At 31.3% G+C, this 57671-nt stretch carries 53 protein-coding genes, 1 tRNA gene and 1 other RNA gene (1 of these 55 cut by a window edge); 25 read left to right on the top strand and 30 right to left on the bottom strand.

Features of this window, described 5'->3' with window-relative positions; all coding sequences use genetic code 11:
• The 3 genes from BC748_RS00450 to BC748_RS00440 all read left to right on the top strand — a co-directional run.
• Positions 1 to 160: the 3' portion of a chorismate-binding protein gene (locus BC748_RS00450; RefSeq protein WP_133531490.1), read on the top strand. The gene continues 902 nt to the left of window position 1, outside the view; the window shows 160 of its 1062 coding nt (coding positions 903-1062); its start codon lies off the left edge, out of view; it ends in the stop codon at positions 158 to 160.
• A gap of 26 nt (positions 161 to 186) precedes the next feature.
• Positions 187 to 903 carry a bacillithiol biosynthesis deacetylase BshB1 gene (bshB1, locus tag BC748_RS00445; protein WP_133531489.1) on the top strand — a complete coding sequence of 239 codons (717 nt, stop codon included), beginning with the start codon at positions 187 to 189 and terminating at the stop codon, positions 901 to 903.
• A 63-nt stretch (positions 904 to 966) separates the two neighbouring features.
• Positions 967 to 1040: transfer RNA gene (locus BC748_RS00440), tRNA-His, on the top strand.
• Positions 1041 to 1095: 55 nt separating this feature from the next.
• On the opposite strand, the gene BC748_RS00435 is transcribed toward BC748_RS00440, so the two are convergent.
• Entirely contained in the window at positions 1096 to 1587 is a 492-nt protein-coding gene (locus tag BC748_RS00435) for a hypothetical protein (RefSeq protein ID WP_133531488.1), read from the bottom strand.
• 83 nt (positions 1588 to 1670) lie between these two features.
• The gene (locus BC748_RS00430) at positions 1671 to 2501 is read right to left on the bottom strand and encodes a UDP-2,3-diacylglucosamine diphosphatase (RefSeq protein ID WP_133531487.1); all 831 of its coding nucleotides are present in this window, start codon (positions 2499 to 2501) and stop codon (positions 1671 to 1673) included.
• Positions 2502 to 2633: 132 nt separating this feature from the next.
• Here BC748_RS00430 and aroC point away from each other — a divergent pair, with 132 nt between their 5' ends.
• The 6 genes from aroC (at position 2634) to BC748_RS00400 (ending at position 11158) form a co-directional block, all read left to right on the top strand.
• Positions 2634 to 3704: a chorismate synthase gene (gene aroC, locus BC748_RS00425; RefSeq protein ID WP_133531501.1), complete on the top strand. Its 1071-nt coding sequence runs from the start codon at positions 2634 to 2636 to the stop codon at positions 3702 to 3704.
• Between the two features lie 158 nt (positions 3705 to 3862).
• Positions 3863 to 5128 (top strand): dicarboxylate/amino acid:cation symporter, encoded by a 1266-nt coding sequence (locus BC748_RS00420; RefSeq protein WP_133531486.1) that lies wholly within the window; start codon positions 3863 to 3865, stop codon positions 5126 to 5128.
• A 58-nt stretch (positions 5129 to 5186) separates the two neighbouring features.
• Positions 5187 to 6647: a T9SS type A sorting domain-containing protein gene (locus tag BC748_RS00415; protein WP_133531485.1), complete on the top strand. Its 1461-nt coding sequence runs from the start codon at positions 5187 to 5189 to the stop codon at positions 6645 to 6647.
• 146 nt (positions 6648 to 6793) lie between these two features.
• On the top strand, positions 6794 to 7759 hold the full coding sequence (locus tag BC748_RS00410) for a hypothetical protein (protein ID WP_133531484.1): 966 nt from the start codon (positions 6794 to 6796) through the stop codon (positions 7757 to 7759).
• 6 nt (positions 7760 to 7765) lie between these two features.
• A complete protein-coding gene (locus BC748_RS00405; RefSeq protein ID WP_133531483.1) occupies positions 7766 to 10108 on the top strand; it encodes a T9SS type A sorting domain-containing protein in 2343 nt (780 codons plus the stop codon).
• Between the two features lie 348 nt (positions 10109 to 10456).
• Positions 10457 to 11158 carry a hypothetical protein gene (locus BC748_RS00400; protein ID WP_133531482.1) on the top strand — a complete coding sequence of 234 codons (702 nt, stop codon included), beginning with the start codon at positions 10457 to 10459 and terminating at the stop codon, positions 11156 to 11158.
• A 97-nt stretch (positions 11159 to 11255) separates the two neighbouring features.
• On the opposite strand, the gene lpdA is transcribed toward BC748_RS00400, so the two are convergent.
• The 3 genes from lpdA to truA all read right to left on the bottom strand — a co-directional run bounded on the left by lpdA (position 11256) and on the right by truA (position 15397).
• Positions 11256 to 12644, bottom strand: coding sequence for a dihydrolipoyl dehydrogenase (gene lpdA, locus BC748_RS00395; RefSeq protein WP_133531481.1), 1389 nt, complete (start codon positions 12642 to 12644; stop codon positions 11256 to 11258).
• A gap of 254 nt (positions 12645 to 12898) precedes the next feature.
• A complete protein-coding gene (locus BC748_RS00390) occupies positions 12899 to 14659 on the bottom strand; it encodes an ABC transporter ATP-binding protein (RefSeq protein WP_133531480.1) in 1761 nt (586 codons plus the stop codon).
• Complete coding sequence (gene truA / locus BC748_RS00385) at positions 14660 to 15397, bottom strand: tRNA pseudouridine(38-40) synthase TruA (protein ID WP_133531479.1); 738 nt, start codon at positions 15395 to 15397, stop codon at positions 14660 to 14662. It lies immediately after the preceding gene.
• An 89-nt stretch (positions 15398 to 15486) separates the two neighbouring features.
• On the opposite strand from truA, the gene BC748_RS00380 reads away from it, so the two are divergent.
• A complete protein-coding gene (locus tag BC748_RS00380; protein ID WP_133531478.1) occupies positions 15487 to 15981 on the top strand; it encodes a metallophosphoesterase family protein in 495 nt (164 codons plus the stop codon).
• A gap of 277 nt (positions 15982 to 16258) precedes the next feature.
• On the opposite strand, the gene BC748_RS00375 is transcribed toward BC748_RS00380, so the two are convergent.
• Positions 16259 to 16666, bottom strand: a complete 408-nt coding sequence (locus BC748_RS00375) for a DUF4293 family protein (RefSeq protein WP_133531477.1) — start codon at positions 16664 to 16666, stop codon at positions 16259 to 16261.
• A 183-nt stretch (positions 16667 to 16849) separates the two neighbouring features.
• Here BC748_RS00375 and rho point away from each other — a divergent pair, with 183 nt between their 5' ends.
• The 4 genes from rho (at position 16850) to dnaK (ending at position 21986) form a co-directional block, all read left to right on the top strand.
• On the top strand, positions 16850 to 18610 hold the full coding sequence (gene rho, locus BC748_RS00370) for a transcription termination factor Rho (RefSeq protein WP_133531476.1): 1761 nt from the start codon (positions 16850 to 16852) through the stop codon (positions 18608 to 18610).
• Positions 18611 to 18706: 96 nt separating this feature from the next.
• Positions 18707 to 19603, top strand: coding sequence for an EamA family transporter (locus BC748_RS00365; protein WP_133531475.1), 897 nt, complete (start codon positions 18707 to 18709; stop codon positions 19601 to 19603).
• The gene (locus BC748_RS00360) at positions 19596 to 19979 is read left to right on the top strand and encodes a ribosomal maturation YjgA family protein (protein ID WP_133531474.1); all 384 of its coding nucleotides are present in this window, start codon (positions 19596 to 19598) and stop codon (positions 19977 to 19979) included. Before BC748_RS00365 ends, BC748_RS00360 begins: the two co-directional genes overlap by 8 nt.
• 123 nt (positions 19980 to 20102) lie before the next feature.
• Positions 20103 to 21986 carry a molecular chaperone DnaK gene (gene dnaK / locus BC748_RS00355; protein ID WP_133531473.1) on the top strand — a complete coding sequence of 628 codons (1884 nt, stop codon included), beginning with the start codon at positions 20103 to 20105 and terminating at the stop codon, positions 21984 to 21986.
• A 36-nt stretch (positions 21987 to 22022) separates the two neighbouring features.
• On the opposite strand, the gene BC748_RS00350 is transcribed toward dnaK, so the two are convergent.
• On the bottom strand, positions 22023 to 22913 hold the full coding sequence (locus BC748_RS00350; RefSeq protein ID WP_133531472.1) for a Brp/Blh family beta-carotene 15,15'-dioxygenase: 891 nt from the start codon (positions 22911 to 22913) through the stop codon (positions 22023 to 22025).
• Positions 22914 to 23029: 116 nt separating this feature from the next.
• Between BC748_RS00350 and BC748_RS00345 the strand changes: the two genes are divergently transcribed.
• Both BC748_RS00345 and BC748_RS00340 read left to right on the top strand, forming a co-directional pair.
• On the top strand, positions 23030 to 23755 hold the full coding sequence (locus BC748_RS00345) for a bacteriorhodopsin-like (RefSeq protein ID WP_133531471.1): 726 nt from the start codon (positions 23030 to 23032) through the stop codon (positions 23753 to 23755).
• 115 nt (positions 23756 to 23870) lie between these two features.
• Positions 23871 to 24470 (top strand): hypothetical protein, encoded by a 600-nt coding sequence (locus BC748_RS00340; RefSeq protein WP_133531470.1) that lies wholly within the window; start codon positions 23871 to 23873, stop codon positions 24468 to 24470.
• Positions 24471 to 24578: 108 nt separating this feature from the next.
• Here BC748_RS00340 and BC748_RS00335 read toward each other — a convergent pair whose 3' ends face one another.
• A complete protein-coding gene (locus BC748_RS00335; RefSeq protein WP_133531469.1) occupies positions 24579 to 25631 on the bottom strand; it encodes a glutaminyl-peptide cyclotransferase in 1053 nt (350 codons plus the stop codon).
• 85 nt (positions 25632 to 25716) lie between these two features.
• On the opposite strand from BC748_RS00335, the gene ffs reads away from it, so the two are divergent.
• The 3 genes from ffs to fsa all read left to right on the top strand — a co-directional run bounded on the left by ffs (position 25717) and on the right by fsa (position 27505).
• An RNA gene (gene ffs, locus BC748_RS00330) (signal recognition particle sRNA small type) lies at positions 25717 to 25814 on the top strand.
• Between the two features lie 71 nt (positions 25815 to 25885).
• Positions 25886 to 26692 (top strand): SDR family oxidoreductase, encoded by an 807-nt coding sequence (locus BC748_RS00325; protein ID WP_133531468.1) that lies wholly within the window; start codon positions 25886 to 25888, stop codon positions 26690 to 26692.
• 156 nt (positions 26693 to 26848) lie between these two features.
• On the top strand, positions 26849 to 27505 hold the full coding sequence (gene fsa / locus BC748_RS00320) for a fructose-6-phosphate aldolase (RefSeq protein WP_133531467.1): 657 nt from the start codon (positions 26849 to 26851) through the stop codon (positions 27503 to 27505).
• Positions 27506 to 27574: 69 nt separating this feature from the next.
• On the opposite strand, the gene BC748_RS00315 is transcribed toward fsa, so the two are convergent.
• Positions 27575 to 28984, bottom strand: coding sequence for a TlpA family protein disulfide reductase (locus tag BC748_RS00315; RefSeq protein ID WP_133531466.1), 1410 nt, complete (start codon positions 28982 to 28984; stop codon positions 27575 to 27577).
• Positions 28985 to 29159: 175 nt separating this feature from the next.
• Here BC748_RS00315 and BC748_RS00310 point away from each other — a divergent pair, with 175 nt between their 5' ends.
• The 4 genes from BC748_RS00310 (at position 29160) to BC748_RS00295 (ending at position 35132) form a co-directional block, all read left to right on the top strand.
• The gene (locus tag BC748_RS00310; protein ID WP_133531465.1) at positions 29160 to 30779 is read left to right on the top strand and encodes an ABC-F family ATP-binding cassette domain-containing protein; all 1620 of its coding nucleotides are present in this window, start codon (positions 29160 to 29162) and stop codon (positions 30777 to 30779) included.
• A 165-nt stretch (positions 30780 to 30944) separates the two neighbouring features.
• Positions 30945 to 31127 carry a CAL67264 family membrane protein gene (locus BC748_RS00305; RefSeq protein ID WP_133531464.1) on the top strand — a complete coding sequence of 61 codons (183 nt, stop codon included), beginning with the start codon at positions 30945 to 30947 and terminating at the stop codon, positions 31125 to 31127.
• Positions 31128 to 31153: 26 nt separating this feature from the next.
• Complete coding sequence (ettA, locus tag BC748_RS00300; RefSeq protein WP_133531463.1) at positions 31154 to 32848, top strand: energy-dependent translational throttle protein EttA; 1695 nt, start codon at positions 31154 to 31156, stop codon at positions 32846 to 32848.
• A gap of 76 nt (positions 32849 to 32924) precedes the next feature.
• Positions 32925 to 35132 (top strand): response regulator, encoded by a 2208-nt coding sequence (locus tag BC748_RS00295; protein WP_133531462.1) that lies wholly within the window; start codon positions 32925 to 32927, stop codon positions 35130 to 35132.
• Positions 35133 to 35145: 13 nt separating this feature from the next.
• Here BC748_RS00295 and BC748_RS00290 read toward each other — a convergent pair whose 3' ends face one another.
• From BC748_RS00290 to BC748_RS00215, 16 genes are all read right to left on the bottom strand, one after another.
• Positions 35146 to 37809 carry a TonB-dependent receptor gene (locus tag BC748_RS00290; RefSeq protein WP_133531461.1) on the bottom strand — a complete coding sequence of 888 codons (2664 nt, stop codon included), beginning with the start codon at positions 37807 to 37809 and terminating at the stop codon, positions 35146 to 35148.
• The gene (locus tag BC748_RS00285; protein ID WP_133531460.1) at positions 37810 to 38508 is read right to left on the bottom strand and encodes a GLPGLI family protein; all 699 of its coding nucleotides are present in this window, start codon (positions 38506 to 38508) and stop codon (positions 37810 to 37812) included.
• Between the two features lie 47 nt (positions 38509 to 38555).
• A complete protein-coding gene (locus tag BC748_RS00280) occupies positions 38556 to 38756 on the bottom strand; it encodes a hypothetical protein (RefSeq protein WP_133531459.1) in 201 nt (66 codons plus the stop codon).
• Positions 38757 to 39092: 336 nt separating this feature from the next.
• The gene (locus BC748_RS00275; RefSeq protein WP_133531458.1) at positions 39093 to 39278 is read right to left on the bottom strand and encodes a hypothetical protein; all 186 of its coding nucleotides are present in this window, start codon (positions 39276 to 39278) and stop codon (positions 39093 to 39095) included.
• Between the two features lie 6 nt (positions 39279 to 39284).
• Positions 39285 to 39986: a GLPGLI family protein gene (locus BC748_RS00270; protein ID WP_133531457.1), complete on the bottom strand. Its 702-nt coding sequence runs from the start codon at positions 39984 to 39986 to the stop codon at positions 39285 to 39287.
• Positions 39987 to 40030: 44 nt separating this feature from the next.
• On the bottom strand, positions 40031 to 40243 hold the full coding sequence (locus BC748_RS00265; protein ID WP_133531456.1) for a hypothetical protein: 213 nt from the start codon (positions 40241 to 40243) through the stop codon (positions 40031 to 40033).
• 281 nt (positions 40244 to 40524) lie between these two features.
• Positions 40525 to 40710 (bottom strand): hypothetical protein, encoded by a 186-nt coding sequence (locus BC748_RS00260; protein WP_133531455.1) that lies wholly within the window; start codon positions 40708 to 40710, stop codon positions 40525 to 40527.
• Between the two features lie 71 nt (positions 40711 to 40781).
• Positions 40782 to 41582 carry a GLPGLI family protein gene (locus tag BC748_RS00255; RefSeq protein WP_162846377.1) on the bottom strand — a complete coding sequence of 267 codons (801 nt, stop codon included), beginning with the start codon at positions 41580 to 41582 and terminating at the stop codon, positions 40782 to 40784.
• Complete coding sequence (locus tag BC748_RS00250; protein ID WP_133531453.1) at positions 41572 to 41805, bottom strand: hypothetical protein; 234 nt, start codon at positions 41803 to 41805, stop codon at positions 41572 to 41574. The genes BC748_RS00255 and BC748_RS00250 overlap by 11 nt, the downstream gene beginning before the upstream one ends.
• A gap of 525 nt (positions 41806 to 42330) precedes the next feature.
• Complete coding sequence (locus BC748_RS00245) at positions 42331 to 43047, bottom strand: GLPGLI family protein (RefSeq protein WP_133531452.1); 717 nt, start codon at positions 43045 to 43047, stop codon at positions 42331 to 42333.
• 48 nt (positions 43048 to 43095) lie between these two features.
• Entirely contained in the window at positions 43096 to 43281 is a 186-nt protein-coding gene (locus tag BC748_RS00240; protein ID WP_133531451.1) for a hypothetical protein, read from the bottom strand.
• A gap of 528 nt (positions 43282 to 43809) precedes the next feature.
• A complete protein-coding gene (locus BC748_RS00235; protein WP_133531450.1) occupies positions 43810 to 44550 on the bottom strand; it encodes a GLPGLI family protein in 741 nt (246 codons plus the stop codon).
• A 153-nt stretch (positions 44551 to 44703) separates the two neighbouring features.
• Positions 44704 to 45402: a GLPGLI family protein gene (locus tag BC748_RS00230; protein ID WP_133531449.1), complete on the bottom strand. Its 699-nt coding sequence runs from the start codon at positions 45400 to 45402 to the stop codon at positions 44704 to 44706.
• 64 nt (positions 45403 to 45466) lie between these two features.
• A complete protein-coding gene (locus tag BC748_RS00225; RefSeq protein WP_133531448.1) occupies positions 45467 to 45736 on the bottom strand; it encodes a hypothetical protein in 270 nt (89 codons plus the stop codon).
• Between the two features lie 427 nt (positions 45737 to 46163).
• A complete protein-coding gene (locus BC748_RS00220; protein WP_133531447.1) occupies positions 46164 to 47414 on the bottom strand; it encodes a DEAD/DEAH box helicase in 1251 nt (416 codons plus the stop codon).
• 101 nt (positions 47415 to 47515) lie between these two features.
• On the bottom strand, positions 47516 to 48562 hold the full coding sequence (locus tag BC748_RS00215; protein WP_133531446.1) for a formimidoylglutamase: 1047 nt from the start codon (positions 48560 to 48562) through the stop codon (positions 47516 to 47518).
• Between the two features lie 102 nt (positions 48563 to 48664).
• Between BC748_RS00215 and BC748_RS00210 the strand changes: the two genes are divergently transcribed.
• Positions 48665 to 49549 carry a hypothetical protein gene (locus BC748_RS00210; protein ID WP_133531445.1) on the top strand — a complete coding sequence of 295 codons (885 nt, stop codon included), beginning with the start codon at positions 48665 to 48667 and terminating at the stop codon, positions 49547 to 49549.
• A 46-nt stretch (positions 49550 to 49595) separates the two neighbouring features.
• Here the strand turns inward: BC748_RS00210 and hutI are convergent, their stop codons facing one another.
• Positions 49596 to 50834 (bottom strand): imidazolonepropionase, encoded by a 1239-nt coding sequence (hutI, locus tag BC748_RS00205; RefSeq protein ID WP_133531444.1) that lies wholly within the window; start codon positions 50832 to 50834, stop codon positions 49596 to 49598.
• Positions 50835 to 50902: 68 nt separating this feature from the next.
• Here hutI and corA point away from each other — a divergent pair, with 68 nt between their 5' ends.
• Positions 50903 to 51973, top strand: a complete 1071-nt coding sequence (gene corA, locus BC748_RS00200; protein ID WP_133531443.1) for a magnesium/cobalt transporter CorA — start codon at positions 50903 to 50905, stop codon at positions 51971 to 51973.
• Here corA and nhaA read toward each other — a convergent pair.
• The 4 genes from nhaA to BC748_RS00180 all read right to left on the bottom strand — a co-directional run.
• A complete protein-coding gene (gene nhaA, locus BC748_RS00195; protein WP_133531442.1) occupies positions 51970 to 53127 on the bottom strand; it encodes a Na+/H+ antiporter NhaA in 1158 nt (385 codons plus the stop codon). The genes corA and nhaA overlap by 4 nt on opposite strands.
• 64 nt (positions 53128 to 53191) lie before the next feature.
• Complete coding sequence (locus BC748_RS00190; RefSeq protein ID WP_133531441.1) at positions 53192 to 55141, bottom strand: OmpA family protein; 1950 nt, start codon at positions 55139 to 55141, stop codon at positions 53192 to 53194.
• Positions 55142 to 55153: 12 nt separating this feature from the next.
• Positions 55154 to 56065 (bottom strand): PorP/SprF family type IX secretion system membrane protein, encoded by a 912-nt coding sequence (locus BC748_RS00185; RefSeq protein WP_133531440.1) that lies wholly within the window; start codon positions 56063 to 56065, stop codon positions 55154 to 55156.
• A 52-nt stretch (positions 56066 to 56117) separates the two neighbouring features.
• Positions 56118 to 57671, bottom strand: a 1554-nt coding sequence (locus BC748_RS00180; protein WP_425459542.1) for a T9SS type B sorting domain-containing protein, incomplete at its 5' end; no start/stop codon positions are given.

Below are 57671 nucleotides of genomic sequence, written 5' to 3'. Positions count from 1 at the left end.
AACGCAACAATCTGATTTGTTTGTAAATTTGCGTTGTATGAAAATTGATGATTTAAAAGCACAAATTTTCATTGGTTGTGGTATTACAGAACAGAGTATTCCACACGATGAATTTATCGAAACAGTCAATAAATCAATGACAATGAAAAAGATTTTGTAAAACAGAATACAAATAAAATAAATAATATGAAATTAGATATTCTTGCTTTTGGTGCGCATCCTGATGATGTTGAATTGGGTTGTAGCGGAACGATAGCTAAAGAAATTTCACTTGGAAAAAGTGTTGGAATAATTGATTTAACTCGCGGTGAATTAGGAACTCGTGGTTCAGCAGAGATTAGAGATGCCGAAGCAAAAGCTGCTTCCAAAATACTTGGAATTTCTGTTAGAGAAAATCTAAATATGCGTGATGGTTTTTTTATAAACGACGAAGCTCATCAACTAGAAATCATAAAAAGAATTAGAAAATACCAACCCGAAATTGTGCTTTGCAATGCAATAGAAGACAGGCATATTGATCATGGAAAAGGAAGTAAATTAGTCTCAGACGCATGTTTTTTATCGGGTTTACGAAGAATAGAAACGGTTCATGAAGGTGTTTCTCAAAATGCTTGGCGACCAAAAGTAGTTTATCATTACATCCAATGGAAAAACATTGAACCCGATTTTGTAGTTGATATTACTGATTTTATTGACCAAAAGACCGATTCAATATTAGCCTACAGTTCGCAGTTTTATTCTGAAAATTCAAATGAGCCAATCACACCAATTGCTACTAAAAACTTCTTAGAAAGTATTCATTATCGTTCAAAAGATTTTGGAAGAATAGTTGGAGTAGAATATGCCGAAGGTTTTACTGCAGAAAGGTATTTGGCGGTCAATAGCTTAGAAGATTTGATGTAAAAAAATAAAAATAATCTTTGCAAAAGAAAAGATTTATAATATATTTGCACTCGTAAACAAATGGTGGTTGTAGCTCAGCTGGTTAGAGCATCGGTTTGTGGTGCCGAGGGTCGTGGGTTCGAACCCCATCATCCACCCAAAATAAAAAAGCTCCGAAATTTTTCGGAGCTTTTTTTATACTTCATTTTTAAATTAGAATCTGTATCTAATCCCTAAAGCGATATCTGGACCAAAATTATCTTCTCTGTAATCATCAGAGTTAAAATAAAGCTCAGGTCTTAAATCTAAAGACAATTGAATTGGAGCTTCTTTAAAGTTGTACTCAATTCCAATATCTCCAGCAGCAAGTAGAATAGTTCCACTATCATTTGCACCAGAATAATCATAACTCCAACTTCCAACTCCACCACCAACACCAGCGTACCAATTAAAACCTCCATCAATGTTCCAAACCCATTGGTATAAACCAACTAATTTAAATGCATCAACATTTTTACTACTTCTCCAACCCAAATCTAATTCTAAACGGTTGTTGTCGCCTAATCCTCTTTGGTATGAAACTTCACCACCAAATCCGTCGTTGTCACCTAAACGCAATCCTAGTGCATTTTTTGAAATGTCTTGTGCTTGTGCGCTAAATGCTAATCCTAGTAGCATTAAAGCAGATAAAACGATTTTTTTCATAAGTTTAATTTAACGTTATTATGTTATAACGCAAAGGTGTACTAAAAATTGTGCCAAACTCGTTTTATTTAGTTAAAATCGTCTTAAATTTCTTTATGAACAAATATTGATGCTACCAATTGATGTTTAATTAAGTCATCCATTTCAAATAAATCTTCCTCTTCTTTTTCTGTGTGTTCTTCATATCGATACATTTTCCATCTTTTTTTGTTGTATTCTAATGCAGTTAAATTTTCTACCCAATCACCAGAGTTCAAATACATAGTGCTACCGTTTTTGGTTTCTTTACGTATCATTTTTGGTTCATGAATGTGTCCGCAAATGACATAATCATATTCTTTTTCAATCGCTAGTTCAGTAGCAGTGTTTTCAAAATCAGAAATATGTTTAACTGCTTTTTTCACACTAGCTTTTATTTTTTTGGAAAAAGAATAAGGTTCTTTACCCATTTTTTTCAAACACCAATTCACAAATCGATTGATTAAAATCAAATAATCATAACCAATACCTCCCAATTTTGCTATCCATTTGGAATGCTGAACTGAAGCATCGAAAACATCTCCATGAAAAATCCATGCTTTTTTATAATCAAGGTCAAGAACTAATTTATCAACTACAGAAAAATTCCCGATAGAAGTATCACTAAATTTTCTCAAAAACTCATCGTGATTACCTGTTACATAATACACTTTAGTGCCTTTGGCGGCTAAATCAATTATTTTCTTGATGACTTTTAAATGAGATTTTGGAAAATACGATTTCCTAAATTGCCAAATATCGATTATGTCGCCGTTCAAGACTAATGTTTTGGGCTTTATAGTATTCAGATAATAACAAAGTTCTGTTGCATGAGAACCAAAAGTGCCAAGATGTACATCTGAAATAACAACTAAGTCTAATTTTCTCTTTTTCAAGTTGTTTCGATTTAAAGTTTTACAAATTAGCTGAATTCATGTTAATTGGATTTTATCCTATTATTAAGTTTTGAATCAATATTATTTTAATAACACTTTACAATGTTTATATTTGTTCAAAACAATTCTGATATGGCAGGAAATAGTTACGGAACACTTTTTAGAATCACCACATTTGGCGAATCACACGGTGAAGCACTTGGCGGAATTATTGACGGTTGTCCTGCAGGAATTCAAATCGATTTGGATGCCATTCAAAAAGAAATGCAACGCCGTAAACCAGGTCAATCCACAATAGTTACTCAGCGAAAAGAAGAAGACGAAGTGCAATTTCTTTCTGGAATTTTTGAAGGAAAAACAACCGGAACACCAATAGGTTTTATCATTCCAAATACCAATCAAAAGTCGGATGATTATTCACATATAAAAGATACCTATCGACCAAGTCATGCCGATTATGTCTATGAAAAAAAATATGGAATTCGCGATTATCGCGGTGGCGGAAGAAGTTCGGCTCGCGAAACCGCTTCTCGTGTTGTTGCTGGAGCAATCGCAAAACAAGTAATTTCCGAAATAAAAATCAACGCTTTTGTATCATCAGTTGGCGAAATTTTTATAGACAAACCCTATCAAGATTTAGATTTTTCATTAACCGAAACAAATGCTGTTCGTTGTCCCGATTTGGCTTCTGCCGAAAAAATGGAAGCTTACATTAAAGAAATAAAAAAACAAGGCGATACCGTTGGCGGAACAATAACCTGCGTCATCCAAAATGTTCCCATCGGATTGGGCGAACCCGTTTTCGATAAACTCCATGCCGAACTAGGAAAAGCCATGTTGTCCATCAATGCCGTTCACGGTTTTGAATACGGCAGCGGATTTTGTGGCGCACGAATGAAAGGCAGTGAACACAACGACTTGTACAACGAAGACGGAACAACAAAGAGTAATCTCTCTGGTGGAATTCAAGGCGGAATTTCCAACGGAATGGATATTTATTTTCGCGTAGCCTTCAAACCCGTAGCTACATTAATCCAAAAACAAGAAGTTTTAACCAATCAAAATACCATTATAGAACAACAAGGAAAAGGGCGTCACGATCCGTGTGTTGTGCCAAGAGCAGTGCCAATTGTAGAAGCAATGGCAGCAATTGTCTTAGCCGACTTTTACTTAATAAACAAAATCAATAAATCAAATTATTAGAAGCAATTCCAGCTATTCCTTGCAAGTTTGTTTGCAAAACACTTTTTTTCTAAGGCCAAAAACGTGCTTCCGTTGGTCGCAGTTTTTAACCAAGAAAAAATAGTGTTTTCCTTCACAAAGCTTTCCACTACTATCTGGGCTAACACAAAACAATCGATATGAACACTACCGAAAACAATCACGAACCAAAAAAATCATTCCTCAGCAATTTAACCGTTCAAATACTAATTGCCATGCTTCTTGGAGCAGTTCTCGGAATTTACATTCATAATAACTTTGATGCCGAATTTGCCAAAAACTTTAGCGACAAAATAAAAATGTTGGCAACCATCTTCATTCGATTAGTTCAAATGATTATTGCACCATTAGTAATCACAACATTAGTAGTAGGAATTGCAAAACTCGGCGATATAAAATCCGTTGGACGAATAGGAGGAAAGGCAATGGGATGGTTTTTCACAGCATCATTTGTTTCTTTATTAATCGGATTATTTTGGATAAATATTTTGCAACCTGGAGTTGGATTAAATCTTACCGATGTAGATGTTGCTACTGCATCAGAAGTAACAGACAAAACTAAAGTTTTTTCGGCTCAAAATTTTGTCGAACACATCATCCCAAAAAGTGTTTTTGAAGCATTAGCCACCAACGAAATTCTTCAAATTGTAATTTTTTCAATCTTCTTCGGTTTAGCTGCAGCATCAATTGGAGATCATGCTAAACCAGTAGTAAAAGCGTTAGATGTTATTTCGCATATCATTCTAAAAATGGTAAATTATGTTATGAAATTTGCTCCGCTAGGCGTTTTTGGAGCCATTGCTGGTGTATTTGCAATAAGAGATTTACAAGAATTATTAATTACTTATGCTAAATTTTTCGGTTCATTCTTAGTCGGAATTTCTTCTCTATGGGTAGTTTTATTATTGGTTGGATATTTATTTTTAAAAGGCCACATGACTACTTTATTAAAACGAATAGTTGGCCCGTTAATCATTGCCTTTGGAACAACAAGTAGTGAAGCCGTTTTCCCAAAACTAACTGAAGAATTAGAACGATTAGGAGTAAAAGACAAAATTGTATCCTTTATGTTACCGCTTGGCTATTCATTCAATCTAGACGGAAGTATGATGTACATGACTTTTGCTAGTATTTTCATTGCTCAAGCGTATGGCGTTCATTTAGATTTACCAACACAAATGACGATGTTGTTAGTGTTAATGCTTACCAGTAAAGGAATTGCAGGAGTTCCAAGAGCCAGTTTAGTAGTTGTTGCAGCAACTTGCGGCATGTTTGATATTCCAATAGAAGGAATTGCACTAATTCTTCCAATAGACCATTTTTGTGATATGTTTAGAAGTGCAACCAATGTTCTAGGAAATGCATTAGCAACAACTGTAGTAGGAAAATGGGAAAAAGAAAGTTAAATAATTATTATTTTTAAATTACTTTATTATATTTGTACTTCAATTAAAAAACTACTTTATGAAAAAATTATTACTTTCTTTAACTGTTTTATTCAGTTACTTTAATGTGCATGCACAAGCTGATTGTGCAAACGCAATTGCAATTACAACTAACGGAACAATTTCAGTTCCAACAATAACAGGAACTTTTTTAGGAAATTGTGCAGGTACAACAAACGCTACTCAAAATGCTATGTGGTATGTTTATACACCATCAGCAAATGGTGAAGTAACAGTGTCATCCGATTTAGTTGCAAATGCTGGAGGCGACACAACTGTTTCAATTATTACTACAACAGGTTCATGTACAGGTTATCAGTGTTATAACGGTTCAGATGATGTTTCTGGGACAAATTATTTAACTACATTGACTTTCCCTGTACAAGCAGGACAAGCTTATTATATAGTATGGGATGATGGTTGGTCAGATGCGGCTTTTAGTTTTGATTTTAATTTCACTCCTTCCACATGTGTGAGACCAAATGATTTTGCTGTTTTTAATCCAACGGCTATTACTACAACTTCTGCAAACGTCAATTGGACAGAAGCCATAGGTGTTCCAGCTGGTTATGATGTTCAATATGGTGATGAAGACTTTGTTCTTGGTTCGGGCACAACAGTAAATGTAACTGCCGCTGTTACAACAAATTTAACTGGGTTGACATCAAGTGGAATTATTGATTATTATCTTAGAAGTAACTGCGGTACATTGGAACAAAGTGGTTGGATTGGACCATTTAAAATTTATTTGGCAGATGTTTTACCATATTCTAATGGATTTGAAACTCCTCAATTTGCGGATGGTTTTACTAGTTCAGGAGGTTCTTGGTCACTAGGTAATGCTGCTAATGGTGCTCAAGGAGGTTCAACAAATTATTATTTTAGTTTTTCAAGTACTACAGAAGCTGTAGACGACAGTCTATTTTCAAGAGCAATTTCTTTACAAGCAAATGAACAAGTAACTTTAACTTTCTTTACAAGATTAGGTGCAGCTACAGGTAGTCCACAAACCCTAAAAGTATGGGCTAATACAGATACTAATTTAATTGGAGCAACTCAATTAGGTGCAAATATTACTGTATCTGGTGTTACTTATGTTTCTCAAACTAGAACATTTACAGCAACAACTGCTGGAACATATTATTTTATTTTTAATAATGCTTCACCAATTGTCACTACTGCTACTTCTTTAAGATTAGATACAGTAAGTATGACTTCAGTTTTATCAAATAACGAATTCTTAGCATCTAATTTATCTGTTTACCCTAATCCAACTAAAAATATCATTTATATAAACAACAACTTAAATGCTGTTGTTAATTCAATTGAAATGTCGGATTTAAACGGTAGAGTTGTTAAAACACAAATGATAAATGCTGCTGAAGGACAAGTTTCTATTAGTGATTTATCTGCTGGAGTTTACTTGATGAAAGTTGTTACAGATCAAGGTACAGCAACTAAAAAAGTTATTAAAGAATAATTTTTTAAAGTATAAAAAAAAAGCCGAAACATTTGTTTCGGCTTTTTTTTTGTCTAAAATTTTGTCAAAAATTAAATTATTAACAATACAATTTTCATTTAATAAATTTATTAAATTTAAGAAATTAACAATTAATAACTTATTTTATGAAAACTAAATCTTTTTTAATCCTTTTTTTAATTTTTTTATCAAATGGGAATGCACAAATTAATACCAGTACAGGTGGTGCAACTAATGTTTTATCTAATAGCCCTACAACTAATACTAATGTGGGTATCGGAACTAATACGCCTAAATCAAAATTAGATGTTGAAGGAGGTGTTTCAATAGGAGTTAATTATTCTGGCACTACAGCTTCGCCTACAAATGGTGCCATTATTGAAGGAAATGTCGGCATTGGAACAAATGCTCCTACAGCTAAGTTAGAACTGGCAAGTGGTGTATCAAATACATCTGGTTTAAAATTTAAAAACTTGTTAGGTTCTTTAAATCAATTAGATTTAAGAGATAGTTTTCTATATGTAGATCAATCAGGTAATGTTAAAATGAACAGACCATATGATTTTTATAAAGACTCTAGGAACTTAGCAGGAACTAGAAAAGTTGGATTAAATGGCAATAGTTTACTTTTTTTACAAGGAGATGTTTTTGCTACTCAAATTATTGGAGAACCAAGCCCATTTAATTATATCATGTCTATTTCTGCTGAAGATAATGGTAGAGTTGGAATTGGAGATTTTACTGTCTTTCCAACAACTTCAGGCGGAGTTGATGTATCTAATTATAAGCTTTTTGTAAAAGGAGGAATATTAGCTGAAGAAGTTCGAGTGAGTACAACATGGGCAGATTATGTATTCTTAAAAGACTATAAACTTAAATCATTAAAAGAAGTAGAACAATTTATCAATGACAATGGTCACTTACCTAATGTTCCATCAGCAAAACAAGTAAAAGAAGAAGGAATAGAACTAGGTGAAATGGCTAAAATTCAACAAGAAAAAATTGAAGAATTAACGCTATACATAATTGAGCAAAATAAAGTTAACGAAAAACAAACTCAAGAAATCGAAGAGCTAAAACAACTAGTAAAAGATTTAATTGCTAAAAAATAACAACTGATGAAAAAAATACTTTTTTATACAGCATTGTTATGGGCTAATATAGCCTTAGCACAATACAGAGAATGGCATGTAAAGCCCTATCCAAGTCAAATAGAAAACGAAACTAGCACCGCAGGAGATGGAACATCATTTGAAACAGCTTGGGCATTACAACATGCCTTGAATAATCCTGGCGGAGTTATCCAACCTGGAGATACAGTTTGGTTGCATGGTGGTGTTTATAAAGGTCGTTACCTTAGTAACTCAAATCTTTCTGGAACTGAAACAGATTATATTAGAATAGCATCATATCCTGGTGAATGGGCTATTTTAAATGGTAACGTTAACAATAATCGATTACCACCCAGTCCACCTTACAATCAAGAAAATGATCCAAACTATATTCCACCAACTATTGAAGAAGAATTATCTACTTACAGTGTGAGTGCAGAAAATTCAAGTACATATAATAATACAGTATTATATGTGGAGAGTGGATATATTCACTATGATAATTTTGAAATTACATTTTTAGGTGATTTTGATCGTTTACTTGTAGCACATAGTGCTAATCCACCTTTATGTAGTAATTCTTTCAAACAAGTAGTGGGTATCAATCATTTTGCTGAAACTGTTAACAAATATTCCAATTTAGTTATACGAAATTTACCTGGTTCTGGTATTGGTTCTTGGAAAGCATCCGCAGATACTGAAATTTATGGTTGTTTAATTTATAACAACGGATACATACAAAGATTATATGAAAACTGTAATGGTTCACCCAAAATTGAGGGAAAGGGTCTTGGAATTTATGCTCAAAATATTGATCTTTTTAAGAGAAGAAGATTAGAAAATAATATACTTATTAATAATTACGACTCAGGAATTGGTATTTGGTCTTCGGCAGAAAATCCTGGTGCAACAGTAGATTATTTAAAAAACTTTGATGTTTATGATAATGTCCTTATAAATAATGGTGGTCCACAAAGAGATGACACAGCTAATATGCTTGTTTTTTCTTACGATACTACAAATGTAAACCATCCACATGATGTTGAAATTAAAAGAAACGTTTTTTATATAAATTCATATCATTCGCATGTCTCAGGTATATATGTTGGAAATTCTACAGGAGTTACTATTAAAAACAATAACATTTTTAAGGGTACAGCGGGAATTGCAGCATTACTATCCAATACAAATTTAACATTTAGGGAAAATTTTTATTTTGGCAAAAGACTTCAAACATTCATCAATCCTACAGATTACTTAAATAAAAATTGGGATTTTGATTATAATAAATACTATACTGATTTTCATGCTGAAAACATGTATAATATAATTAGTCCAATCCCAAATGTGACTCCTGGTTTACGATATAAATTACCTCAATTTAAATCTATTTATAATGACGAATTAAATTCAACTAGACTTGGATGTTGGAACATTGAAGTCATACCTGAAATTCTTTATACTCTGGCTGCAACTGAATCAACTCAAAAAAATTTTGTTAAACAAAATAAATACAATCCCAATGTTTTTTATGTTACAATATTTAATCCACGTTCGGATTTAAATAGTACCATTAATGTTGATTTTTCCTCTTATGGCTATAGTATTCCTAATAATAAATACTACAAGATTAAAGATGCTGAAAATTATTTTGGAACTGAAATTACAGGAACAATTCAAAATAATGTAATTTCATTTCCTATGACATTAACAGCAATTGAAGCTCCAACCGGAACTTTAAATATAGACTTTACTCATCCTGTGCACCATTCATTACCTGATTTAAGTGTTTTTGTTGTCGAATTCACCTGTCCAAACCTTGAATACGACAAACAAATTCAAAGTCAAACAGACACTACTTCGAAAAGTTATTTAATAAAAAACAACATAACTTTAGGTACTAACTATATTGCTGATGTAAACGCAGACGTAATCGCTAATGCAAGCAAACAAATAAAAGTAATTTCAAATGCGCATTTCAAAGCAGGTAGTAAAGTTCACTTAAAAATCCAAGATCCATGTCCTGATATTGAATATGTAAATCAAGGAGCACAAAGCAGGATGGCTAATTCAAATCAAGAAACGGAGACTAAAAAAACAGAAGAAGAATTAGTTTTAATATATCCTAATCCAAACTCAGGAGTTTTTATAGTTGAAAGCCAAAGCGAACAAAAAATTAAAAATATCAAAATAAGTGATATAAACACGGCTAAAATAATTTTTGAACAAAACTACGAGCCAAAAAAAGCAATAGATATCAATATCTCCAGTGAAAGAGATGGCTTATACATTGTTCAAGCCACGTTCGAAGACAATTCAACAGTTATAAAAACAATAATTAAAAAGTAAACATCAAATTCCCCGACATAACAAATCGGGGAATTTTATTTTTCATATTTAAGTAATCATTGTTAAACCTCAAACAAACCTTGAACAATCGATTGAATGAATTAAACGCCTAAACAAAAACCTTGAATAGATAAACAAAAACCTTGAACAGGCTAGTGTAAACCTTGAATAGGTAAATGCAATCAATAAACAAGTCAATGAATATAGAGTTTAACTAATCCAAATTATTGGTGAAATACAAACACATAAATTTCTAAAAACACAAATTTCTGTTAAAAATATAAATTGTACTAAAAATGGCATACGACTTGTATTCGATAAAATATCTAATATTTAAAATACAAAATCATGTTTAGCAAATCAGAAAGATCCTTTGGATCAAGAATTGAAAAAGCCAAAAAGTTAAAAACACTAATTAGTGGCTTTACAAATTACCAGCCTGAAACAGGAGAATTTAGCATCGATGATTTACAACAATCAATCGAAGTAGCTGAAAACCTTAATCCTCAAGTGGCTACAGCATTATTCAACTACCGACAAGTAGTAGCACAAAGAAGAGAAATTTATACAAAGTCGCCATTATCAATCAAAAAGATAATAACACCTGTTAATGCATTTTTTAGAGCTAAATTCGGTAAAACTTCCTCAAACTATTTAACAACAAAATCACTTGTTGCAAAAATAAGAGGAGTAAAGCTAAAAAGTCAAGCAAAAGTTGACGAAGAAACACACAGCGTTTCTCAACAATCTTACGGAAGTATTCTTCTCAATTTTCAAAACCTAATTAATGATATAGAAGCATTAGAGTTAGTTTATAATCCAGTCAACGACTCCATTAAACTAGACAAACTAATTGATTTAAAAATTTTAGCACAAAAAAGCAACGATGATGTTACAGAAGCATTTGGTATCTTAACTCCAAAACAAGACCAACGCCTAGCTGCTTTTAAAACTCTATCAGAAAAAGCACAACGTATAAAAGATTATGTACAATCCCAATACGGAATCAACTCTTCTGAATATAAATTAGTTAAAGGATTAAATATCTAAAGTTTTTTAGGTATTTAAAAAAAACAAAAAATCCGTCTTGTTTTTTAACAAGACGGATTTTTTTATCATTTCGTACTTCATATTTCTAACTTCGTACTTATAAATGTATTACTTCATCATAAGCAGCAGCTACAGCTTCCATAACCGCTTCACTCATAGTTGGGTGTGGATGAATTGCTTTTAGAATTTCGTGTCCTGTAGTTTCTAGTTTTCTTGCTACAACTGCTTCAGCAATCATATCAGTCACGCCAGCACCAATCATGTGACAACCCAACCATTCGCCATATTTTGCATCGAAAATTACTTTTACAAATCCATCTGCAGCACCAGAAGCTTTTGCTTTTCCAGAAGCTGAGAATGGGAATTTACCAATTTTCAATTCGTATCCTTTTTCTTTAGCTTGTTTTTCTGTTAAACCAACAGAAGCAATTTCTGGAGTTGCATAAGTACAACCTGGAACATTTCCATAATCAATTGGTTCTACATGTAAACCTGCAATTTTTTCAACACAATTAATTCCTTCTGCTGAAGCAACGTGAGCCAAAGCTTGACCTGGAGTTACATCACCAATAGCGTAATATCCTGGAACATTAGTTTGGTTGTACGCGTTTACTAAAATTTTGTCTCTATCTGTTGCAATTCCAACTTCTTCAAGACCAATATTTTCGATATTTGTTTTAATTCCAACAGCCGAAAGTAAAATATCAGCTTCAAGAACTTCTTCACCTTTTGCTGTTTTCACATAAGCTTTTACTCCATTTCCAGTAGTATCAATGCGTTCTACAGAAGCATTTGTCATGATGTTTACACCTGCTTTTTTCATAGAACGTTCCATTTGTTTCGAAATATCTTCGTCTTCAACGGGAACAATATTTGGCATAAATTCAACAATAGTCACATCAGTTCCCATTGAATTATAGAAATGTGCAAATTCAACTCCAATTGCACCAGAACCAACTACAATCATTTTCTTTGGTTGAGTAGGTAAAGTCATTGCTTGTCTGTATCCAATAACTTTTACACCATCTTGAGGAAGATTTGGTAATTCTCTTGAACGTGCGCCAGTAGCAATTATGATGTGGTCTGCAGAATATTCAGTAACTTTTCCGTCAGCAGCAGTAACATCAACTTTTTTGCCTGATTTTATTTTACCAAAACCATCAATAACATCGATTTTATTTTTCTTCATTAAGAATTGAACGCCTTTGCTCATGCCATCGGCAACATCACGTGAACGTTTTACAACAGCAGAAAAGTCTTTGTCAAATTCTTTAATGGTTAATCCATAATCGGAAGCATGTTTTAGGTAATCAAATACTTGAGCTGATTTTAAAAGTGCTTTTGTTGGAATACAACCCCAATTAAGGCAAATTCCGCCTAGGCTTTCTTTTTCTATTACGGCTACTTTAAAGCCCAATTGTGATGCACGAATAGCTGTAACATATCCGCCTGGACCACTTCCTAAAACTATAATATCGTATTTCATTTTTCGTTTGTTTATTTTAATTTGTAAAAAATGCAGTCGCTTACGCTCGTGTCATTGTATAAAATTTTTTAAATTAGTTGAGATTGCGAATTTAAGGATTTATTCTCTTTTAATAAAGTATCAAAATTGTTTATTTTTTGGAGCGAATCGCTTGGGAAATTTTGCAATCCGTTTTCCCGCTTTTCGTTTTTATCGTTCTAAAAAACGATACCACTTCAATCGGGGCTAAATTGTATACCATTTTAATTTCTGCGCTATTCTAATTTTTCCACAGCAAACTGCGAATCATATAGATTTTTATAATATCCATCTTCTTTAATTACTAATTCTTGGTGTGAACCTTCCTCTACAATCATTCCTTTGTCCATCACTATGATCTTGTCCGCATTAACAATCGTTGCCAATCGATGTGCAATAACAATTGATGTTCTACCTTTTGTGATAGTTTCTGTAGCTTTTTGAATTAATTCTTCGCTGTAAGTGTCAATAGATGATGTTGCTTCGTCCAAAATTAAGATACTTGGATTACTGACATAAGCACGAAGAAATGCAATCAATTGACGTTGTCCTGAAGATAACATTACGCCACGTTCTTTTACATCATAATCATATCCATCGGGCAAACTTTTGATAAATTTATGAACGCCAATTTTTTTTGCAGCAGCAATGACTTCATCTCTTGAAATTGCAGGATTATTAAGTGTAATATTATTGTGAATAGTGTCAGCAAAAAGAAAAACATCTTGCAAAACAATTGCTATTTGAGTTCGTAAATTCTCTAATTTAAAGTCGTTAATATTTTGATTGTCAATATAAATTGCACCAGAATTAATTTCGTAAAATCGGTTCAAAAGATTAATAATAGTTGATTTTCCCGCGCCAGTTGAACCAACAATAGCTATGGTTTCTCCAGCATTTACACTAAGATTAATTCCTTTAAGCACTTCTTGATTGTCAACATAACTAAATCGAACGTTTTCAAAACGAATATTTCCTTCAAAATGGCTAATTGTTTTTTCACCATCAGTTTGAACGTCTGCCGTACTATCAAGAATGTCAAAAACACGATTGGCAGCAATCATTCCCATTTGCATTTCGTTGAATTTATCCGCAATTTGACGTAACGGATTGAACAACATTCCAATAAACATAGTATAGGAAATCATTTGACCAACTGTTGTAAATGGATTTCCATCAATAATTTGAAAACCACCATATAAAACAACAATTCCCAAGGTTATGGATGAAATAATATCAGCAATTGGAAAGAAAATGGAGTTGTAAAGAATGGTTTTTATCCAAGCTTTATTATGTTTTTGATTTATTTCTTTAAAGTTTTCATATTCAATTTGTTCTCTATTGAACAATTGTACAATCTTCATTCCTGTTACTCTTTCTTGAACAAAAGTATTCATGTTAGCCACTTGCGTTCTTACTTCTTCAAAAGCTACTTGCATTTTTTTCTGAAAAATTCGAGTGAAATATACCAAAACAGGCATCGCAAGAACAACTATCATCGAAAGTTGCCAATTCATATAAAACATAATGAGTAAACAAACGAGCATTTTCATCAAATCACTTATAATCATGAATAATCCTTGACTAAATATGCGAGCAATTTGTTCGATATCAGAAACAGAACGAGTAACGAGTTGACCAACAGGTGCGTTGTCAAAATATTTCATTCTAAAACTCAACATGTGTTTGAAAAGTTTCTTTCGAATATCTTTGATGATATCTTGTCCAAGCCAGTTTGCCCAATACACAAAGTAAAATTGCGACAAAACTTCCAGAATTAATGCCAATCCCATAATGGTAACATAAAGCAATAATCCCGATTTGCTAGCGGATTTTATATAAGTATCAACTGTTATTTGAAGTAAATAAGGACGAAGTGCCGCAAAAATGGATAATAAGATTGCAAAAACAATCACACCATAATACCTGTTTTTATAAGGTTTAGTATAGCGTAAAATCTTCTTAAAAAGGTTTACATCAAATGCTTTGGCTTTCATTTATTTTATATAAGGATATTCAATTTTTGTTAAATATAAACCATGTGCTGGAACTGAAAAACCAGCTTGACTTCTGTCTTTACTTTCAATAATTTTTCTAAAATCATCCAAAGATACTTTTTCTAGACCAATATTTATCATAGTTCCAACAATGGCTCGAACCATATTTCTTAAAAACCTATCGGCGGAAATCGTGAAAAGTAATTTATCTTCCGATTGTTGCCAGAAAGCTTCTTGAATACTACAATTAAAAGTATTTACATCAGAATTGGTTTTTGAAAAACATTCAAAATCAGTATATTCAAAAAGAATTTTACAAGCATCATTCATTAAATCTGTACGCAATGGCAAACCATATTGCCAACTATCATCGGCTTCAAAAGCATTTTTTTTAGTATGAATTTGATATTCGTAAGTTCTTTTTGTAGCATCAAATCGAGCATGTGCTTCAGGATGAACAGCATGAATTTTGAAAACAGCAATATCTTTGGGTAAAAACGAATTGAGTTTGTGAACTAATTTTTCTTTGTCAAAGTCACTATCAAAGTCAAAATGCGCAAACATCTGTTTGGCATGAACGCCAGCATCTGTTCGTCCTGCGCCAAGAATATCAATTTCAGATTTTAAAAGTATAGATAACGCTTTGTTGAGTGTTTCTTGTACGGATTTTGCATCAGGTTGAATTTGCCAACCATGATAATTTGTTCCTTTATAAGCTAACTCGATAAAATATCTCAAATCCGATTTTAATTTTTTGAAGTTACAAATTTACAAAATTCACCAGCAATGACAATTTCAAAATTCAATTATTAACCTACTTTTGTGATATGAAAAAGATCCTCTTGCTTTCCGATACGCACAATCATATTGATGATACTATTTTAAAGTATGTGAATCAAGCGGACGAAGTTTGGCATGCTGGCGATATTGGCGATTTGGTAGTAACGGATACAATAAAAAGGCTAAAACCACTTCGTGCTGTTTATGGCAATATTGATGATGACAAAGCCCGAATGGAATTCCCTTTGAACAATCGTTTTTTTTGTGAAGGAGTTGATGTTTGGATTACACATATTGGCGGTTATCCTGGAAAATACAACCAAGCTATTCGTGCTGAAATTCAGCAAAATCCGCCAAAACTTTTTATCTGCGGACATTCACATATTTTAAAAGTACAGTTTGATAAAACCTTGAATTTACTTCACATGAATCCCGGAGCTTGTGGCATTTATGGTTTTCACCAAGTGCGAACGATGCTTCGATTTGAAATTGATGGCGATAAAATCCAGAATTTGGAGATTGTTGAAATAGGTAAGAAGTAGTTTTTAGTGCTCAGTTTTCAGTTTTCAGTTATCAGTGCTCAATGTTTAGTTTATTGAAAATTGCTGCAATAGCCCAGATTGCAATGGAAAGCTTTTTCTAAAAATAATTTAGTTTTTCTTATTTTTAAAAAGCGACCAACAGAAGCTCTTTTAAAAATTTTAGAAAAACAGATTACTTTAGAAAAACTTGTAATGGAAAGCTGGAGTGGCTTTCAACAAAAAAATCCCAAACTTTCGTTCGGGATTTTCGCAGCACTAAAAAACTAAGTTTATAGGTTTATCGTAATCGATCCACAGATTTTACGAGATCTTCGTCCTTTTTGATGGCTTTGTTTGCCAAAACCAAAAATACGATAGAAATAATAGGTAAGAATATCCCAACACCTTTCTCAGAAATAGCTGTTTCTCCAGATGCGTTTAGTGTTCGATACACAAATAATCCTAATAAAATTAAATTCAATATCATATTCAATCTGCCCATGACAAATTGTTGTTGTCTTTTTTTGTGTGATAATATGCTCAAAAGCGATAAAGTTGTACTTAATCCAAACAAAGCACTATAAACAATGTCCATCATAAAATAAAATGGTGTACCAGCATTATCTTTCCAAAGTGGAAAAACAAAAGGTAACACGCCAGTTATCAGTAATGAAACTATTAAAAAATAAGTTTGTGGTCTAAACATTGTTCAAATTTGATGCACAAAAATAAAGTTTCTTTTTAAAAAATACTATTGCATGATAAAATATTATTTGTATTATTGCATAACATTTCCGTAAGTACTTCATCCTTCGGACTATTCAATTAAAATTTTTCTACACAATTTTTTTAATTTTTTAATTCAAATTAAAAATCACATTTTATATACATGTTTGATATTTCTGCCCTAAAAGAAATGAAGCTTGCTGAGCTTCAAGAAATTGCTAAATTAGCAAAAACAATAAAAGTTGCTGGTGCCAAAAAAGACACACTTATTACCCAAATTTTAGAACATCAGAACAAAACAACTGAAACTGAAACGGTAAAACCCAAAGAAGCAAAAGTTGTTGAAAATAAAACCAAAAGAGCTAGGATTTTGCCCGAACCCAAAGTATCGGTTCAAAAAACTCAAAATGATTTATTCGATACTTCTTCAAATGATGCAGAAGAAGTAAAGCCAACTTCAAATGAAACAGTACTAGAAGAAACAAAACCAGCTATTCAAAATAAAAATCCTAAGTTCAAAAAACCACTTTTTGACAAAAAAAATAGGGCTACAGAAAAAAACAATGTAGCCGAAACTATTTCCCAAGAAGCAAAACCTATTGAAGAAGCTACTGAAAAATCTACAGTTGAAACTTCAAACGATAGCGAAGCAACGAAGCAACCGGAAGCTAATCCAAATCAAAACAAAGACGGTAACCGTGAACCAAGACCAAAACATCAAAATGGCAACGGAAACCACAACGCCAATAATAACAATCCAAATTTTAAAGGTAAAAAGCAAAATAATTTCCGAGATTCAGATTATGAATTTGATGGAATTATAGAAAGTGAAGGTGTCCTTGAAATGATGCCTGATGGTTATGGTTTTTTACGCTCATCGGATTACAATTATTTAGCTTCGCCAGACGATATTTATTTGTCAACCTCGCAAATTCGTTTGTTTGGATTAAAAACAGGTGATACAGTTAAAGGAGTTGTTCGTCCACCAAAAGAAGGAGAAAAATTCTTTCCACTAGTTAGAGTTTTAAAAATCAATGGACATGATCCACAAGTGGTTCGCGATAGAGTTTCATTTGAACATTTGACACCAATTTTCCCAAAAGAAAAATTCAATATTGCCGATAAACAAGCTAGTGTTTCTACACGCGTAATCGATTTATTTTCACCAATTGGAAAAGGTCAAAGGGGAATGATTGTTGCGCAGCCAAAAACGGGTAAAACCATGTTGTTAAAAGACATTGCAAATGCCATTGCTGCCAATCATCCTGAAGTATATCTAATCGTTTTACTAATTGACGAACGTCCAGAGGAAGTTACAGATATGCAACGAAGCGTTAGAGGTGAAGTTATTGCTTCAACTTTTGACCGTGAACCAATGGAACACGTAAAAATAGCCAATATCGTTCTCGAGAAAGCAAAAAGATTAGTAGAATGCGGACATGATGTGGTTATTCTTTTAGATTCCATTACACGTTTAGCAAGAGCTTACAATACGGTTCAACCAGCTTCTGGAAAAGTACTCTCGGGTGGTGTTGATGCCAATGCATTACAAAAACCAAAACGATTTTTCGGTGCTGCGCGTAATGTAGAAAATGGTGGTTCGTTGAGCATCATTGCCACAGCTTTAACCGAAACAGGTTCTAAAATGGACGAAGTAATTTTCGAAGAATTTAAAGGAACAGGAAACATGGAGTTGCAATTGGATAGAAAAATTGCCAACCGTAGAATTTTCCCTGCTATTGATTTAACGTCTTCAAGTACACGTCGTGATGATTTACTTCTTGACGAAAAAACACTACAAAGAATGTGGATTTTGCGTAAATTCTTAGCCGATATGAATCCGGTTGAAGCAATGGATACTATAAATGATAAAATTAAGAAAACACGAAACAACGACGAGTTTCTGATTTCGATGAATGATTAAAAATTCAATCCCAGCTTAACGGTTGGGATTTTTTTTGGCAAATATTTATCTAAACACATAATTTCTATTCTTTACATTTGCATCAAAAATTACTCTGTGCAAATCAATAAATATTATCTCTCGGCGTTTTCGGCTTTCATCATTTGGGGATTTTTCAGTTTGGCGTTGAAACCTTTGCACGATTATCCTTCGTTGGATATTTTGTTTTATCGGGTATTTTTAGCAACGGTTTTAATGCTTTTTATTTCTCTATTTTTAAGAAAAAAAGTTGTTTCAAACGACATTCAGTTTATTAAAAGCTTGACTAAATCTCAACGTAAAAAAGCGTTTTTTCTAACTATAGTTGGTGGTTTTCTGTTGATTTTAAATTGGTTTTTATTTATTTACGCCATAAACCATGTTAGTTTGCAGTCGGCATCATTTGCTTATATGATTTGCCCAATTCTGACCACAATTTTAGCTTTTTTTATATTAAAAGAAAAATTATCTAAATGGCAATGGCTTTCTGTTTTATTATGTGTAATCAGTTGTTTCATATTGTCTTATGGTCATTTATTGGATTTAATTTATAGTGTAACTATCGCTTTATCATTTGCATTTTATTTAATTAGCCAACGAAAGAATAGTTTGTTCGATCGTTTTAATGTGTTAACTGTTCAGATGATTATTGCATCCATAGTAATTATTCCTTTTTTTCCAAAATATAGTGGCGATGTTCCAACGGCATCATTGTTTTATATTTTGTTGCTAATTATAGTTGTAGTTTTTACTATCATTCCTTTATTCTTAAATTTATATGCATTAAAAGGGATGAACTCGTCCGCTGTTGGGATATTAATGTACACCAATCCATTAATCCATTTCATATTAGCCGTTTTATATTTTAAAGAACACATCCATGCAACACAAATAGTTTCTTATATTTTGATTTTACTTTCAATTGTTATTTTTAACGAAAAGATACTTTTCAAAAGAAAATCGGTAGATGTTTAAATGGTGTTTCAATAGAAATTATTTTTTATCTTTTTTACTTCTTTTTGTTATTGAAGTTCTGATTGCATTGTATGTTCATGATGATTTTATTCGTCCCTATTTTGGCGATTTTTTAGTTGTTTTGTTGCTATATTGTTTTTTAATGGGTTTTATAAAATCTAACAAATATATAATTGCAGTAATTGTTTTGATTTTTGCTTTTTTAATAGAATTTGCTCAGTTTCTCAACGTCATAAAGTTATTTGGTTTGCAAAACAATACGTTGGCAAGAACTGTAATTGGAACATCTTTCTCCAATCATGATCTATTAATTTACTTCTTAGCATTCATTATTGTCATTGGATTTGAATATGTTTCAACTAAAAAGATAAACTAAGTGTCATCTTGTCATATTTTTTTATTGAAAACTGACAATTTATGTTTTCATACTGCTTGGCATAAAAGTTGACTTATGCAATTCAAGTTTAAAAATAATAAACAGAATTAATTTAATATAACAATGGGAAAAATTATTGGTATCGATTTAGGTACAACGAATTCTTGTGTGTCAGTTATGGAAGGTGGAGAACCAGTTGTAATTGCTAATGCAGAAGGAAAGAGAACTACACCGTCTGTAATTGCATTTGTAGAAGGTGGCGAAATTAAAGTAGGTGATCCAGCAAAAAGACAAGCTGTAACAAATCCTACTAAGACCATAGCGTCTATCAAACGTTTTATGGGTAATAAATACTCAGAAAGTGCTAAAGAAGCATCGACTGTTGCTTATAAAGTAGTAAAAGGAGATAACGATACTCCACGTGTTGATATCGACGGAAGACTTTACACACCACAAGAATTGTCAGCAATGACACTTCAAAAAATGAAAAAAACTGCAGAAGACTATTTAGGTCAAACAGTTACTGAAGCAGTTATTACTGTTCCTGCTTACTTTAACGATGCGCAACGTCAAGCTACTAAAGAAGCTGGTGAAATTGCAGGTTTAAAAGTAATGCGTATCATCAATGAGCCAACTGCTGCGGCATTAGCTTACGGATTGGATAAAAAAGGAATTGACCAAAAAATTGCAGTTTACGATTTAGGTGGTGGAACTTTTGATATTTCTGTTCTTGAATTAGGAGACGGAGTTTTTGAAGTATTATCTACAAATGGAGATACTCACTTAGGTGGAGACGATTTTGACCAAGTAATCATCGATTGGATGGCAAACGAATTTAATTCTGAAGAAGGAATTGATTTGAGAAAAGATCCAATGGCTTTACAACGTTTGAAAGAAGCTGCTGAAAAAGCTAAAATTGAATTGTCATCTTCAACTCAAACAGAAATTAACTTACCATACGTTACTGCAACAGCCACAGGTCCAAAACACTTAGTTAAAACATTAACTCGTGCTAAATTTGAGCAATTAGCTGAAACTTTAGTAAAACGTTCTATGGATCCAGTTGCTAAAGCGTTGAAAGATGCAGGTTTATCTGTTTCTGATATTGACGAAGTAATCTTGGTTGGAGGTTCTACAAGAATCCCAGTTATTCAAGAACAAGTTGAAAAATTCTTTGGAAAAAAACCATCAAAAGGTGTAAACCCTGATGAAGTTGTTGCCATTGGAGCTGCAATTCAAGGTGGAGTTTTAACTGGTGATGTAAAAGATGTATTGTTACTTGACGTTACACCTTTATCATTAGGAATTGAAACTATGGGTAATGTAATGACAAAATTAATTGAGTCTAACACAACCATTCCAACAAAAAAATCTCAAGTATTCTCTACAGCTGCTGACAATCAACCAAGTGTGGAAATCCACGTTATTCAAGGTGAAAGAACAATGGCTGCAGACAATAAAACCATCGGTCGTTTCCACTTAGATGGAATTCCACCAGCACCAAGAGGTGTTCCCCAAATTGAAGTAACTTTTGATATTGATGCTAATGGTATCATCAAAGTTTCTGCTACAGATAAAGGAACAGGAAAATCACATGATATTCGTATTGAAGCTTCTTCAGGTCTTACTCCAGAAGAAATCGAAAGAATGAAGAAAGATGCCGAAATGAATGCTGAAAGCGACAGATTAGCAAAAGAAAAAGCAGATAAATTAAACGAAGCTGACAGTATGATTTTCCAAACAGAAAGTCAGTTAAAAGAATTAGGCGATAAATTATCTGATGATCATAAAGTAGGTATCGAATCCGCTTTAACTGAATTGAGAATGGCGCACCAAAATCAAGATTTAGAAGCAATTCAAAAAGGTCTTGACAATGTAAACGCTGCTTGGAAAGTTGCTACTGCGATGTATGCTCAAGGAGAACAAGGACAACCACAAGAAGCACAACCACAAGCTGATGCTCAAGGCGATAATACGCAAGACGTAGAGTTTGAAGAAGTGAAGTAATACTTTTTGTATCATATTGAAAAGCCGAGTAATTAGTTACTCGGCTTTTTTTATTTTAAACATATTCAAAATAACAATAGTATGAGGAAAAGTTACTGCTGCTAAAAATGAAAATAAAAGAGCTTCAAAAAGTTTTGTGGAATGAAACAATGAGTAAAAAATGGCCAAACTAACGAGCGAAATTATCCAATATAAAAGAGCTGTTTTTATATATCGAAGTAGTTTTTTCATTGTAAATCCGCCATAAAGAAATTTTATTTGATCTACTAATGATGGTACACTATGCCAAACGATAAAATATATAGCAAAACCCCAAATTAAACTTGATACTTTGAAGAGAATTGAAAGAACAATCAAATACAGAAGTTCAGCTATGGCATTTGATTTGAAGATTTTATCATTTGCATACAAGTAAATCCAATTTAGAGCTAATAAAACTAATAAAACATAAAATGCATACTCTATTACATTAGAATTTAATTTATGTGATGTTATTGATTCAACTATGATGATTACTTCTGTTGAGTTGAAATAAAACAGAAGCAACAAAACAAACAAACCATAAGTTAATTGAAAAGCACTTTTGATTTTTGAAGTCTCATTTGAAATCATACTACTCCAATGTTGCTCGCCGAAATGATATCCACTTGCTGTAATAAATAAAATCAAAGTGATTAATGGAATGTAGAAAAATAATATAGCAGAAATTATTACTGTCAAAACATAATTGAATATCATTTTTGAACTATTTAATGTTTTATTGTCAGTATTTATTTTATTTATTATAGCGATATCGTTTGCGCCATGCACAATGCCGAAAGTTAAAATAAGTATAATTCCTACTATAATTTGATTTTCTTCTTGTAAAAAAGAAGTTAACCAAAGTCCAAGAAAGCTTGTTATTATTGATATCGAATGATTTTTCACTTTATTTTAACTTTTGTTTTTGTTTAAATAATTCCAAATATAATTAAACAAAATGATTTTTTGTTTAACTTTATAACATATTAATTAAACAAATTAACTTATTAAAAATTTTTACCATGACAAATTTAATGCTAATTCAATCAGCAATTTCAAAATTGTTGCCTACAGATTATGTAGGGTTTACTTTTTTTGTCGGATGTATGGCTATGATGGCTGCTTCCGCTTTTTTCTTTTTATCGTTAAGCCAATTTGATAAGAAATGGCGTACGTCGGTTCTTGTTTCAGGTTTAATTACTTTCATTGCAGCTGTTCATTATTATTACATGAGAGATTATTGGGCAGCATTTCAAGAATCACCAACATTTTTTAGGTATGTGGATTGGATTTTAACAGTGCCATTGATGTGTTTGGAATTCTATTTAATCTTAAAAGTTGCTGGTGCAAAAACAAATCTACTTTGGAGAATGATTTTCTTATCTGTAGTGATGTTAGTAACAGGATATTTGGGCGAAGCTGTATTTCCTGAAAGCGCAGCATTATGGGGTTTTATTTCTGGTGTCGCTTACTTTATTATTGTTTTGGACATCTGGGTTGGACCAGCTTCGAAGTTAGCAAAATCAGCTGGTGGAAACGTTTTAGCAGCGCACAAGATTTTGTGTTGGTTCGTATTAGTTGGATGGGCAATTTATCCATTAGGTTACATGTTAGGAACTGATGGTTGGTACACAAGTCTATTAGGTTCTGGTAGTGTTGATGTAGCTTATAATATTGCTGATGCAATAAACAAGATAGGTTTTGGTTTGGTTATATATAATTTAGCTGTAAAATCACAACCTAATTAGTTTTTTAAATTGATTAGTTTTAAAACCGAGTTAGCAATAGCTCGGTTTTTTTATTTTAACAATAGTCGAAAAGATAATTTTGTATATTGGCAATCTATTAAAATAAAAACCATTTATGAAACGACTACTAATTCTTTTAGCCATTGCATTATCAACAACTACAGGTTTTGCACAAAAGAAAAAAACACCTTTAAAATCAACCAAAACCGCTACTACATCTTCTACAGCTAAAGTGGATAATTTGACTGCCGAAATCAAAGGAAATGCATTTCAATTAACCATTGCCGAAAAAGGAAAAGCAGCTGACGCTATCACCATAAAAGAATTAGTTGGCGATGTAAAACCAACAGATATTAAACTTTCTGGATTTACTGCCAATGGAACAAAATTATATTTATTGCAATGGACAGAAAAAATTAATAGTAAAACTGAAATAAAAACAGAAGACATAACGACGATTTATTCGGTGATTTATGAAATCCCTAATAAAAAACAAGTGTTTTCAAACTATCAAAAAACTACGAATATAGTTGAAAAAGTTTTCTTAGACCGAAATAAAACAGCTTCCGAAACACAGGAAAAGGTGAGAAGAGAAGGTTTTGAATTTGTTTTAAATCCTGACGGTTCGGTTACTCAGAAAAGTAAAAATCAGGAAAATAAATGGACGTATGATGTTGCAAAACAAGAATTTGTTGATGTGAAGAAAAAGAAGTAAAGCTAACTTTTTCACCAACTTTAAAAACAAACTTTGTCATTCCGAGGAACGAGGAATCTCATAATATTTGGATGCGATTCCTCGTTCCTCGGAATGACAAAATATAGATTACTCACTAACCTTAATCTCAAATGCTTTATCCCAATTTTTTCCAGTAACAAATATTGTTTTTGTTTTTGGGTTGTAGGCAATTCCGTTAAGAACCTTTTCGGCATCTGCATTGGTTACTTTCGCTCTTAAACCTGATAAATCAAGAACAGCTTCTACTGTACCGTTTTCAGGATTTATTACAGCAATTGCATCTTTAAACCAAATATTGCCATAGATTTTTCCTTCTATCCACTCGATTTCGTTAACACTTTTTATTTTGCTTTCATTCGTGTAAACATTAATGTAGTCAATTAGTTTTTGAGTTTCTGGATCCATTCGCCAAATTTTCTCCGTTCCGTCCGATTGATAAAGATATTTTCCATCATTGGTCAAACCCCAACCTTCAATTTTTTTATCATAAGCAAAAGACTTGATTTTTTTCATTGATTTTGCTTCATAAATAAATCCTTCCGCATTTTGCCATGTTAGTTGGTAGATTTTGTCATTAAGAACCGTTATTCCTTCACCGAAATATTGTTGGTCTAAATCTAATTTTTTATAAGTTTTTCCAGTTTTGAAATCGGTTTTTGCTACATATGATTTTCCGTTTTGTCCCGTACTTTCAATTAAAGTATCGTTATAAAATTCATATCCTTGCGTAAATGCATTAGAGTCGTGTGGATAAGTATTTACTATAGTATATTTTAATAATTTTGGAGCAATATCAGCTACTAATTCCACACGAGTTGTAGTAGAAATGGTGTCACCTTCAAAATAAACCAATGCTCTTAGGTTTTGATAGCCTAGTTTTTTGCCTTTTAAATCAATTGTAGCTTTTCCATTTCCTTTTGCAGAAGTTATCTTTTCATTATTAGAGAAGTAAATAATGCTGTCAATTGTTTTATTTTTGGAGTTTAAAAGTTCCAAATTTATCTTTTCGGTTGAATTATATTTCGACTTCAAAACGTTTTCATTGAAGCTAAAATAGGTTTCTCTGTCTTTTGGGTCATCACCACAATTAGCTAAAGTTAACGCTAATAAAATGGTTACTAATAGTTTATAATTTTTCATTCGTGCTAAATAATTTTATCCACACAAATATATTTATAAAGCTCTTAAATTCTTGCAAAAAAATAAAAAGATTGTATCTTTGCATCGGCAAGTCCTACACGACCAGCTCCTGCAAAATCCTCCAGGATGGGAACATAGCAAAGGTATGTGGTTGAGCGGTGCGATGTAGGTCGCTTGCCATTTTTTATAAAATTAAGTCTTCCAAATAGGAAGATTTTTTTGTTTAAAGAAGTTAATAATTCTATCTTCGTGCTATGAGTAAAGTAGTTTTAATTACTGGCGGTTCATCTGGAATTGGAAAAGCAATTGGGGAGTTTTTGTTTCATAAAGGTTTTACAGTTTACGGAACGAGTAGAAATCCCGAAAAAATAACGAATTCTGTTTTTCCACTAATAGCATTAGATGTTCGCAATGTGGAAAGTGTAAAACACGCAGTTGAAAAAATCATTTCAATTTCTAACCGAATTGATGTAGTGATAAACAATGCTGGTGTTGGAATAACAGGACCAATTGAAGAAATTCCAACAGAAGAAATAAAGAATAATTTCGAAACTAATTTTTTTGGACCAATTGAAGTCATTAAAGCTGTTTTGCCACAAATGCGAGAACAAAATTCAGGTTTAATAATCAATATAACGTCCATTGCTGGCTATATTGGTTTGCCTTATCGCGGAGTTTATTCAGCTTCAAAAGGCGCTCTCGAAATTATTACCGAATCTATTAGCATGGAAGTAAAAAGCTTTGGTGTTGACATAGTTAATGTTGCGCCTGGGGATTTTGCTACAAATATTGCCTCTGGAAGATATCATGCACCAGTTGTAAAAGGTTCAGCTTATGAGAAACCTTATGGAAATACGCTAAAACAAATGGATGAACATGTTGATAGTGGAAGCAATCCAGATGAAATGGCAATGGCTATTTATCAGATTATCAATGATAAAAACCCTAAAATTCATTATAAAATCGGTGCGTTTATGCAAAAATTTTCGATTGTTTTAAAAAGAATTTTGCCTGATAGAATTTATGAAAAAATGCTTATGAACCATTATGGATTAAAATAACAAAATCAACTATAGGAATGTTTGATTTTGAATTTGTTATTACTATTGAAATTGACTCTTACAATTGATTCTTGACATTGTAATTGATATTGAAATTGATTTCGTAATTTTGCACCACTCAAAATTGTAAACACAACTTATATATAAATACAAACTATGAAATTTTTTATTGACACGGCCAATTTAGATGACATCAAAGAAGCACAATCACTAGGTGTATTGGATGGCGTTACTACAAACCCTTCATTAATGGCCAAAGAAGGAATCACTGGAAAGAATAATATTTTAAAGCATTATGTTGACATTTGTAATATTGTTGATGGAGAAGTAAGCGCTGAAGTTATTGCAACTGACTATGATGGAATGATTAAAGAAGGTGAAGAATTAGCAGAATTACACGAACAAATAGTGGTAAAATTACCTATGACTAAAGAAGGAGTAAAAGCATGTAAATATTTCTCTGATAAAGGAATTAAAACGAATGTTACTTTAGTTTTTTCTGCAGGACAAGCAATATTGGCTGCAAAAGCTGGAGCAACTTTTGTTTCTCCATTCATAGGTCGTTTGGATGATATTTCAACGGATGGTTTGGCTTTGATTGAAGAAATTCGCCAGATTTATGACAATTATGGTTATGAAACTCAAATTTTAGCAGCATCTGTTCGTCACACTATGCACGTTGTTAATTGCGCAAAAATTGGAGCTGATGTTATGACTGGACCATTATCATCAATTTTAGGTTTATTAAAACATCCTTTAACTGATATTGGATTAGCGCAGTTTTTAGCTGATTATGCTAAAGGAAATCAATAATACAATAAATTCAAAACAAAAATGGCTTTCAATTTTGAAAGCCATTTTTGTTTTTATAAGTAAGTAATTTTATTTTAAACTTTCTTCAAATTGCGAGTCGAAAATATTAGCAAAAGCATTTTTTATTTTTCCTTGTTCATCAAGAATGATTGTTCTGTATATTTTGTTAATAGCCCATTTTTCTTTTAAATCTTCAAAATCTGAACAATGCAATTCTCTAATACCATTGAATTTATAAGATACTAATGTTTTTTTCCATTTTTCCTCGCTGTCATTGATATTTACAGCTATGAAGTTATAGTTTGGAAATTTATTTTTAAAAGCAATTACTTTTTTATGTGCGGCTTCAAAATGCGATATAGCCGACGATGTCCAAAAGAAAATTATTGTATTTTTTTTATCAAAACTTTCAGAAGAAACCGTATTTCCTGTATTATCTATTAAATTGATTTGCGGAAGAAAATTCCCTACTTTCAACGATTGTATAGCATTTCCAATTTTTGTGATTTCATTTTTCTGACTTTTATCCGTCGAAAATTTATGATAATTAACTAAAAACTCTTGGTTGTAAACCACGTTTTGGTCTTCTAATAAATAACTGAAGGCAATTGTGTTTAATATAGTATTTTTTACTTTTTCGTTTTTTATCAAAGTATCAGCAATACTCATTTTGTTGATATTGGTTTTCAATGCCAAATCAGCTTCCGTAAAATGATTGTGATAATTTATTGTTCCCATATTGTTGAGCATGTGACCAATATACATCATATAAGGAGCAAAACTCGACAACTCTGAATTACTGAAATCAATGGATTTTCTGTAATTGTAAAAATCTTTTGGTAATTTTTCAATAACATCATTACCAGTTCTAATTTTATGAACAATAGGATATAATTCTTTTTTGGAATATTGATGCATATTGAGCGATGCTTTCGCATAAACATCAAATTCATCACTCCATTTTATAAGCTCTTTATTTTTTTTATAAAAACTTTCCGCAACTAAATAAGTTGAATCAATATTTTTTGTGAATTTTTCTAAATTATAGTCAAAAAGATCAAACATATTGTTTTTATCCTTTTCATTTTTCAAATACAATTCCATTAAGAAATTATTTTTTTCATCACCACGACCACAAAAAACAACAGATTCATCAAAATCTCTTGAATTTACTCGAACCATCAAACTATCATTTTTATCGAAATAAACATATTGATATTCAGGTTCATGTCTAAAAGAATACATGCCAGGAGCAAGAGAATCAAACTTGATAAAAAATCGATTTTTTTTGTCTAACTTCAAGGTATCAATAACCTCATTGTCCTTGCAAAATAATACGTAGGGATTGTTTGGATTGACAATTTCGCCACCAAAATAGGCAACATATTCACCATCTCCAGATTTGTTTTTACAAGATGTAATTGCTAGTGTGATGAAGAATGTGTAGAATAAAAATTTTATAGAATTGGGCGTACTCATTTTTTTCGAAACCTTGTAAACAAAAGTATTTACTCCAAATGGATTTTTCTGTTAATCATTAGTTAAAGTTATTTGGTGGAAAACCTGTTTGTTCATCCCAAAAAAACTAATCACAAATCATTAATAACTAATAACGAATGTTTACTTTTGCACCAAATTTAATAAAATATATTTCATGCTTACAGTTTCTAATTTATCAGTTCAATTTGGTAAAAGAATTTTATTCGACGAAGTTAATACAACCTTTACGCAAGGCAATTGTTATGGAGTTATTGGTGCAAATGGTGCAGGTAAATCTACATTTCTTAAAATTCTTGCTGGTGATATTGATCCAACTTCGGGACGAGTTATTCTTGAACCAGGTAAACGTATGTCGGTTTTAAATCAAAATCACAACATGTTTGACGAGCATACGGTTTTAGAAACAGTTATGATGGGTAACAAAGTTTTGTTTGCGGTTAAGTCTGAAATGGATGCGCTTTATGCAGATTATGATGATAAAAACGCTGATAGAATAGGTGAGTTACAAGTACAATTTGAAGAAATGAATGGTTGGAATGCAGAGTCAGATGCTGGTGCTATGCTATCCAATTTAGGTATTTCTGCTGATATGCATTACACTTTGATGAGTGAAATGGAAGGAAAAATGAAAGTTCGTGTTCTTTTAGCACAAGCACTTTTTGGAAATCCTGATGTATTAGTGATGGATGAGCCAACGAATGACTTGGATTTTGAAACCATCACTTGGTTAGAAAATTTCTTAGCAAATTATGAAAATACGGTAATTGTTGTTTCTCACGATAGACACTTTCTAGATTCAGTTTGTACACATATTTCAGATATTGATTTTTCTAAAATTAATCATTATTCTGGAAATTATACTTTTTGGTATGAATCTAGTCAATTAGCGGCACGCCAAAAAGCACAACAAAACAAAAAAGCAGAAGAGAAAAAAGCTGAGTTGGAAGAGTTTATTCGTCGTTTTAGTGCGAATGTGGCAAAATCAAAACAAGCGACTTCTCGTAAAAAAATGATTGAAAAATTAAATCTTGACGAAATTAAACCGTCGAGTAGAAGATATCCGGCAATTATTTTTGATGTAGAAAGAGAAGCTGGCGATCAAATTCTTCATGTTCAAAATCTTGCAGCATCTGTTGATGGTGAAGTATTGTTTAAGAATGTAGATTTAAACATGGCTAAAGGTGATAAAGTTGTCGTTTTTTCCAAAGACTCTCGTGCTACAACGGCTTTTTATGAAATCTTAAATGGAAATCAAAAAGCGGATGAAGGAACTTTTGACTGGGGAATCACAACAACACAATCGTATTTACCAAATGATAACAGTTCATTTTTTACGGATGGAAGTTTGAATTTAGTAGATTGGTTACGTCAATTTGTAAAAACCGAAGAAGAGCGTGACGAAGTTTATGTTCGTGGATTTTTAGGGAAAATGATTTTCTCTGGAGAAGAAGCGTTAAAAAAATGTACTGTTCTTTCTGGAGGCGAAAAAGTACGTTGTATGTTATCTCGTATGATGATGATTCGTGCTAATGTTTTAATGTTGGACGAACCGACAAATCACTTGGATTTGGAATCAATCACGGCATTTAATAATTCATTGAAAAACTTCAAAGGTTCCGTTTTGTTTACAACTCATGACCATGAATTTGCACAAACGGTTGCCAATCGGGTTCTAGAAATCACACCAAATGGGGTTATTGACAGATACATGACATTTGATGAATATCTTGAAGATGATAAAATTCAAGAAATGAGAAAGAAAATGTATAATTAATATAAAACTCCTAAGCAAAAGCTTGGGAGTTTTTGTTTTTTTTAATCATGAAAAAATATAGCAGAAATCGTCAAAAAAGTAAAGGTTTTTTTGGAGAAAAACAGTTTGTTTTACAATACAATTTTTCCCGATATTTGCATTCTTTAAATCTAAAACAAAGTGATTATGGCAATGAATAAAAATACAGTATTAGGTTGGGCTACTTTCATTATGATTGTAATGGGATTAATACTAATTGGATTGGGAATTTATCGCTATGCAGATACTGCTGGTTGGGGTTTTGGAACGGTTGGAGTAGGCTTTTTAGCAAATGCATGGGTTTTTAGTTCATTAAAGGGAAGAGTATAATATACTAACGATTAATAAAATATAAAATGTCAGACGATAAAAAAGTAATTTTCTCAATGCAACGTTTGAGCAAATCCTATCAAGGAAGTGACAAACAAGTATTGAAAAACATCTATCTAAGTTTCTTTTATGGAGCGAAAATTGGAATTCTAGGACTTAATGGTTCAGGAAAATCATCATTGTTAAAAATCATTGCTGGAGTTGATAAAAACTATCAAGGAGATGTGGTCTTTCAACCTGGTTATACTGTAGGTTATTTAGAACAAGAGCCGCAATTAGACGATTCCAAAACGGTTATAGAAATTGTAAAAGAAGGTGTTGCTGAAACAGTTGCAATTCTAGAAGAGTTCAACAAAATCAACGATATGTTTGGTTTGCCAGAAGTTTATGAAGATGCAGATAAAATGCAAAAATTGATGGACAGACAAGCCGATTTACAAGATAAAATCGATGCTTCTGGTGCTTGGGAATTAGATACCAAGCTAGAAATTGCAATGGATGCTTTGCGCACTCCAGAAGGCGATACGCCAATTAAACATTTATCTGGTGGTGAACGTCGTCGCGTGGCTTTGTGTCGCTTATTATTGCAACAACCAGATGTTTTATTATTGGACGAGCCAACGAATCACTTGGATGCTGAATCAGTTCTTTGGTTAGAACAACATTTAGCGCAATATGCTGGAACTGTAATTGCAGTTACGCACGACAGGTATTTCCTTGATAATGTTGCTGGTTGGATTCTTGAACTTGATAGAGGTGAAGGAATTCCATGGAAAGGAAACTATTCTTCTTGGTTGGATCAAAAATCGAAACGTATGGAACAAGAAGAAAAAACAGCTTCCAAACGTAGAAAGACACTGGAACGCGAGTTGGATTGGGTTCGTCAAGGAGCAAAAGGAAGACAAACCAAACAAAAAGCACGTCTTCAAAATTATGATAAGTTATTGAATGAAGACCAAAAAGAATTAGACGAAAAATTAGAAATCTACATTCCAAATGGTCCACGTTTAGGAACAAATGTTATTGAAGCTAAAGGAGTTGCGAAAGCATTTGGCGACAAATTATTATATGATGATTTAAATTTTACATTGCCTCAAGCAGGAATTGTTGGAATTATCGGGCCAAATGGAGCTGGAAAATCAACTATTTTCAGAATGATTATGGGCGAAGAAACTTCTGATGGAGGAATTTTCTCAATTGGTGAAACAGTAAAAATTGCATACGTTGATCAAGCACATTCTAATATTGATCCGAATAAATCTATTTGGGAAAATTTCTGCGATGGTCAAGAATTAATAATGATGGGCGGAAGACAAGTAAATTCAAGAGCTTATCTTTCACGATTTAACTTTGGCGGAAGCGAGCAAAACAAAAAAGTTTCAGCACTCTCTGGAGGAGAAAGAAACCGTTTGCACTTAGCCATGACTTTGAAAGAAGAAGGTAATGTTTTACTTTTAGATGAGCCAACTAATGATTTGGATATCAATACACTTCGTGCTTTGGAAGAAGGTCTTGAAAATTTTGCTGGTTGTGCCGTAGTTATCTCTCACGACAGATGGTTTTTAGATAGAATTTGTACGCACATTTTAGCTTTTGAAGGCGATTCACAAGTGTATTACTTCGAAGGTGGTTTCTCTGAATATGAAGAAAATAAAAAGAAACGTCTTGGTGGAGATTTAACGCCAAAAAGACTTAAGTATAAAAAGTTAATCAGAAATTAACAATGATTTAAAAATCCTGAGAAATCAGGATTTTTTTTTGAATAAATATTTTATATTTGAAAACTTAACTAAACTAATGAATATAACCAGATTATTTTTTTTCTGTGGTTTTTTTTTGATTTGTTTTCAAAGCTCCTTTGCCCAAGAAGATTTTAAAGCAGAAAAGAAGGAAATCAAAAATTATCTTAATAAAGCCGTTGTTGAATTTAGCAATGCTAATTATGACAAAGCATTAGAACTTTCTAAATTTGCTTTGGTTAATTCCTTTGCAATAAATGATAATTCCTATATAGCTCAATCTTACAATACTATTGGCGTTATTTACGATGAATGTTCTGAAACAAAAAAAGCAATAGAGTTCTATCAAAAAGCACTAAGATATGCAGCTCCAGTTAAAAACGACACGCTAAATAATTGGATTTATGGTAACTTAGGAAGTGCTTATTATTTTAATCAAATTGATGTTCCAAAAGGGATTGGTTATTATAAAAAAGCATTGTTTTTTGCCGAGAAAATAAAAGATTCTAATCAAATAGTTTTATCCAAATTAAACCTAGCAAGTGCTTATTTCTCAATCGATAGTATTTCACTAGGGAACAATGAAATTAAAGATATTCAAAAGAAAATTTTGAATAGCGGTTCTGAAAACACAAAGCTTTCACTTTACGTGCTTTTAGGAATTCAATCAAGTAATAACAATCAAATCAAGAAAGCTGAGGATTATTATTTTAAAGCGATGAAAATTGCTAAGGATAATGATTACACTTCTTTTTTAATTAACGTTTATGAAAACCTTTCAAGACATTACAAACTTCATGGAAGAAAGTCCGAGTCAGAAAAATACACACAAAAAATAGACTCAATCAACAAAGTAATTTTTACGGAAGAAAAAATTAATAGTTTGAACACAGAGTCGTTGCAAATTGAACTTGATGAACATAAAATTCAATTGGAACGAATAGAAGTTGAAAACGAAAAAAGTCAAAAAGTTGTAAAGGATTCCAAACTAGTTGTCATTCTTTTTATAATCGTAGTTATCATTTTATTGCTATTACTTCTAACACTTTATAAGAATATAATCTATAGAGAAAAAACAAATTATGAATTAAAAAAAGCTAACGAAGAACTACAATTAGCTAAAGAAAAAGCGGAAGAAGCATCTTTGTTAAAGTCGCAGTTTGTTTCAACAATAACCCATGAATTAAGAACACCACTTTATGGAGTGATTGGAATTACAAACATAATTTTGGACGAACATAAGGAGTTAAATAACAGTCCACATTTAAAGTCATTAAAGTTTTCAGCAAAATATTTATTATCGCTCGTTAATGATATTCTTCAAATTAATAAAATTGAGGAGAAAAAAATCGTTTTAGAAAATCTTATTTTCAATTTATCAGATGAAATTAATACCATTTGTAATTCGGTTGAATATATTGCTGATAAGAACAATAACAAATTAATAGTTGAAATTGACACTGCTATTCCGGAGTTTTTAATTGGAGATAAACTTCGCTTGTCGCAAATTATAATGAACTTGATAAGCAATGCATTAAAATTTACCAAAAACGGAGAGGTTTATATTTTAGCAGATTTAGAAAAACAAGAAGGTTCAAATTACTTCATTACTTTCAAAATAAGAGACAACGGAATTGGAATTCCAAAAGAGCATCAAGATAAAATTTTTGATAAGTTTGTTCAAATCGAACGTAAAGAGGAAGATTATCAAGGAACTGGACTTGGGCTATCCATTGTTACTAGTTTAATTCAATTATTTAAAAGCGAAATCCATCTGGAAAGTGAAGAGAATGTGGGTACAACTTTCAGTTTCACTATTGGTTTTGAATACAATGAAGAAAAATCTAGAGAGATAATCAATAATATAGAAGTTGATTTATCTTCAAACTATATATACAACATATTAGTTGTTGAGGACAACAAAATCAATCAAATGGTAACCAAAAAGATAATTCAAAATAGTAATTTGAATTGTACTATAGTTGATGATGGTTATGCGGCTTTAGTTGCTATTGAAAGAGAGCATTTCGATTTGATTTTGATGGATATCAACATGCCGTTAATTAATGGATTTGATACTACTAGAAAAATTAGAGAAAAAGGATATACCGTTCCAGTAATTGCATTAACTGCTTTTGACAAACAAGAAGTTTCAGAAGAAGCAATGGCATCAGGAATGAATGACATACTCATCAAACCATTCGAACCCACAAAATTGTATCAAATCATTTCCAATCAAATAATAAAAAAAGAAAACGCTGATTAATACCAGCGTTTTTTTATAGTTTATAACTAATAGAAAACAAAGCTATTCGCGGTAAAACAAAGGTGCTTCGCTGACTAATTACAAAATCGGAGAATGAAAAATCGTTCTTGGCTTTTATATCAAATAAATTATTGATGGATAATTCAAAACCAAAAGGACTGTTCTTTTTTTGATATCTTAGCGAAGTATTAGCCACTTCAAAAAAGTTACTTTGGTTGCTGTTGTCTGAATTTTTTAGATTGTAATAATCTATTTTATAAATCCAATTTTTTAAGATAGTGATTTCAAAATCGGCATTGATGCCATCTGTTTCAAAGTTGGATTTGGTTAAACCCGAAAATTGACTAAAACCTTTGGTGTAGCCAATACTAAAATCGGGCCATTTTTTATAAGCGGTTTTTATTGAAATTCCTAAATCTTGACTGTTTCTATTGTTGGTTGTGGTCACGGAGTTTAATTCCTGAATGTAACTGAACCAGCTCAAATTACTATCTAATTTTAATGAAAATCGGTATATTTTTTTACTTATGGAACCAAAAAAACGATAATTTGTTTCTGGATTATCTGTTAGTATTGGTGTGTTGAATTGATTAATTCCATCAAGTTCTATGACGTTTCTAGTAGTTTTAACTTTCTTGTTCATACTTGCGTTGGCAGTAACTATTATGCCACGATACATATTCATTTTGGAATAACGCAAGCTTGCCGAGTGGTATCTTTCGTTTTCTAAAAGCGCATTTCCTTTGAAAACCGAATTGTAACTTTGTAAACTAAATCTATTTGCCATTTGACTAACTTCGGAAAAATCATTTACTAATCGATAGGTAAAATTTAGATTTTCCGATTTATTGAACTCAAAATCACTATTCCATTGAGGTTGCAAAAGTGTTTTTGACAACGAATAATTACCATCCAACTGATTGGTTTTTAGGTTATATTGATGCAAATACAAACCAGGTTTGTTCGTCCATTTACCAATTTTGAATTTGTATTCTACACCAACATAAGCATCATTTAAATTATAAATGCTATTGTTTCCAAATCCTGCGGAAGCAAAATCATTAATTGTACCATCGGTTAATAATTGTTTTTCTGAGGTTAACAAATTAGAATAACCATAATTATTTCCAATAACCGAATACAGATGATTAAAATTATTGATAATCCAATAATGTTTAAATAACGCATCAACGCTGTTGTTTTTTACTTTTTTGATTTGTTCTATGGTATAATCAGTATCGCTTTGCAACGGAATTAATCCTGCTAAAAACGGTTGATCAGTCAACCAAAGTTTTGAAGGTCTATTGTTTTCATACGCTTGATTGACTACAAATGTTGTGGTATGATTACTGTTTTTGTATTGTTTGTGCCATTCGACATATTGTTTTATAGAAACGTTGTCGGCTTTACTAATGGCCTCAAAAGTATTCGAATTGATATTGGTTATAGAATTAATCACGTTGTCCATATCATTAGTACTCGATTGATATTGGGCATTGTAGTACCATTTTTCTTTTTTGTTAGGATTGTAATCTAACTTGACATTACCAATTCCTAAAACCGAACGATTATCATTGTTTTGAGTTTGATTTTCAAAAGCAACTGTACTATTTTGAAGGTATTCATTGTTGCTTTCTGATTGTGATGCCATGAACACTTTAGAAAAAATAGAATAACCCGAAATGGCTAACTTGGGCGAAGCATCAATACTAAAATTGAGTGCGCCAAACTGAGATTTGTTTTCCACTACATCGGTATTGTCATTAGTAAACGAATACAAATTAGTAAACGATTTTCTACCCGAAAGAAAACTACTCACACCACCATCAAAACGCATTAAATCTTCAAACGTGAATGTGCTTCGACCAATGTTGTTGCTATCGCCAATGAAACTCAGATTGGTTTTGGGCGAATAATAAAACAAACCTGCATGTAGCAAATTATAACCAGTATCGTTTGCCACGCCAACGCCAGCTTCAATATCGCCAAAGATGAATTTCTTTTTGTCTTCTTTTAGTTTTACGTTCATCGCAAGGTCTTCACTGTCGGACACTTGTTTCATAAAACCTACTTCGTTAAAATGATCAATAACTTCTATTTTGTCTAGCGCATCAGCAGGAATATTTTCTACGGCAAGCTTGCTTCCGCCACCAAAGAATGATTTACCTTCCACAAGCATTTTAGTTACTTTTTTTCCTTGAACGGTTACGTTTCCTTTTTTATCTACTTCAACACCAGGAAGCTTTTCAAGTACTTCTTTCATCTTCCTTTCGTTACCGTTAGCAAATGATTTTACGTCATAAGTAAGCGTATCTTTTTTAATAATGATGGGTTTATACTCGTGCTTGATTATGATTTCTTTGAGTTGTTGTCCTGTTGCTTTTAGTTTGAAATTATGAGAAGTGATAGTAGAATTTGGCTCAATGAGTAGTACTTGTTCATTAAAGCCAATATAAGAAGCAGTAACTTCATATTTTACGTTTTTATCTAATTCTAACTTGTATCGACCTTTGTTATCTGCAATAGCAAATTTAAGTTGTGCATTTTCGCTCTTTGGTAACGCAATAATATTAGCACTTTCTAACGGATTGTTTAAAGAATCAGAAACCACACCAGTGATAGTGTGGGTTTGGGAGAAGGAAAGAGAACAAAAAAATAAAAAAAGAATTCTAATCATTTAATTTCCTGATAACACTTTTCGTTCATATTCTTCTTGTGTTATAGTTTTTCCTTTTGGTAAATCTATTACTATTTCTTTGTCGGATAACTCAATTTTAGTTGCTAAAAAAGTTGTATCCCAATCTTGTAATTCAAGAATTAATCCAGGCAAACCATTATAATTTTTTGGTCCAAATGAATAAGGTAAACTTGGAGCGAACCATGCCGTTATAATTCTTTCCTTCATTTTATTATTTCTTGCTAAATACTCATATTTATGTGTTGCTTGATAGCATAAATATCCATCTATTTCTTTTGTTTCTTTTGATATTAACCATTTTTTTTGAGAGTTGTCATGGACAATAGTTCCATCAGAATATAGATAATAATTTTTATTTTGATTATTATCTGAAAAGAATGTAAAATTACAGGTAAATCGAATAGCTGCCATTTTCTCTAGAAAATCATTCATAGGATTTTCTTCTTTAGACATAGTGTTAACCATTTCAAAATTTGATAAATTTTTTTCATTGAAAAGCAATATAAAGGTTTGTTTTTTTGCTTTTTCAATCATTTCATCTACTTCTGAGTTTTGTTCTTTCGGAACAAAATCAATTGACTTTATTTCATATACCACTTTTCCATTTTTTTGACTTAGAGCAATATTCAAAAAGAATATGTTAAAGAATAAAATCACTAATAATTTATTTTTTTTCATAAATATAGATTTAACCAACCCTAGAAGGGTTGGTGTTTTTCTTTATTTTATCTTGGTGGAATTGCTGGTCTGCCTAAACAAGCATCAACATAACCTCTGTAATACATAAAAGCGTCCATTGCAGATAAATTATCATTAGGATCTATTAGAGTTAAAAAAGCAATTGCTTTTTTTGCGCAAGTAGTTTCGTCGTTATTAACTACAGATAACTCAATTTTAGGATCTTCAATCTCAATAGTATTTCCCATCGATACACTACTAAAAGCCACTAGTGCGATCGCACTAAAAAATAATTTTTTCATTTTTAAATGTTTAAAGTTAATGAATTATAATAATTTCTAACAAAACTTTTCTGTAGATGTTTTTTGTTGATGCAAACTTATAAGAATTACTTTAATTAAAAAATGTTTTTGAATAAAAATAAATATTTTCAATCGGTATAAAAAAATAATTAGCAAAATATAATCGATTAAATGTTATTTAAAATCGATTAAAAACACAAGATATTTTTTTTTATTTGTATTTCATCGATAAATTGGTTTTTTGGTCGATTATCTAAAGTGAATATAAATTATAGTTTTTCACTAAAAATCAACGACAAGTGTTTCGGCAATAGCAAATTTTAATTGTGCATTTTCGCTTTTGGGCAAGGCAATGATATTAGCACTTTCCAGTGGATTGTTTAAAGAATCAGAAACCACACCAGTAATAGTGTGGGTTTGGGAGAAGGAAAGAGAACAAATAAATAAAATGAATAGATTTTTAAGCATTTAAAATTAGTTCTTTATACTATTTATATAGTCTTCTCTCATTTTTGTAATCTCTTCCTCTGTTTTAATAATTGATAAATCAGGTTTCAAAATAGTCAATATTTCTTTTGGATTTAAGTCTATTTTTGTTGCACCATAAACAACATTTCTTCTGTTAAGTTCTAAAATTAATCCTGGTAAACCATTGTAAAGTAATGGACCATAAGGTATAGGGATTTCAGGGCAATACCAAGCAGTTACCAAAAAATTAAATTTACCAGACCTATTTTGTACAACATCTGTAGTGACAGCTTTGAAACATTTAAATCCTGATATTATTTTTGATTCATTTTCTAATTTCCATTCATATTTTGATATTTGTTTTTCAACAGTATATTTACCCAAAATAAGATCGTCAAAACTTTGATAAATTTTATTTGTATTTAACAACATATAAAATGGATTTTTTGAGCCACTAAATATTTTTGCTAATTCTACACCTGAATCTGAATTTTCTAATTTGTTCTCAGAAAAGAAACAGATTTCTTTTTCATTTAAATTTAACTTAAAATTGATTTGATTAGCATATTCTGCTGCATTTTTATACGCTACCTTTAAATCACCATTTGAGTATAGATCATCTTCGCCAATTGTTAATATATAATCTATTGAAGCATTTTTTATTTGAGAAAATGATGATAATGATATTAAAAAAATCAGTAATTTCATATTGATAATTTTTTTAAAAGGGGAAATTATCCCCTTTTATTTTTTTAGAATAAACGAACTTCTTTTAGACAAAAATATTGAGCAACAGAAGCAAACATCCATGCATCTGCTTCTGAAGCACCGTTACTTGTTGCAGTATCTAAAGCTGCTAGAAATACTTTTGTGCATTCTTTTCCAGTCCCTGACTCTTTAGTTTCAGCCATCGAAACACTACTAAACGCTACTAGTGCTACTGCACTAAAAAATAATTTTTTCATTTTTAAATCTTTAAAGTTAATGAATTATAATAATTTCTAACAAAACTTTTCTGCAGATGTTTTTTGTTGATGCAAACTTATAAGAATTACTTTAATTAAAAAATGTTTTTGGATAAAAATAAATATTTTCAATCGGTATAAAAAAATAACTAGCAAAATATAATCGATTAAATGTTATTTAAAATCGATTAAAAACACAAGATATTTTTTTTTATTTGTATTTCATCGATAAATTGGTTTTTGGTCGATTATCTAAAGTGAATGTAAATTATAGTTTTTCACTAAAAATCAACGACAAGTGTTTCGGCTATAGCAAATTTAAGTTGTGCATTTTCGCTCTTTGGTAACGCAATAATATTAGCACTTTCTAACGGATTGTTTAAAGAATCAGAAACCACACCAGTAATAGTGTGGGTTTGGGAGAAGGAAAGAGATGAGAAAAGAAGAAATATGAAAAGTTTATACATTTAATTGTAATTATTTACTTGGAGAAACAACAAATAATTTTATAAACATTTATTGATTTTATATAAAAACATTATTTTTCAGTTAATTCCATTCTTTTCATTACTCTTTCTTTTAAAATTTGAAGATATTCATTATATTCAACTTTGACACCTTTTGTAGGTAACTCTATTTTTATTGATTTATCGAAAAACGATATTTCTTTTAAACCAAAAACGATATTTCTATCTTGAAGTTCAACAATTAAACCAGGCAAATCACAATATCCTTTTGGACCAAATGTAAATGGTATTTCTGGGCAATACCATGCTGTAATAGTTTTGAAAAATGTTCCTTCATCATTGACAATAGAAATTTGTTGAGTTGCTTTATAACATTTGAAATTTTGAATATATTTACTTTCGTTAACAAATGTCCAATTATTTTCAATTTTTTTTTGAATTAAAAATTCATTTTTTTTAAATATAGCTTTTTTTTCCGCATTATTAAAAATGATTTCATTGTTGTTTAAATTCGTATATATAATTTTTTCACAATCCGCTAACTTCAATGCAAATTCAGTAACATCACTTATGTTTTTATTTTGATAATTTTTAAAAACAGAAAGAGTGTCATCAAATACTAATTCTAAAAATAAATTAGCTATTTCTTTTTCAGCCCTTTCATATCGATCTCTAATTTGAGGTCTGAGCGTTTTTTTTAATATGCTATCGCTTTGAATAGTAATTGAATAAATTGCTTTCCCTCCTTTTCTTTGAGCAAATGAAGGAGAGGAAATAAATAAAAGCAAAAGAGCAAAGTAAGTATACTCAATTTTAAGAATTCTACCAATCCGTATGAATTGGTAGAATTTTTTTAAATGATTAATCTCCATATAATTCATCCATACAAATATCCCAAGCTTCATCTGAAAAGGCCAATGCCTCTTCAAATGTGTACCCATATTTTTGGTAAATTTTCATATCAGCTACCCAATGGTCAGTACACGGGGTTTCCGTTACTTTTGTTTGAGTTTCATTTTCTTCAGCAATAGTATTCGCCATCGAAACACTACTAAAAGCCACTAGTGCAATTGCACTAAAAAATAATTTTTTCATTTTTAACAAGTTTTAAAATTAATAAATTTTTTACAATTCGCAACAAAAGTTTTTTCTGCAGAAGTTTTTTGTCACGACAAACTTATAAGATTTACTTTATATAGTAAAACAATATTTTTTGAGTGGATTTATTTTAATTACTCAACGATTCTTGACCAAAAAAAATATTCAATGAAGTGCTTTTTAAAATCGATGAACGTAAATAATGAATTCATTTTTTTGACAGGATATCATTTTGTCGATTATTTAGAATTAGTATAAATTTTTAAATAAGTCATTTTTTAACTAAATAAATTTGATTAAAATCCAATTGTTATGGCAAAGAAGTTAAAATTATATCATATAAAAAGCAGAGTGTTTTTTAATAATTAAATTAGATTTATCAGAATTTTTGCTTTTTGTTGATGTGTTAAACCTTATTTGATTAATCAGAAACCACACCAGTAATAGTGTGGGTTTGGGAGAAGGAAAGGGTTGAGAGAAGAAAAAAATATAGAATTCGATACATTAATTTTTATTGTTATTCTAAAAACCTAATTCATCAGCGGCTTTTTCTAGTATTTTTTTATATCCTTCTTCTGTTATCTTTTTTCCTTTTACAGGTTTTTCAATAATAATGGTTTGTTGACTGTTTAGTTGAATCTTAGTTGCTGTAAACCTTATTTTTCCTGCAATTACTTCTATAACTAAACCAGGAAAACCAATATATTTATTTGGTCCAAATTGAACAGGTATTTCTGGCGTGTACCAAATCTCATCAATCGAATTTCGATTACCATTTTTGGATATATATTTAGCTTTAAAACATGTATAATTACCTATTTTTTTTGTTTCATTTGTTAATTCCCACTCTGGAAATTTTGATGAAATAAGAAAAAGTTCACCAACACTATTTTGTTGGATTAATGAATTTTTTTCTAAACTATCAGAATAAAATACAGCATCGCCACCAGCATAAACTTCTAAAAATCTTGGCTTTTTCTTATTTATTGCCTCAGATTGCATAACGTTTTTAGCATTTTTATAAATAGCTTCATTGCCGTTAAATTCTAAAATAAATAGCGCAGGATCATTAGAAAACATTTCGAGCAATGCTTTTTGCTCTGAGTTATTTTTACCAACTTTGGCAATTTCATTTGTGATTTCTGAAGAAGTTGCTTCAATTGTATACTCTACAACACCCGAAGTTGGGTGTTGTGAATATACTACACTAGTTATTAATAAGATTAATAATCTTCTCATAATTTTAATTGTTTAGACAATCGTTATAAATTAGTAGGTACATTTGCATCATTGCATTAAAATCTTTTCATCCCTGCTTATATCTAAGTTATAAGTTAATGCTGCTCCTAAGACTGCATTTCTCGCTGTTTGAACACATGCAGAAGGAGTACCAACTAAACTAACTTGCTCAACTTTTTCTCTAACTTCAATTGTTTCTACTTTTTTCTCCTCAATCTCTACAGTATTTGCCATCGATACACCACTAAAAGCCACAGGTGCAATTGCACTAAAAAATAATTTTTTTATTTTTAATACGTTTTAAAATTAATAATTTTTTTACAATTCGCAACAAAAGTTTTTTCTGCTGAAGTTTTTTGTCACGACAAACTTATAAGATTTACTTTATATAGTAAAACAATATTTTTCGAATGGATTTATTTTAATTACTCAACGATTCTTGACCAAAAAAAATATTCAATAAAGTGCTTTTAAAAATCGATGAACGTAAAAAATGAATTCATTTTTTTGCAAAGATGTCGTTTTATCGATTATTTAGAATTGGTATGAATTATATAATAAACTATTTTTTTTAAAACTATCTTATATGCAAAGACTATTACTTTAAAATGAGAATATAGTTTTTAAAATGAGATGTATTTTTTAAAATAATAAAATATAGACAATTACAATTTTAAATTAATTGTTATGATTACATTATTACATAAAAAAAACGCTGATTAATACCAGCGTTTTTTATTTTTTTTAATAATCTAACTATTTCTATCTGCCATCATTCAACTTATTATAATATTCTTTTTCAATTTTTTGATATTCCTCTTCTGTAACATATTCACCGTTATTGAATTTATCAATTTTTTTTATCGTATTGTCGTTTAAATTAATTTTGGTAGCATAAAAGTACAATCTACCATTGAATGTACCCTCTAAAACAAGACCAGGTAATCCATCTAAACCTGCAGGACCAAAAGAATGTGGTAGAGAAGGAGCAAACCATACGAAAGGAGTAAATGTTAACATTTTTTTTCTGTTTTCATCATATTCTTGATAAATGCAACTTGCTTTATAACAAGTATAGCCATCAATAATTTTAGTTTCGTTTGAAATAGACCATTTGTATTCTTCAAACGGTAAAATAATATTTACTATTTTTTCTAAAGAAGTATTTTGCTTGATCTTTTCTTTTTTAAAATTATCTTTAAAATAAGAATCATTAACCAGTTGACGTGTAATTTTAGTCTCCAAACTTTCATCTGTATCTATTACGTCAACCATACTAAAAAGGCTTTTGTTTTTATCAAAATAGAGTACATATTCAAATGCGTTATGAGCATTCGCAATACTATTTCTTAGTTCAGTATTTTTATTGGATTGTTCTGAATTATCATCATATAAGTTGGACTTATAGATGACTTTTGTAATTTTATTTTCCTCTGGTGTTGTTTTTTGTGAATGTGATGTATTGTTGAAAAAGAGTATAATTAACAGAAGTATTTTTTTCATTGTATAATTTTTACCATCAATATATAATTCATGTGTTAGAAATTGAACATATCAAAGTTTCTTATCATTAGAAATTGTCGAACCATATTCTAATACTTTATTTAACGTAGAATATTTAAATTAATTATAAAAGAAAAAAAGTATCTTAAGTATTTAATTTCCTGATAACACTTTTCGTTCATATTCTTCTTGTGTTATAGTTTTTCCTTTTGGTAAATCTATTTCTATTTCTTTATCAAATAATTCAATTTTAGTTGCTAAAAAAGTTGTATCCCAATCTTGTAATTCAAGAATTAATCCAGGCAAACCATTATAATTTTTTGGTCCATATGAATAAGGTAAACTTGGAGCAAACCATGCTGTTATAATTCTTTCTTTTGTTTTGTTATCTCTTCCTAAATAGGTGTAGCTGTAAGTAGCTTTATAACAAAGATAGGAGTCGATTTTTTTTGACTCAGAAGTAATTTTCCATTCTTTTTTTTTGTATTCGTTTTTAATCAATGCACCATCTTCTTTTTTAAATAATTCAATGGATAAACTAATATCCAAAAAATAATCAAAATCACAAGTAAACATAAGTAATGCGAGTTGATTAAGCATTTTTTCTTTCATGTCTTCCTCCATTTTTCCAGAATTACTTGTGAAGGATGATTTTAAATCACTAAATAAGAGTGTGAAAGTTTGAGATTTTGCAGTTGAAATGCTTAAATCAATCAATTCATTTTGTTTAGCATCTTTTTTAGGTTCAAAATTAATTGCTTTTATTTCATATGTAATTTTTCCAGAGGATTGAGCAGAGGATTTAAATGAGGTAAGAAAAAAAAGGGATAGAACCGAAATTAGAATTTTCATTTTTTATAATTTTAAAAACAAGTCAATCTAAATTAATAATTACTTTAGATTGACAATCAAAAGTTTATTTTTTAATAAAGTTCAAACAAGCGTTAAGAGATATTTGATATATTCTATATGCTTCTACTGAGGATAGTTTATTATCAGGATCACGAGATGAAAGTACATCAGCTGCAATATTTGAACAAAAATCTGTTTTCGGATCATCTAATATTCTTTTTTGTTCGATTTTATTAATATTTGATATTGATTCTTCTTCAATAGTTATATTATTCGCCATCGAAACACTACTAAAAGCTATTAGTGCAACTGCACTAAAAAATAATTTTTTCATTTTTAAATGTTTAAAGTTAATGAATTATAATAATTTCTAACAAAACATAAACTGCAGTTGTTTTTTGTTAAGACAAACTTATAAGATTTACTTTATATAATAAAACAATATTTTTCGAATGGATTTATTTTAATTACTCATCGATTCTTGACCAAAAAAAATATTCAATAAAGTGCTTTTAAAAATCGATGAACGTAAAAAATGAATTCATTTTTTTGCAAAGATGTCGTTTTATCGATTATTTAGAATTGGTGTGAATTATATAATAAACTATTTTTTTTAAAACTATCTTATATGCAAAGACTATTACTTTAAAATGAGAATATAGTTTTTAAAATGAGATGTATTTTTTAAAATATTAAAATATAGACAATTACAATTTTAAATTAATTGTTATGATAACATTATTACATAAAAAAAACACTGATTAATACCAGCGTTTTTTATTTTTTTTAGAAGCTTCAGATTTTCTGGAGTTCGTTCCTTCAGGTTTCTTTTTGTTTCTCAAATCAGGTTTTGCATCGGGATTTGGTTCAGTATCTTTCCATGGAAAAGGGTGATCTTTGATGGTTTTCACATTCACTTTTATCAATTTTTGAATGTCTTTCCAGTATGGTTCTTCGTCTTTACCGCAGAATGAAATCGATATTCCACCATTTCCAGCTCGACCAGTTCTTCCTATTCTATGCACATAGGTTTCAGGAATATTTGGTAAATCAAAATTGATAACATAAGGTAAACTTTCAATGTCAATGCCTCGAGCAGCAATATCGGTTGCTACTAAAACCGTAATTTCTTTGTTCTTAAAACTATCTAAAACGCGTTGTCTTGCATTTTGTGATTTGTCACCATGAATGGCTTCTGCATTGACACCTTGTTTTTTTAACGCCTTTACAACATTGTCTGCACCATGTTTGGTTCTAACAAAAACCAAAACATTGCTTAGGTTTTCATTTCGTATTAAATGGTATAACAAACCTCTTTTATCAGATTTGTCAACAAAATAAATTTGTTGCTCAATAATTTCCGCAGTAGAGGAAACTGGCGTAACCGAAACATATTCAGGTTTATTTAAAAAAGTATCAGCTAATTCACGAATGGCCATTGGCATTGTTGCCGAGAACAAAAGTGTTTGTCTATTAGTTGGAACCAATTTGACAATTTTTCTAACATCATTGATAAAGCCCATGTCGAGCATCAAATCCGATTCGTCTAAAACTAAGTAGTGAAGGCTATCAAAATTAACGAAGCCTTGTTTGTGCAAATCCAATAATCTTCCTGGAGTTGCAATTAGAATATCAACACCTTTTTTGAGTTGGTCAACTTGCGGCACTTGAGAAACGCCACCAAAAATGGTTAGTTGTCTCAAATTAGTATATTTTCCATAGGTATCAAAGCTTTCACCAATTTGAACTGCAAGTTCGCGAGTTGGTGTTACTACTAGACAACGAATTTCTTTAGTTTTTTTTGATGAACCCACCATTCGGTGAAGGTTGTGAATAATAGGAATGGCAAAGGCTGCCGTTTTCCCTGTTCCTGTTTGCGCGCAACCAACCAAGTCTTTTCCAGCTAAAATAAATGGAATAGCTTTTTCTTGAATTGGCGTTGGGCTAGTATATCCTTCTTCAAAAACGGCTCTTTGAATACTTTTGGACAATGATAAATCTTCGAATAACATAAATAATACTTACTATTTTTTGTAAGTTGGGGCAAAGATAAGCTTTAATGAATTACGAATTACGAATTAAGATTTACGAAATAAAAATCACGAAATAATCATTAAATAGTAATACACAATTCTTTTTTCGATTTGATGAAATCAGTAACCAAATAGCCTATCAGTTTTCCGATGAGGTGATTGTTTTTTTCTTCACCAAGTTCTGGCGCTCCTTCACAAATATGGATATAAGTTGCATTTTTTTCTTTACCAAAAAAGGAAACAAATTGGCGTAATTCTTCTACTGAAAAACCACTCATTGTCATAGCACTGGAAGCAATATTTGGCAATGCATCCAAATCAATTTCAATTCCAAATGGTTGTTCCTTAATAAAATTTAAAGCCAATGCCAATTCGTCCGAAAAGTTTTTTTCTTTCCTAACTTTTATTTGGTCATAAGTATTAAATGTAACTCTATTTTCGATGTCTTTTAGAATATCTAATACTTTTTTTGAAGTATAATTTTCGTGCAAACCAAAAATGAAGTATTTATTGAGAAAACCTTCTTCGAATGCATAAGAAAATCCATTTCCACTGTGTCTTCCTTCTAAAATTCTAAAATCAGAATGCGCATCAAAGTTTATGGCATTGATTGGCTTTTTTAATCCTAGAGCTGTTCCTTTTATGTTTCCGTAGGCATTATTATGTCCGCCACCAATAATTATAGGAGTTTTACCATGCTTAATAATTGTAGTAATAATATGAACTACTTCTTTATCGATTTGTTCAACAAGCTGGCTTAATTTTTTTCTATCAGCTGTCGAATTAAAATCCAAATCCTTTGCATCTTCCATTTCTTTTTGAACATCGATTGTTCCAAGAACTAGGATTTGATTTCCTTTGCAAAATCGATTGTGTTGGATATTTGCAATACTACTAATTGTGCTTTTCCAAGCTGAAGCTGCTCCTGGACGACCATAATTAGCTCGAACACCAACATCTTCTGGAATTCCAAATAGAACAAAATTTGCTTCACAATTTTGCATAAAAGTAACCCAATTTTCACCTTTTGGAATGGTAAACATTTTTTCGCCAAATTTTATTTCGCCGCTTCGGTGGTTGGTAACTTTTGCCAAATCTGTAATCGAAAAAGGAATTAGTTTGTCCATATGTTAAAAAAAATAGTTGTCCAAAAATATAATATAATTAACTAATTAACGTTACTATAATAAATATTATTAATTTTGTAATAATTCAAAAACCCCTAAATTATGGAAAATCAAAACAGTAATTCAAAATTAAAGTCGATAATAGCGTTACTTGCTGTATTATTGATTGGTAGTTTGATTTATATTTTTAAATTAACCTCTGACGCTAAAGAGCTTCAAAGTGTTGTTACCACTACAAAATCTGAAAAGGAATCAGTTTTAAAGGATTTGGAAGCACTCAAAACGTCTTATGACCAAGCTATTGCTGAAAACACGTCAATGTCTGACGAATTAATCGCTGAAAGAGACAAAGTAGTTAAATTAATGGAAGATTTGAAGCGCTCCAAAGGAGATGTTGCTGCTATGTCAAAATACAAACAACAATATTTTGCCTTAGAATCAAAAATGAAGAATTTAATGGAAGAAGTTGCCGTTCTAAAAGTGAAAAACGAGCAATTGACTACCAATTTGGACAGTACTAAAGTTGTACTGGAAGATTCTAAAAAATACAACCAAGTTTTAGTTGGTCAAAATGAAGAGTTAGCAAAAACAGTTGAAAAAGGGTCAAAACTTACTTTGACTAATTTAAAAACTGCAGCTTACAAACTCAGAAGTTCTGGAAAACAAATTGAAACTGACAAAGCTAGTAGAGCAGATGTATTGCAAGTTAAATTTACAATAGCCGAAAATAAAATCGCTAAATCTGGTGATAAAACGTATTATGTTCAAGTGATTGATGCTAAAAATAATGTTTTGGGAGATAAAGCTACTATTACTTTTGGCGATACTTCTCTAACGTATAGTTTCACCACTACTGTTCAATATGAAAATAAAACGGTTGATGTAACTGAACAATTGAAAGGGAAAGACTTTGCTAAAGGAACCTACTTCGTAAATGTATTCGATAAAGGAGAGTTAGTATCAAAAAGCAGTTTCAGCTTGAGATAAATTGAATATAAATAAAAATATAAAATCCCGAGAAATCGGGATTTTTTTATGCTTGTAATTTTCCGTCTAAAATAATTTGTTCCACTAGATTACTTCCGAAGCAATAAGGTATTTCATAAAATGAATGCAATGGTTTTGTAATAATCAAATTGGCTTTTTTTCCTCTGGTAATACTTCCATGTGTTTTGGAAATTCCCATAGCATAAGCACCATTTATTGTTGCAGCATTAATGGCTTCTTCAGGCGTCATTTTCATTTTGATACAAGCAGTTGCAACTACAAAATTCATATTTCCTGATGGTGTTGTTCCAGGATTAAAATCAGATGCTAATGCTAATGGCAAACCAGCATTTAACATTTTTCTGGCTGGCGTATAAGGAATGCTAATAAAAAAAGAACAACTCGGCAGCGCAACTGGCATTGTTTCGGTGTCTTTTAAAACTTCAATATCTTCATCGGTTACAATTTCTAAATGATCAACAGTAAGTGCGTTATGTTTTACACAAGCTGCAATTCCGCTGATGGCTGTAAACTGATTGACATGTATTTTGGAAGGCAAGCCATATCGTTTTCCAGCTTCCATAATTTTTTCGGTTTCTTCTACTGAAAAATAACCTGTTTCTAAGAAAACATCAATAAAGTCGGCTAAATTTTCTTCGGCAATTTTTGGAAGCATTTCATCAATGATTAAATCGATGTATCCGGAATGATTTTCTTTAAATTCCTTCGGAAAAGCATGCGCACCAAGAAATGTTGATTTGATTGTAATGGAATAATTTTCAGCTAGTTTTTTGATAACACGAAGCATTTTCAATTCGCCTTCCACTGTTAATCCATAACCTGATTTAATTTCGACTGCACCTGTTCCTTGACTGATAACCTCTTCCAAACGTTTTTTGGATTGGTTGTAAATTTCTTCCTCTGAAGTTTCGTTGAGTTTTTTTGCCGAATTCAAAATTCCACCACCACGATTGGCAATTTCTTCATAAGTTAAACCATTAATTCTATCAACAAATTCTTGTTCGCGATTTCCGGCATAAACGATGTGTGTATGACTGTCGCACCAAGATGGAAGTACAATTTTTCCATTAGCATCAATGGTTTTATCCACATTTATCTTTGGACAATCATCCATTGCTCCAAAATCTTTTATAATATCGTTCTCAATCAAAAGAAATGCATTTTTTAATGATGGCAAATCTGCCATTTCTTTTCCAGAAACTTTTTCAATATGATTTTCTCTAACTTGAAGTAGTTCTTTAATATTGATAATTAAGGTTTGCATAGAATCATTTTTGGTAAAAATAGTTTGAAAAAAATAAATATTCTTAATTTTAGACAAATTTAGAATTCGTGAGAAAAATTAAATACAAAAAAGGGAGAAAAGTTCAGCCAACATTTTTAGAATATACAGGTTCACATAAGCACGTGAAAACGGAGATGCAATTGTTTGTTTATGACACTAATGATTTATCGGAGTTTGCTTCTTTCAATGTATCTCAGCTAGAGCATTGTTTGGATTCGCAAAAGGTGAATTGGTTGAATATTCATGGATTGAATGACATTGAATTAATTGCAGCAGTTGGAGAATTTTTGGGTGTTGATCATTTTATGCTTGGCGATATTCTGAATACTACCAAAAGAACAAAATTAGAAGAGTATCACGACATTTTATTTTTTAATATAAAATCATTATTACCCGTTGAAAACTCGGATAATATTCATGTGGAGCAAATTAGTTTTTTGTTAAAAGATGGAATTCTCATTTCTTTTCAAGAAAAAAGAAGTGATTTTTTCACTCACATACGCGAACGAATTAGAACACATTCAGGAATTGTTAGAGACAAAAAAGCTGATTATTTATTGTATCTATTATTGGATGCAATAATGGAGAATTTTTATTTAACCATCGAAAATGAAGAGGATAGAGTAGAAGCCTTGATGGATTTATCTAAGACAAGTACCAAACCACAAATTTTAGAACAGATCGAAAAACACAGGGATAATTTTAATTTTTTAAAACGCTCTATTATTCCACTTCGTGATTCCTTGTATTCTATAAAAAGTATTAAAGATGATAATGTTTTTAATGCAATTGAGCAGGAAAATTATAGCTTCTTCTCTCGTTTACATCAAAAATGTTTGGAACTTTTGGAGCAAATTGAATACGATTTAATTTCATTGGATAGTGCTTCCAATTTTTATTTTTCGGCACAAAACAATAAAATGAATGAAGTGATGAAAACGTTAACCGTTGTGTCTGTCTTTTTTATGCCACTGACATTTATAGTTGGAGTTTATGGAATGAATTTTGACAACATGCCAGAACTTCATTGGAAATATGGCTATTTTATTATTTTAGGATTTATGTTTCTTCTTTTGCTGGGAATGATATATTATTTCAAAAAGAAAAAATGGTATTAAGGTTCAATTTCTTCCACTTCATTCTTTTTTAAAATTGCTTTTAAATATAAAAGACCAATTAAACCAGCAATCAAAGATGAGATTAATATCATTATTTTTGAATTGCTAATATGCTCTTCATCGGAAAAGGCTAGGAGTGTGATGAAAATTGACATTGTAAATCCAATACCACTTAAAAAACTAACTCCAATTACTTTTTTCCAATTTAGATCATCTGGAAGTTTACATAATTTTGATTTTACGGCAACGAAACTAAATAGTGTAACTCCAAGCGGTTTCCCAATTATTAATCCTAATGCAATGCCAAGAGTGTAATGATGTGTTAATGCATAATGCCAATCGGTATTCATTATTATTGCGGTATTCGCCAATGCAAATAAGGGCAGAATTATAAAAGCAACGGGTTTATGTAACCAATGTTGTAATAAGTATGATGTCGACTTTTTATCTCCATTTCCAAATGGAATTGCAAAAGCGAGTAAAACACCAGTTATTGTAGCATGAACACCAGAGTTAAGCATAAAATACCACATGACAACACCACTAACTAGATACGGAATTAAGTTTCTAACTTTTAATCTATTTAAAATTAATAAGAATGCAAATATGCCTAAAGCGGTAGAAAGATTTAAAACGTTTAAATCATCAGTATAGAATATTGCAATAACCAAAATTGCGCCTAAGTCATCAATAACAGCCAATGCGGTTAAAAATATTTTTAAAGATGTTGGAACTCTATTTCCCAATAACGATAATATACCAAGAGCAAAGGCAATATCAGTAGCCATTGGAATTCCAGCACCAGATTGTGTATCAGTTCCAAAATTCAACAGTAAATATAAACCAGCAGGAATCAGCATTCCTCCAAGTGCAGCAAAAATTGGTAATGAAGCTTTTTTGATATCGGAAAGTTCGCCAATGTATATTTCTCTTTCTAGTTCAAGACCAATGAGCAAAAAGAAAATTGCCATTAAGCCATCGTTAATCCAATGTTCAATAGAATGTTTATTAATTTGATAATGCCAAATACTTAAATAGTCATTTGAAAAACTAGAATTGGCTAATAGGAGTGAAATTATGGTGCAGATGATCAAAAGGAAACCTCCAATTTTTTCACTTTCAAAAAAGTCTTTGAATAGGCGAGTTATTTTCATATTTACAAAAATAAAAAAAAGCACTCGATAAAGAGTGCTTTTTTAGTTTGTTTATTGTTTTGGATTATAATTCAGTTATTATAAACTCACTTCTTCTATTTGCTTGGTGTTGTTCTTCGGAGCACGAAGATTCGTTAGTTGGTTCACAACCGCAATCGTTTACTAATTGCGATTCGCCATAACCTTTACCAGTTAATCTGTTTTTCGCAATTCCTTTGCTAACTAACCAAGCCATTGTTGATTTTGCTCTTCGGTCAGACAAGGCAGCATTGTATTTTGCAGTTTGACGACAGTCAGTATGTGAACGCACATCAATTTTCATTGTTGGATATTGTTCCATTACGTCAAGGATTTTAGCTAATTCTACTGCTGCATCAGGACGAATGTTTGATTTGTCTAAGTCAAAATAAATAAGTTTAATACCAAAAGCTTGAGCTAAATCATCACCAGGTTGAACAGGTTTAACTGTTTTTTCTAGTTCTATATTCACTTCGGTTTTACCTTCTTCTTTTCCTGTTATGGCAGCTGTTTCTTTAGTGTCATATTCTGGACGTTCTGTTCTCAAATAGTATTTCGTATTTGGTTCAAGTTTTAAGAATTCATAAAACCCTTTATCATCTGTAGTAGTTTCAGCAATTTTATTGAATTTTTCGTCTAACAAAGTGATTTTTGTATTTGGCAAAACTTCTTTTGATGTTACATCGGTTACCACTCCAAAAATAGCTTGTTCGATAAATAATTCTCTTGTTTCGATGAATTTATAAATATCGTCATTTCCTTCGCCACCATCGCGGTTAGAACTTAAGAAACCTCTTTTGTTAGCATTAATGATATAAGCAAAATCGTCTTTTGGACTGTTAGCTTCTTCACCAATGTTTACAATTTTTTTGAAAATACCATCTTCAGGAATTTGAGCTGCGAAAATATCCAATCCTCCAAGTCCTGGATGCGCATCAGAAGCAAAATACAATTCGTTTTTCTCGTTGACGAATGGATACGTTTCTCGTCCTTCGGTATTAATTGTTTTTCCTAAATTCTCAGGTGTTCCAAAAGTTCCGTCGTCGTTGATTTTTACTTTGTAGATGTCAGATTTACCAAAAGAACCTGGCATATCGGAAGCAAAATACATTGTTTTTTCATCTGGACTTAACGTTGGATGAGCCGTTTGATAGCTATCACTGTTGAATGGAAGTGGAGTTACATTAATCCATTTTCCTTCTTCGTCTAGATTGGCTTTGAAAATTTTTAGGAGCGTAACTTTACCGGCATCATAACCTCTTTTGTCAAGATAATTGTTACGAGTGAAATATACTGTTTTACCGTCTTTGGTGAAAATTGGTGTAGCTTCGTGGAATTTAGAATTGATTTTTTTTCCAAATTTAGTTACTTCGCCAAGTGAACCATCTTCAGCCATATCAGCACTGTAAAGATTGGTGAAATATTCTCCTGTCCAAGTGTGAATTCTTTTAGAAAAATTACCTGTATCACGAGCCGAACTGAATACTACTTTTTTCTCTACAAATGATGGACCATAATCAGAATATTTTGAATTGATACCTGCATTTTCAAGTTTATATCGTCCTGAGTTCTTTTTGATTTCAGCTAAATAATCTCTGTTTTTATCAAAAAGTTGTGCTCTGGCATCATTACCACTTTTAGCATTGAACTTATTCATCATTTCATCCGCTTTGGTATAGTCTTTAGTTGCTCTAAGTGACTGTGAATAGCGGTAGTAAAACTCTGGTTCTTGTTCAGGATTGGTTGCATATAATTCGCCATACCACTTTGATGCTTTTTCTAATTCGGCATTAAAATAATAGGCATTACCCAATTTCAAAAGCATTTCAGGCGATTTGTATCCCTTTTCATAAAGTCTTTCGTAAGTTTTGATGGCATCAACATAAGCGTACTTATCGTAATCTTTGTTTCCTCTAGACTCTTTGACTTTCGTTTGCGAATAACAGTTTAAAGATGTTAATGCAATGACTACTAAGTATATAATTTTGTTTTTCATGATTGTCGTGTATTAGAAGAATCTAGGTGATACCAATTTGCTTACTTTGTTGAATAACTCAAATCTTAAGAATACCTCATGTGAACCCGAGTTAAATCGTCTAAGATTTGTAGTTTCTCTGTCATATCCGTAACCAATAAATAGTCCATCAGTAACTTGAAAACCAGCCATCGCACTTACAGCTGCATCCCAACGGTAAGCTGCACCTAACATGAATTTATCCATGAATAAAAAGTTGGCAGAAGCATCAACCTGTAGCGGTGAACCTGTAACTAATTTGGTTAAAAAAGCAGGTTTGAATTTTACGTCTTGAGAAATATCAAAAACATATCCTCCAATAGCATAAAAGTTCATTCTTTCTTGGAATACAGCATATTGGTTATCGTTGTATTTTTTGTCTTGCAAGAAATTTGGAACCGATAATCCAAAATACATTTTATCAGAATGAAGGTAAAGACCAGCACCAATATTAGGAGAAAATTCATTATCAAATGGTTGTAAATTATCATCAGCTGGATCAGCTGGATTTAATTTATTTACATCTAGATTAAAGAAATTACCAGAAGCTTTTACTCCAAAAGATAATTTAAAAGTATCAGAAGTATTGATAGTATATGATAAATCAGCTGAAATAGTGTTATCCGAAGTTGGTCCAATTTTATCATTAACAAATGATAAACCTAATCCTAGATTGCTATCATTTATTGGTGTGTTAAGCGAGAAAGCATTCGTAGTTGGTGCACCATCAAGTCCAACCCATTGGGTACGATGCAATCCGAAAATGCTCATAACTCCTCTTGATCCAGCATAAGCAGGATTTATGTTAATTGTGTTATACATGTATTGGGTGTACTGTGCGTCTTGCTGTGCAAAACTTGTATAACACACTAACGACAAAGCGAAAATTAAAAATTTTGTTTTCATATTTTTCTTTATTTAACTTGAGGGTTTTGCAACCCTCAAGTTGTTAGTAGGTTTATCGTGTTAAATATAAGTATTTAGATTCAGATATTGTATCTCCATCGGATGTTGTGTACTGAAGTATGTAGAAATACGTTCCAGTAGGTAATTCAGCCGATTTGTCTACAGTAACTCTTCCTTCAGAAATACCTTCAAATCTTCTTAATGCATTATCATATTGTTCAGTTTCATATACTAAAACTCCCCAACGATTGTAAATCTCAACTTTATTTGTTGGGTAACAAACAAAGTTTTCAATGTTTTCAATATCAAAGTATTCGTTAACACCATCGCCATTTGGTGTAAAGGCATTGTGAACAATTATATTACCACAGTCTAATGGTTTACAAATATCATTTACATTGATTATTACATTAACTCTACTTGGACAAGCTGTACCATCATTATAAACATAACTGAAAGTATAGTTACCAACTGGAACCAAAGTTCCACCATTATATGGACTGAAGGTCGTTCCTGTTAATCCAGCAACATTATCAACGTTTATCCAAGTTCCACCTGTTGGAGTTCCTGCAGGTAATTCTTCTGGTAATTCAATTACATCAAATTCAGCTGCATTACAAATTTCACTGTTTTCTGTAGCGACAATTTCTGCAATTACGTCAACATAAATAACTTGTTCTATTTCTTCTGATGCATTTCCACAAGCGTCTTTTGCAATCCAAGTTCTTGTTATAGAATATTGATTGTTAATAACTTCAGTTTGTGTTTCTTCAAAAGCAACAGTTATTACACCAGAACAATTATCTACAAAAACTGGTTCTGGAGCATCTGGAATAGAAGCACAGTTTACTTGTAATTTAAGATCTATAGTAGATGTTAAAACTGGACCTGCATTGTCAACCACAGTAATAATTTGTGTTTGCGTTGGTGCTGCATTTCCGTTCGCATCAGTAACATCCCATGTTCTTGTTATAGTATATCTATTAGGACAATCACCTGGTGTTATTTGCTCGTTTGGCACAACAGTTACTGGACCACAAGCATCCGTTGCAGTAAGAACTGCCATTGGAGGAATGTTATCACAAGAAACTTCTAAATCTGCTGGAGCAACTTGATCAAATGTTGGTGCAATCATATCGTCAACAATTACATTTTGAGTAAGTACTTGGAAGAAACCATTGTTGTTATCAAAAGTCCAAGTTATTGTATATGCACCTTGATTGTTGTAAACCAATGGATCTGTTGTTGTTGCTGTAATTACTTCACCAGAACATCCAAGAGTGAATGTTGGAGCTGTTACAGTTGCAGAACAAAGACCAACAACATCTCCTAAACTTGGAATTGTTGGTTGTGTTCCAGTTACATCCCAAACACAAGTAGTCGTATTGAAAGTTGCAGTTTGGTAACAAGCTACAGTTGGTTGAACAGGTTGAGTACCTTCATTTACCCATGTACAAGATGTAGTATTGAATTGGTAGTTATCCCAACAGTTAACCGCAGTTGGTTGAACAGGTTGAGTACCTTCATTTACCCATGTACAAGATGTAGTATTGAATTGGTAGTTATCCCAACAGTTAACCGCAGTTGGTTGAACAGGTTGAGTACC

Source organism: Flavobacterium dankookense, from assembly GCF_004362665.1.
In the GTDB taxonomy this organism is placed as follows: Bacteria; Bacteroidota; Bacteroidia; order Flavobacteriales; family Flavobacteriaceae; genus Flavobacterium; species Flavobacterium dankookense.
The sequence above is the reverse complement of the archived record's forward strand: the minus strand, read 5'-3'. Positions and strand labels throughout refer to the sequence as shown.

Coding starts and splice junctions, on each gene's coding strand:
- bshB1 (WP_133531489.1), top strand. CDS start 187: ATGAAATTAGATATTCTTGCTTTTGGTGCGCATCCTGATGATGTTGAA.
- BC748_RS00435 (WP_133531488.1), bottom strand. CDS start 1,587: ATGAAAAAAATCGTTTTATCTGCTTTAATGCTACTAGGATTAGCATTT.
- aroC (WP_133531501.1), top strand. CDS start 2,634: ATGGCAGGAAATAGTTACGGAACACTTTTTAGAATCACCACATTTGGC.
- BC748_RS00420 (WP_133531486.1), top strand. CDS start 3,863: ATGAACACTACCGAAAACAATCACGAACCAAAAAAATCATTCCTCAGC.
- BC748_RS00415 (WP_133531485.1), top strand. CDS start 5,187: ATGAAAAAATTATTACTTTCTTTAACTGTTTTATTCAGTTACTTTAAT.
- BC748_RS00410 (WP_133531484.1), top strand. CDS start 6,794: ATGAAAACTAAATCTTTTTTAATCCTTTTTTTAATTTTTTTATCAAAT.
- BC748_RS00405 (WP_133531483.1), top strand. CDS start 7,766: ATGAAAAAAATACTTTTTTATACAGCATTGTTATGGGCTAATATAGCC.
- BC748_RS00400 (WP_133531482.1), top strand. CDS start 10,457: ATGTTTAGCAAATCAGAAAGATCCTTTGGATCAAGAATTGAAAAAGCC.
- lpdA (WP_133531481.1), bottom strand. CDS start 12,644: ATGAAATACGATATTATAGTTTTAGGAAGTGGTCCAGGCGGATATGTT.
- BC748_RS00390 (WP_133531480.1), bottom strand. CDS start 14,659: ATGAAAGCCAAAGCATTTGATGTAAACCTTTTTAAGAAGATTTTACGC.
- BC748_RS00380 (WP_133531478.1), top strand. CDS start 15,487: ATGAAAAAGATCCTCTTGCTTTCCGATACGCACAATCATATTGATGAT.
- BC748_RS00375 (WP_133531477.1), bottom strand. CDS start 16,666: ATGTTTAGACCACAAACTTATTTTTTAATAGTTTCATTACTGATAACT.
- rho (WP_133531476.1), top strand. CDS start 16,850: ATGTTTGATATTTCTGCCCTAAAAGAAATGAAGCTTGCTGAGCTTCAA.
- BC748_RS00360 (WP_133531474.1), top strand. CDS start 19,596: ATGTTTAAATGGTGTTTCAATAGAAATTATTTTTTATCTTTTTTACTT.
- dnaK (WP_133531473.1), top strand. CDS start 20,103: ATGGGAAAAATTATTGGTATCGATTTAGGTACAACGAATTCTTGTGTG.
- BC748_RS00345 (WP_133531471.1), top strand. CDS start 23,030: ATGACAAATTTAATGCTAATTCAATCAGCAATTTCAAAATTGTTGCCT.
- BC748_RS00340 (WP_133531470.1), top strand. CDS start 23,871: ATGAAACGACTACTAATTCTTTTAGCCATTGCATTATCAACAACTACA.
- BC748_RS00335 (WP_133531469.1), bottom strand. CDS start 25,631: ATGAAAAATTATAAACTATTAGTAACCATTTTATTAGCGTTAACTTTA.
- BC748_RS00325 (WP_133531468.1), top strand. CDS start 25,886: ATGAGTAAAGTAGTTTTAATTACTGGCGGTTCATCTGGAATTGGAAAA.
- fsa (WP_133531467.1), top strand. CDS start 26,849: ATGAAATTTTTTATTGACACGGCCAATTTAGATGACATCAAAGAAGCA.
- BC748_RS00315 (WP_133531466.1), bottom strand. CDS start 28,984: ATGAGTACGCCCAATTCTATAAAATTTTTATTCTACACATTCTTCATC.
- BC748_RS00310 (WP_133531465.1), top strand. CDS start 29,160: ATGCTTACAGTTTCTAATTTATCAGTTCAATTTGGTAAAAGAATTTTA.
- BC748_RS00305 (WP_133531464.1), top strand. CDS start 30,945: ATGGCAATGAATAAAAATACAGTATTAGGTTGGGCTACTTTCATTATG.
- ettA (WP_133531463.1), top strand. CDS start 31,154: ATGTCAGACGATAAAAAAGTAATTTTCTCAATGCAACGTTTGAGCAAA.
- BC748_RS00295 (WP_133531462.1), top strand. CDS start 32,925: ATGAATATAACCAGATTATTTTTTTTCTGTGGTTTTTTTTTGATTTGT.
- BC748_RS00290 (WP_133531461.1), bottom strand. CDS start 37,809: ATGATTAGAATTCTTTTTTTATTTTTTTGTTCTCTTTCCTTCTCCCAA.
- BC748_RS00285 (WP_133531460.1), bottom strand. CDS start 38,508: ATGAAAAAAAATAAATTATTAGTGATTTTATTCTTTAACATATTCTTT.
- BC748_RS00280 (WP_133531459.1), bottom strand. CDS start 38,756: ATGGGAAATACTATTGAGATTGAAGATCCTAAAATTGAGTTATCTGTA.
- BC748_RS00275 (WP_133531458.1), bottom strand. CDS start 39,278: ATGCTTAAAAATCTATTCATTTTATTTATTTGTTCTCTTTCCTTCTCC.
- BC748_RS00270 (WP_133531457.1), bottom strand. CDS start 39,986: ATGAAATTACTGATTTTTTTAATATCATTATCATCATTTTCTCAAATA.
- BC748_RS00265 (WP_133531456.1), bottom strand. CDS start 40,243: ATGAAAAAATTATTTTTTAGTGCAGTAGCACTAGTAGCGTTTAGTAGT.
- BC748_RS00260 (WP_133531455.1), bottom strand. CDS start 40,710: ATGTATAAACTTTTCATATTTCTTCTTTTCTCATCTCTTTCCTTCTCC.
- BC748_RS00255 (WP_162846377.1), bottom strand. CDS start 41,582: ATGGAGATTAATCATTTAAAAAAATTCTACCAATTCATACGGATTGGT.
- BC748_RS00250 (WP_133531453.1), bottom strand. CDS start 41,805: ATGAAAAAATTATTTTTTAGTGCAATTGCACTAGTGGCTTTTAGTAGT.
- BC748_RS00245 (WP_133531452.1), bottom strand. CDS start 43,047: ATGAGAAGATTATTAATCTTATTAATAACTAGTGTAGTATATTCACAA.
- BC748_RS00240 (WP_133531451.1), bottom strand. CDS start 43,281: ATGGCAAATACTGTAGAGATTGAGGAGAAAAAAGTAGAAACAATTGAA.
- BC748_RS00235 (WP_133531450.1), bottom strand. CDS start 44,550: ATGAAAAAAATACTTCTGTTAATTATACTCTTTTTCAACAATACATCA.
- BC748_RS00230 (WP_133531449.1), bottom strand. CDS start 45,402: ATGAAAATTCTAATTTCGGTTCTATCCCTTTTTTTTCTTACCTCATTT.
- BC748_RS00225 (WP_133531448.1), bottom strand. CDS start 45,736: ATGAAAAAATTATTTTTTAGTGCAGTTGCACTAATAGCTTTTAGTAGT.
- BC748_RS00220 (WP_133531447.1), bottom strand. CDS start 47,414: ATGTTATTCGAAGATTTATCATTGTCCAAAAGTATTCAAAGAGCCGTT.
- BC748_RS00215 (WP_133531446.1), bottom strand. CDS start 48,562: ATGGACAAACTAATTCCTTTTTCGATTACAGATTTGGCAAAAGTTACC.
- BC748_RS00210 (WP_133531445.1), top strand. CDS start 48,665: ATGGAAAATCAAAACAGTAATTCAAAATTAAAGTCGATAATAGCGTTA.
- hutI (WP_133531444.1), bottom strand. CDS start 50,834: ATGCAAACCTTAATTATCAATATTAAAGAACTACTTCAAGTTAGAGAA.
- nhaA (WP_133531442.1), bottom strand. CDS start 53,127: ATGAAAATAACTCGCCTATTCAAAGACTTTTTTGAAAGTGAAAAAATT.
- BC748_RS00190 (WP_133531441.1), bottom strand. CDS start 55,141: ATGAAAAACAAAATTATATACTTAGTAGTCATTGCATTAACATCTTTA.
- BC748_RS00185 (WP_133531440.1), bottom strand. CDS start 56,065: ATGAAAACAAAATTTTTAATTTTCGCTTTGTCGTTAGTGTGTTATACA.